At 68.9% G+C, this 55,825-nt stretch carries 55 protein-coding genes, 3 tRNA genes and 1 pseudogene (1 of these 59 cut by a window edge); 48 read left to right on the top strand and 11 right to left on the bottom strand.

Translation table 11 applies throughout. The annotated features are described in order from the left end of the window. Positions 1–708 carry the 3' portion of a tRNA lysidine(34) synthetase TilS gene (gene tilS, locus ACTJKK_RS12130; RefSeq protein ID WP_440748179.1) on the top strand. The gene continues 288 nt to the left of window position 1, outside the view, so the window shows 708 of its 996 coding nt (coding positions 289–996); the start codon falls outside the window, past its left edge; its stop codon occupies positions 706–708. Positions 709–728: 20 nt separating this feature from the next. Here the strand turns inward: tilS and ACTJKK_RS12125 are convergent, their stop codons facing one another. Beyond that, a complete protein-coding gene (locus tag ACTJKK_RS12125; RefSeq protein WP_440748178.1) occupies positions 729–1,325 on the bottom strand; it encodes a DUF937 domain-containing protein in 597 nt (198 codons plus the stop codon). A gap of 103 nt (positions 1,326–1,428) precedes the next feature. Here ACTJKK_RS12125 and hpt point away from each other — a divergent pair, with 103 nt between their 5' ends. The 10 genes from hpt (at position 1,429) to ACTJKK_RS12075 (ending at position 10,065) form a co-directional block, all read left to right on the top strand. Next, complete coding sequence (gene hpt, locus ACTJKK_RS12120) at positions 1,429–1,980, top strand: hypoxanthine phosphoribosyltransferase (RefSeq protein WP_247623476.1); 552 nt, start codon at positions 1,429–1,431, stop codon at positions 1,978–1,980. 64 nt (positions 1,981–2,044) lie between these two features. Then, positions 2,045–4,042 carry an ATP-dependent zinc metalloprotease FtsH gene (gene ftsH, locus ACTJKK_RS12115; RefSeq protein WP_247632935.1) on the top strand — a complete coding sequence of 666 codons (1,998 nt, stop codon included), beginning with the start codon at positions 2,045–2,047 and terminating at the stop codon, positions 4,040–4,042. Between the two features lie 2 nt (positions 4,043–4,044). Next, positions 4,045–4,644, top strand: coding sequence for a GTP cyclohydrolase I (gene folE / locus ACTJKK_RS12110; protein ID WP_336641004.1), 600 nt, complete (start codon positions 4,045–4,047; stop codon positions 4,642–4,644). Beyond that, a complete protein-coding gene (gene folP / locus ACTJKK_RS12105) occupies positions 4,641–5,444 on the top strand; it encodes a dihydropteroate synthase (protein WP_440748177.1) in 804 nt (267 codons plus the stop codon). Before folE ends, folP begins: the two co-directional genes overlap by 4 nt. 44 nt (positions 5,445–5,488) lie before the next feature. Continuing rightward, on the top strand, positions 5,489–5,875 hold the full coding sequence (gene folB, locus ACTJKK_RS12100) for a dihydroneopterin aldolase (protein ID WP_440748176.1): 387 nt from the start codon (positions 5,489–5,491) through the stop codon (positions 5,873–5,875). Then, complete coding sequence (gene folK / locus ACTJKK_RS12095; protein WP_440748175.1) at positions 5,872–6,408, top strand: 2-amino-4-hydroxy-6-hydroxymethyldihydropteridine diphosphokinase; 537 nt, start codon at positions 5,872–5,874, stop codon at positions 6,406–6,408. Before folB ends, folK begins: the two co-directional genes overlap by 4 nt. Then, entirely contained in the window at positions 6,408–6,890 is a 483-nt protein-coding gene (locus ACTJKK_RS12090) for a DUF3180 domain-containing protein (protein WP_440748174.1), read from the top strand. Before folK ends, ACTJKK_RS12090 begins: the two co-directional genes overlap by 1 nt. Further along, positions 6,841–7,422 carry a PH domain-containing protein gene (locus tag ACTJKK_RS12085; RefSeq protein ID WP_247632930.1) on the top strand — a complete coding sequence of 194 codons (582 nt, stop codon included), beginning with the start codon at positions 6,841–6,843 and terminating at the stop codon, positions 7,420–7,422. The genes ACTJKK_RS12090 and ACTJKK_RS12085 overlap by 50 nt, the downstream gene beginning before the upstream one ends. Beyond that, positions 7,419–9,368, top strand: a complete 1,950-nt coding sequence (locus ACTJKK_RS12080; RefSeq protein WP_440748173.1) for a PH domain-containing protein — start codon at positions 7,419–7,421, stop codon at positions 9,366–9,368. Before ACTJKK_RS12085 ends, ACTJKK_RS12080 begins: the two co-directional genes overlap by 4 nt. Before the next feature lie 4 nt (positions 9,369–9,372). Continuing rightward, a complete protein-coding gene (locus tag ACTJKK_RS12075) occupies positions 9,373–10,065 on the top strand; it encodes a DUF2520 domain-containing protein (RefSeq protein ID WP_440748357.1) in 693 nt (230 codons plus the stop codon). A gap of 227 nt (positions 10,066–10,292) precedes the next feature. Here ACTJKK_RS12075 and ACTJKK_RS12070 read toward each other — a convergent pair whose 3' ends face one another. Next, complete coding sequence (locus ACTJKK_RS12070) at positions 10,293–12,110, bottom strand: DUF2207 domain-containing protein (protein WP_440748172.1); 1,818 nt, start codon at positions 12,108–12,110, stop codon at positions 10,293–10,295. Between the two features lie 79 nt (positions 12,111–12,189). Between ACTJKK_RS12070 and lysS the strand changes: the two genes are divergently transcribed. Then, positions 12,190–13,749: a lysine--tRNA ligase gene (gene lysS, locus ACTJKK_RS12065; protein ID WP_440748171.1), complete on the top strand. Its 1,560-nt coding sequence runs from the start codon at positions 12,190–12,192 to the stop codon at positions 13,747–13,749. Here the strand turns inward: lysS and ACTJKK_RS12060 are convergent. Then, entirely contained in the window at positions 13,742–14,860 is a 1,119-nt protein-coding gene (locus ACTJKK_RS12060; protein ID WP_247623466.1) for a DUF4192 family protein, read from the bottom strand. The genes lysS and ACTJKK_RS12060 overlap by 8 nt on opposite strands. 114 nt (positions 14,861–14,974) lie before the next feature. Here ACTJKK_RS12060 and ACTJKK_RS12055 point away from each other — a divergent pair, with 114 nt between their 5' ends. From ACTJKK_RS12055 to ACTJKK_RS12045, 3 genes are all read left to right on the top strand, one after another. Beyond that, on the top strand, positions 14,975–15,148 hold the full coding sequence (locus ACTJKK_RS12055; RefSeq protein ID WP_247623465.1) for a hypothetical protein: 174 nt from the start codon (positions 14,975–14,977) through the stop codon (positions 15,146–15,148). A 99-nt stretch (positions 15,149–15,247) separates the two neighbouring features. Continuing rightward, complete coding sequence (gene cls, locus ACTJKK_RS12050; RefSeq protein ID WP_247623464.1) at positions 15,248–16,708, top strand: cardiolipin synthase; 1,461 nt, start codon at positions 15,248–15,250, stop codon at positions 16,706–16,708. A 46-nt stretch (positions 16,709–16,754) separates the two neighbouring features. Then, positions 16,755–17,483, top strand: a complete 729-nt coding sequence (locus tag ACTJKK_RS12045) for a hypothetical protein (RefSeq protein WP_440748170.1) — start codon at positions 16,755–16,757, stop codon at positions 17,481–17,483. A 51-nt stretch (positions 17,484–17,534) separates the two neighbouring features. On the opposite strand, the gene ACTJKK_RS12040 is transcribed toward ACTJKK_RS12045, so the two are convergent. Further along, positions 17,535–18,533, bottom strand: a complete 999-nt coding sequence (locus ACTJKK_RS12040) for a diacylglycerol/lipid kinase family protein (protein WP_440748169.1) — start codon at positions 18,531–18,533, stop codon at positions 17,535–17,537. Positions 18,534–18,610: 77 nt separating this feature from the next. Here ACTJKK_RS12040 and ACTJKK_RS12035 point away from each other — a divergent pair, with 77 nt between their 5' ends. Continuing rightward, on the top strand, positions 18,611–19,150 hold the full coding sequence (locus ACTJKK_RS12035) for an RNA polymerase sigma factor (RefSeq protein ID WP_440748168.1): 540 nt from the start codon (positions 18,611–18,613) through the stop codon (positions 19,148–19,150). Positions 19,151–19,299: 149 nt separating this feature from the next. Here ACTJKK_RS12035 and ACTJKK_RS12030 read toward each other — a convergent pair whose 3' ends face one another. Beyond that, the gene (locus ACTJKK_RS12030) at positions 19,300–19,680 is read right to left on the bottom strand and encodes a YybH family protein (protein WP_440748167.1); all 381 of its coding nucleotides are present in this window, start codon (positions 19,678–19,680) and stop codon (positions 19,300–19,302) included. Positions 19,681–19,802: 122 nt separating this feature from the next. On the opposite strand from ACTJKK_RS12030, the gene serS reads away from it, so the two are divergent. The 4 genes from serS (at position 19,803) to ACTJKK_RS12010 (ending at position 23,404) form a co-directional block, all read left to right on the top strand. Beyond that, positions 19,803–21,122, top strand: coding sequence for a serine--tRNA ligase (gene serS, locus ACTJKK_RS12025; protein WP_440748166.1), 1,320 nt, complete (start codon positions 19,803–19,805; stop codon positions 21,120–21,122). Next, complete coding sequence (locus ACTJKK_RS12020) at positions 21,119–21,940, top strand: HAD family hydrolase (RefSeq protein WP_440748165.1); 822 nt, start codon at positions 21,119–21,121, stop codon at positions 21,938–21,940. The genes serS and ACTJKK_RS12020 overlap by 4 nt, the downstream gene beginning before the upstream one ends. A 42-nt stretch (positions 21,941–21,982) precedes the next feature. Next, a tRNA-Ser gene (locus ACTJKK_RS12015) sits at positions 21,983–22,067 on the top strand. A 50-nt stretch (positions 22,068–22,117) separates the two neighbouring features. Continuing rightward, a complete protein-coding gene (locus ACTJKK_RS12010; RefSeq protein ID WP_440748164.1) occupies positions 22,118–23,404 on the top strand; it encodes an LCP family protein in 1,287 nt (428 codons plus the stop codon). A 30-nt stretch (positions 23,405–23,434) separates the two neighbouring features. On the opposite strand, the gene ACTJKK_RS12005 is transcribed toward ACTJKK_RS12010, so the two are convergent. Next, entirely contained in the window at positions 23,435–23,875 is a 441-nt protein-coding gene (locus ACTJKK_RS12005; RefSeq protein WP_440748163.1) for a MarR family winged helix-turn-helix transcriptional regulator, read from the bottom strand. A 62-nt stretch (positions 23,876–23,937) separates the two neighbouring features. On the opposite strand from ACTJKK_RS12005, the gene ACTJKK_RS12000 reads away from it, so the two are divergent. The 5 genes from ACTJKK_RS12000 to ACTJKK_RS11980 all read left to right on the top strand — a co-directional run bounded on the left by ACTJKK_RS12000 (position 23,938) and on the right by ACTJKK_RS11980 (position 27,327). Next, on the top strand, positions 23,938–24,306 hold the full coding sequence (locus ACTJKK_RS12000) for a VOC family protein (protein ID WP_440748162.1): 369 nt from the start codon (positions 23,938–23,940) through the stop codon (positions 24,304–24,306). Between the two features lie 80 nt (positions 24,307–24,386). Further along, a tRNA-Ser gene (locus tag ACTJKK_RS11995) sits at positions 24,387–24,479 on the top strand. Between the two features lie 88 nt (positions 24,480–24,567). Beyond that, a complete protein-coding gene (locus ACTJKK_RS11990; protein ID WP_440748161.1) occupies positions 24,568–26,190 on the top strand; it encodes a sodium-dependent transporter in 1,623 nt (540 codons plus the stop codon). Next, positions 26,187–26,324, top strand: coding sequence for a methionine/alanine import family NSS transporter small subunit (locus tag ACTJKK_RS11985; RefSeq protein WP_440748160.1), 138 nt, complete (start codon positions 26,187–26,189; stop codon positions 26,322–26,324). The genes ACTJKK_RS11990 and ACTJKK_RS11985 overlap by 4 nt, the downstream gene beginning before the upstream one ends. Positions 26,325–26,463: 139 nt before the next feature. Next, the gene (locus ACTJKK_RS11980) at positions 26,464–27,327 is read left to right on the top strand and encodes an AraC family transcriptional regulator (protein ID WP_440748159.1); all 864 of its coding nucleotides are present in this window, start codon (positions 26,464–26,466) and stop codon (positions 27,325–27,327) included. Positions 27,328–27,345: 18 nt separating this feature from the next. Here ACTJKK_RS11980 and ACTJKK_RS11975 read toward each other — a convergent pair whose 3' ends face one another. After that, positions 27,346–27,915, bottom strand: a complete 570-nt coding sequence (locus ACTJKK_RS11975) for a cysteine hydrolase family protein (protein ID WP_440748158.1) — start codon at positions 27,913–27,915, stop codon at positions 27,346–27,348. Beyond that, positions 27,915–28,943, bottom strand: coding sequence for a zinc-dependent alcohol dehydrogenase (locus ACTJKK_RS11970; protein ID WP_440748157.1), 1,029 nt, complete (start codon positions 28,941–28,943; stop codon positions 27,915–27,917). The genes ACTJKK_RS11975 and ACTJKK_RS11970 overlap by 1 nt, the downstream gene beginning before the upstream one ends. 88 nt (positions 28,944–29,031) lie before the next feature. Between ACTJKK_RS11970 and ACTJKK_RS11965 the strand changes: the two genes are divergently transcribed. Continuing rightward, on the top strand, positions 29,032–29,586 hold the full coding sequence (locus ACTJKK_RS11965; protein ID WP_440748156.1) for a TetR/AcrR family transcriptional regulator: 555 nt from the start codon (positions 29,032–29,034) through the stop codon (positions 29,584–29,586). Positions 29,587–29,600: 14 nt separating this feature from the next. Further along, complete coding sequence (locus ACTJKK_RS11960) at positions 29,601–30,227, top strand: GyrI-like domain-containing protein (protein ID WP_440748155.1); 627 nt, start codon at positions 29,601–29,603, stop codon at positions 30,225–30,227. Positions 30,228–30,262: 35 nt separating this feature from the next. Here ACTJKK_RS11960 and ACTJKK_RS11955 read toward each other — a convergent pair whose 3' ends face one another. After that, positions 30,263–30,910, bottom strand: coding sequence for a LysE family translocator (locus ACTJKK_RS11955; protein WP_440748154.1), 648 nt, complete (start codon positions 30,908–30,910; stop codon positions 30,263–30,265). Positions 30,911–31,015: 105 nt separating this feature from the next. Here ACTJKK_RS11955 and ACTJKK_RS11950 point away from each other — a divergent pair, with 105 nt between their 5' ends. The 7 genes from ACTJKK_RS11950 (at position 31,016) to ACTJKK_RS11920 (ending at position 35,628) form a co-directional block, all read left to right on the top strand. After that, positions 31,016–31,357 carry a DUF6507 family protein gene (locus ACTJKK_RS11950; protein ID WP_247623407.1) on the top strand — a complete coding sequence of 114 codons (342 nt, stop codon included), beginning with the start codon at positions 31,016–31,018 and terminating at the stop codon, positions 31,355–31,357. 47 nt (positions 31,358–31,404) lie between these two features. Then, positions 31,405–33,279, top strand: coding sequence for an alpha/beta hydrolase (locus tag ACTJKK_RS11945; protein ID WP_440748153.1), 1,875 nt, complete (start codon positions 31,405–31,407; stop codon positions 33,277–33,279). Between the two features lie 134 nt (positions 33,280–33,413). Continuing rightward, a complete protein-coding gene (locus ACTJKK_RS11940; protein ID WP_247623405.1) occupies positions 33,414–33,920 on the top strand; it encodes a hypothetical protein in 507 nt (168 codons plus the stop codon). Beyond that, entirely contained in the window at positions 33,917–34,237 is a 321-nt protein-coding gene (locus ACTJKK_RS11935) for a hypothetical protein (RefSeq protein ID WP_440748152.1), read from the top strand. The genes ACTJKK_RS11940 and ACTJKK_RS11935 overlap by 4 nt, the downstream gene beginning before the upstream one ends. Beyond that, complete coding sequence (locus ACTJKK_RS11930; RefSeq protein ID WP_440748151.1) at positions 34,234–34,593, top strand: hypothetical protein; 360 nt, start codon at positions 34,234–34,236, stop codon at positions 34,591–34,593. Before ACTJKK_RS11935 ends, ACTJKK_RS11930 begins: the two co-directional genes overlap by 4 nt. Before the next feature lie 64 nt (positions 34,594–34,657). Then, positions 34,658–35,341 (top strand): hypothetical protein, encoded by a 684-nt coding sequence (locus ACTJKK_RS11925; protein ID WP_440748150.1) that lies wholly within the window; start codon positions 34,658–34,660, stop codon positions 35,339–35,341. Then, positions 35,338–35,628 (top strand): hypothetical protein, encoded by a 291-nt coding sequence (locus ACTJKK_RS11920; protein ID WP_440748149.1) that lies wholly within the window; start codon positions 35,338–35,340, stop codon positions 35,626–35,628. Before ACTJKK_RS11925 ends, ACTJKK_RS11920 begins: the two co-directional genes overlap by 4 nt. 52 nt (positions 35,629–35,680) lie before the next feature. Here the strand turns inward: ACTJKK_RS11920 and ACTJKK_RS11915 are convergent, their stop codons facing one another. Continuing rightward, positions 35,681–35,815, bottom strand: coding sequence for a hypothetical protein (locus ACTJKK_RS11915; protein ID WP_440748148.1), 135 nt, complete (start codon positions 35,813–35,815; stop codon positions 35,681–35,683). 191 nt (positions 35,816–36,006) lie between these two features. Here ACTJKK_RS11915 and ACTJKK_RS11910 point away from each other — a divergent pair, with 191 nt between their 5' ends. The 10 genes and pseudogenes from ACTJKK_RS11910 (at position 36,007) to ACTJKK_RS11865 (ending at position 47,323) form a co-directional block, all read left to right on the top strand. Beyond that, the gene (locus tag ACTJKK_RS11910; protein ID WP_247632887.1) at positions 36,007–36,330 is read left to right on the top strand and encodes a hypothetical protein; all 324 of its coding nucleotides are present in this window, start codon (positions 36,007–36,009) and stop codon (positions 36,328–36,330) included. Then, positions 36,327–38,594 carry a glycogen debranching protein GlgX gene (glgX, locus tag ACTJKK_RS11905; RefSeq protein ID WP_440748147.1) on the top strand — a complete coding sequence of 756 codons (2,268 nt, stop codon included), beginning with the start codon at positions 36,327–36,329 and terminating at the stop codon, positions 38,592–38,594. The genes ACTJKK_RS11910 and glgX overlap by 4 nt, the downstream gene beginning before the upstream one ends. After that, the gene (gene treY / locus ACTJKK_RS11900; protein WP_440748146.1) at positions 38,591–40,939 is read left to right on the top strand and encodes a malto-oligosyltrehalose synthase; all 2,349 of its coding nucleotides are present in this window, start codon (positions 38,591–38,593) and stop codon (positions 40,937–40,939) included. The genes glgX and treY overlap by 4 nt, the downstream gene beginning before the upstream one ends. Next, the gene (gene treZ, locus ACTJKK_RS11895; protein ID WP_440748145.1) at positions 40,936–42,720 is read left to right on the top strand and encodes a malto-oligosyltrehalose trehalohydrolase; all 1,785 of its coding nucleotides are present in this window, start codon (positions 40,936–40,938) and stop codon (positions 42,718–42,720) included. The genes treY and treZ overlap by 4 nt, the downstream gene beginning before the upstream one ends. A 12-nt stretch (positions 42,721–42,732) precedes the next feature. Further along, a complete protein-coding gene (locus ACTJKK_RS11890; protein ID WP_440748144.1) occupies positions 42,733–44,040 on the top strand; it encodes a cysteine desulfurase in 1,308 nt (435 codons plus the stop codon). Then, on the top strand, positions 44,037–44,495 hold the full coding sequence (gene sufU / locus ACTJKK_RS11885) for a Fe-S cluster assembly sulfur transfer protein SufU (RefSeq protein WP_247623395.1): 459 nt from the start codon (positions 44,037–44,039) through the stop codon (positions 44,493–44,495). Before ACTJKK_RS11890 ends, sufU begins: the two co-directional genes overlap by 4 nt. Before the next feature lie 39 nt (positions 44,496–44,534). Next, positions 44,535–45,197: pseudogene (locus ACTJKK_RS11880) on the top strand (NADPH-dependent F420 reductase); the annotation flags it as partial. Positions 45,198–45,362: 165 nt separating this feature from the next. Next, entirely contained in the window at positions 45,363–45,977 is a 615-nt protein-coding gene (locus ACTJKK_RS11875) for a GntR family transcriptional regulator (protein WP_404597663.1), read from the top strand. A 234-nt stretch (positions 45,978–46,211) separates the two neighbouring features. Further along, a complete protein-coding gene (locus tag ACTJKK_RS11870) occupies positions 46,212–46,457 on the top strand; it encodes a hypothetical protein (protein ID WP_440748143.1) in 246 nt (81 codons plus the stop codon). Positions 46,458–46,468: 11 nt separating this feature from the next. Then, a complete protein-coding gene (locus ACTJKK_RS11865; RefSeq protein ID WP_440748142.1) occupies positions 46,469–47,323 on the top strand; it encodes a hypothetical protein in 855 nt (284 codons plus the stop codon). A gap of 15 nt (positions 47,324–47,338) precedes the next feature. Here the strand turns inward: ACTJKK_RS11865 and ACTJKK_RS11860 are convergent, their stop codons facing one another. Continuing rightward, positions 47,339–48,196, bottom strand: coding sequence for an SDR family NAD(P)-dependent oxidoreductase (locus tag ACTJKK_RS11860; RefSeq protein WP_336640969.1), 858 nt, complete (start codon positions 48,194–48,196; stop codon positions 47,339–47,341). A 95-nt stretch (positions 48,197–48,291) separates the two neighbouring features. Between ACTJKK_RS11860 and ACTJKK_RS11855 the strand changes: the two genes are divergently transcribed. The 4 genes from ACTJKK_RS11855 to ACTJKK_RS11840 form a co-directional block, all read left to right on the top strand. After that, positions 48,292–48,885: an asparagine synthase gene (locus tag ACTJKK_RS11855; protein WP_247623389.1), complete on the top strand. Its 594-nt coding sequence runs from the start codon at positions 48,292–48,294 to the stop codon at positions 48,883–48,885. A 65-nt stretch (positions 48,886–48,950) separates the two neighbouring features. Beyond that, positions 48,951–49,023 (top strand) — tRNA-Arg (locus ACTJKK_RS11850). A gap of 838 nt (positions 49,024–49,861) precedes the next feature. Beyond that, positions 49,862–50,770, top strand: a complete 909-nt coding sequence (locus ACTJKK_RS11845; RefSeq protein WP_440748141.1) for a hypothetical protein — start codon at positions 49,862–49,864, stop codon at positions 50,768–50,770. Then, a partial coding sequence (locus ACTJKK_RS11840) for a DUF6531 domain-containing protein (RefSeq protein ID WP_440748140.1) occupies positions 50,770–55,825 on the top strand: 5,056 nt, incomplete at its 3' end. The genes ACTJKK_RS11845 and ACTJKK_RS11840, both read left to right, overlap by 1 nt.

Raw genomic sequence — 55,825 nt, 5'->3', positions numbered from 1 at the left:
GCGACCGACGACGGCCCCGAGTCGGCGGCGCGGGACGCGCGCTATCGGGCGCTGCGGGATGTCGCCGACGAGGTCGGCGCGCGAGCGGTGCTGCTCGGCCACACGCTCGACGACCAGGCGGAGACAGTACTGCTCGGGCTCGCCCGCGGTGCCGGAGCCGCGAGCCTGCAGGGCATGGCGCCCGTCCGGGAGGACGACGACGGCGTGCGCTGGATGCGTCCGATGCTGGCGGTCCGTCGCACGACCACGCGCGCCTTCTGCGCGGCATCCGCTCTCGACGTCTGGGACGACCCCCACAACCTCGACGATCGTTTCGCCCGGGTGCGGGTGCGCGAGCGCGTGCTCCCCGTGCTCGAGACCGAGATCGGGCCGGGAATCGCCGAGGCCCTCGCGCGGACCGCCGAGCAACTGCGCGAAGACGCCGAGGCGTTCGACGAGATGATCCACGAGACCATCGAAGACATCGTCGAGCACGCCGAAGCCGGCATCTCGGTGAGCGTCGCGGCGCTCGCCGCGAACCCCGCGGCCCTGCGCAATCGCGTGATCCGCCTCGTGGTCGACAGCGAGTTCGGGGTGAGTCTCACCCGGCTGCAGACGCTGGAGGTCGCGCGCCTGGTGACCGACTGGTCGGGTCAGGGCCCGATCGACCTGCCCGGGTGCGCCGCCGCCCGCCACGGTGGGCGCATCGTCTTCACGGCGCGCACCTGACCTGCGGCGGGCGGCGCCCGTTACTTCTTGCCGCCGAAGAGGCCGCCGACGATGCTGCCCAGGTCGATGCCGCCGTCGCCCGACTTGTTGCCGCCGCCCAGCAGCCCGCCGATGATGTCTCCGACGCCACCACCACCGGAGTTGCCGTTGCCGCCGCCGAGCAGATCGCCGATGATGTCGCCGATCCCGCCGCCGCCCTGCGACTCGGTCGAGGCGGAGCCGCCCTTGCCCTTGCCGGCGTTCGCGATCAGACCCATCACGATCGGCGCGAGGATCGGCAGGAGCTTGCCGAAGTCGATGCCTGCGGTCTTGTCGGACTGCGTGAGCTTCTCGGTGACCTTCTTCTTCTCCTCGGCTCCGAGGATGTGCGTGACGATCTTGTCGCCGTCGGCCTGATCGATGTCCTTGATCGAGGCGGCGCCGCCCGTGCCCTCGTGCTTCTTGAGCGCCTTCTGGATCGCCGCCGAGCCCTCGTCGGTCGAAGCGTTCTTCGCCAGCCCTCCGAGAAGCACCGCACCGCCCTGTTCGACCGCGGTCTTCGCGACGTCGGGAGAGACACCGAGCTGCTTCGCGATGTCGTCGATCGGGACCTGCTTCAGGATGTCGTCGAGAGCCATGGGAATCCTTCCGTCGGTGGGCGTCCGCCCGTCTCACGGCTCAGAGTAGTGCGGATGTCGGGGCAGGGGGAGAGCGGCGTCATCGATCGCCTAAAATCGATCCATGCGCGCCACGGAAATCCAGGCTGACCTGTCCGAGATCCTCGTCACCGAGGAGCAGATCCTCGCCAAGCTCGACGAGCTGGCCCTGCGGGTCGCCGACGATTACGCGGGCAAGGACCTCATCCTGGTCGGCGTGCTCAAGGGCGCGGTCATGGTGATGGCCGACTTCGCGCGGGCGCTGCCCTTCCACGCGCCGATGGACTGGATGGCCGTGTCGAGCTACGGTGCGAGCACGAAGTCCAGCGGCGTCGTGCAGATCCGCAAGGACCTCGACACCGACCTGAACGGCAAGCACGTGCTCATCGTCGAGGACATCATCGACTCGGGGCTCACGCTGAGCTGGCTGCTCGAGAACTTCGAGTCGCGCGGCGCCGAGTCGATCGAGGTGCTCGCCCTGCTGCGCAAGCCGGAGGCCGCGAAGGTGGTCATCGACTGCAAGTACGTGGGCTTCGACATCCCCACCGATTTCGTCGTCGGCTACGGCCTCGATTTCGACGAGCGGTACCGCAACCTGCGCGACGTCGCCGTGCTCGCCCCGCACGTCTACTCCTGACGCGCTACGCCGTGGGTGAACGCACAGCAGGCGCCTAGTACGCGCGCGATACGCTGATCCGATCATGGATGTGAAGAAGCTCGGCAAGAATCCGCTGATCTACGTACTGGTGATCGGCCTGCTGCTGATCCTCGGGTTCGTGCTGGTCTCGAACATCGCGGCACCCAAGCAGATCACCACGCAGGAGGGTCTGAAGCTGCTCGGCGGCTCGACCGTCACCGAGGTGGTCAACACCGACGGCGACCAGCGCGTCGACCTCACGCTCTCGAAGCCGTTCGAGGGCGCCGACAAGGTGCAGTTCTACTACGTCGACGCCCGCGCCGACGAGGTGGTCACGGCGATCAACGACGCCGACCTCAAGGAGGGCTTCAACGATGCCGTGCCGCGCGCAACGTGGTTCGACGGCTTCCTCTCGCTCCTCCTGCCGCTCGTGCTCCTGGGCCTGCTGTTCTGGTGGCTCCTGTCGTCGATGCAGGGCGGCGGCGGCAAGGTCATGCAGTTCGGCAAGTCGAAGGCGAAGCTCGTCAACAAGGAGACCCCGACGGTCACCTTCGCCGACGTCGCCGGCGCCGACGAGGCGATCGAAGAGCTCCATGAGATCAAGGAGTTCCTGCAGGACCCCGCGAAATTCCAGGCGATCGGTGCCCGCATCCCGAAGGGCGTGCTGCTGTACGGCCCTCCCGGAACCGGTAAGACCCTTCTCGCCCGCGCCGTCGCCGGTGAGGCCGGAGCCCCCTTCTACTCGATCTCGGGTTCGGACTTCGTCGAGATGTTCGTCGGTGTCGGAGCCTCGCGTGTGCGCGACCTGTTCAACCAGGCCAAGGAGAACTCCCCGGCGATCATCTTCATCGACGAGATCGACGCCGTCGGTCGTCACCGCGGCGCCGGCATGGGCGGCGGCAACGACGAGCGCGAGCAGACGCTCAACCAGATGCTCGTCGAGATGGACGGCTTCGACCCGAACGCGAACGTCATCGTGATCGCGGCGACGAACCGCCCCGACATCCTCGACCCCGCGCTGCTGCGTCCGGGCCGTTTCGACCGCCAGATCGGTGTCGATGCTCCCGACCTCAAGGGCCGTCAGAAGATCCTCGAGGTGCACAGCAAGGGCAAGCCGCTCTCGCAGAGCGTCGACCTCGAGGTCGTCGCCCGCAAGACGCCGGGCTTCACCGGTGCCGACCTCGCGAACGTGCTGAACGAGGCGGCGCTCCTCACCGCCCGCTCGAACGCGCAGCTCATCGACAACCGCGCGCTCGACGAGGCGATCGACCGCGTCATCGCCGGTCCGCAGCGCCGCACCCGCGTGATGAAGGACCGCGAGAAGCTCATCACCGCGTACCACGAGGGCGGGCACGCGCTCGCCGCCGCGGCCATGAACTATACCGACCCGGTCACCAAGATCACGATCCTGCCGCGCGGCAAGGCCCTCGGCTACACGATGGTGCTGCCGCTCGAAGACAAGTACTCCGTCACGCGCAACGAGCTGCAGGACCAGCTCACGTACGCGATGGGCGGCCGCGTCGCCGAGGAGATCGTGTTCCACGATCCGACCACCGGCGCCTCGAACGACATCGAGAAGGCGACCTCCATCGCCCGCAAGATGGTCATCGAGTACGGCATGACGACCGAGGTCGGTCCGGTCAAACTCGGCTCCGAGGGCGGGGACATGTTCGTCGCGCGCGACATGGGCCGCGGACGCGAGTACTCCGAGAAGGTCGCCGAGCGCGTCGACGCCGAGGTGCGCGCGCTCATCGAGCAGGCCCACGACGAGGCCTACGAGGTGATCAGCGCGAACCGCGACATCCTCGACCGTCTCGCCCTGGCGCTGCTCGAGGAGGAGACCCTCGACCACAACCAGATCGCCGAGATCTTCACCGAGATCCGCAAGCTCCCCGAGCGCCCGCTGTGGCTGTCGAGCAGCGATCGTCCGGTGTCGGACGTGCCGCCGATCGAGGTTCCGAAGAAGGTCGTGCCGGTCGCGGCATCCGTCGAGGAGCCCTCGGCGACCGCCCGCGCGCAGGAGCCGTCAGGAGCCACGAACCCGCGTCCCGCGACGGCCTGATCGTGGGCGTCGACAGGACGCGGATCGAGCGGCTGACGCGTGAGCTGCTCGAGGCGATCGGCGAAGACCCGGATCGTCCGGGACTGCGCCAGACGCCCACGCGCATGGCCGAGCTGTACGCGGAGTTCTTCGGCGGCGTCGGCGAGGATGCCGCGGCTCCGCTCGAGCGCACGATCAGCGTGACCCGGGGCCCCGCCCCCGACACGCTGCCCTCGGGCGCGGTGCTGCTGCGCGACATCCGTTTCCGTTCGGTGTGCGAGCACCACCTGCTGCCCTTCGCCGGCCGGGCCCACCTGGCCTACCTTCCGGGGGAGCAGGTCGTGGGTCTGGGTGCGCTGGTGCGGGTCGTCGAGATCCTCGCCGCCCGCCCACAGGTGCAGGAGCGGCTGGGCGAGCAGATCGCCGACACGATCGCCGAGAACCTCGACACCCGCGGCGTGCTCGTCGTGCTCGACGCCAGCCACGGGTGCGTGACGATGCGCGGCGGACGCCAGCCCGAGGCATCCACCCTCACCATCGCCGCCCGCGGCGTCTACGAGGACCCGATCGCGCGCGCCGAACTCATCGCCCTCATCGGTCCGTCGTCCGGCGCGCTCTCGTGACCGGCATCTGGGGCATCGTCAACGTCACGCCCGACTCGTTCAGCGACGGCGGACGCTACCTCGACGTCGACTCGGCGGTCGCGCGGGGACTGAAGCTACGCGCCGACGGCGCCACCGTGCTCGACATCGGCGGGGAGTCGACGCGTCCCGGCGCGAAGCGTGTGGATGCGGCCACCGAGCAGTCGCGCGTGATCCCGGTGATCGAGCAGCTGGCCGCGACCGGCGTCGCCCTCAGCATCGACACGATCAACGCCTCGACGGCGTCGGCCGCGGTGCGCGCCGGGGCCCGCATCGTCAACGACGTGTCGGGCGGACTCGCCGACCCCGAGATGCGCGCGGCCGTCGCCGAGTCCGGTGCCGACTACGCGATCGGGCACTGGCGCGGTTTCTCCGACGACATGTACGCCCGCGCCGACTACCATCGCATCGCGCGCGAGGTCGCCGGGGAGCTGCAGGAGCGCCTGGGCGAAGCCGCGGCGGCTGGCATCGCACCGTCGCGGGTGATCCTCGACCCGGGCATCGGATTCGCCAAGGCTGGTGCGCAGAACTGGGATCTGCTGCGGGGACTCGACGACATCGTCGCCCTGGGACCCCGCGTGCTCATCGGCACCTCGCGCAAGCGGTTCCTGGCCGAGACGTTGGGCCAGGCGGATGCCGACGTCACCGAGCAGCGTCGCGACCTCGCGACCGCCGTGACCAGCGCTCTCGCGCTGCGCGCCGGCGTGTGGGCGGTGCGCGTGCACGACGTGGCCGCGACCCGCGACGCGCTCGCGATCGCGCACGCCTGGGAAGGGCGCTGAGCGCCGACCGCTGCGTCGTCGGTGCTCCCGCGTACGCTGGGGTGATGGACTCCCTCGATGAGATCGTGCTGACCGGGCTGACGGTCTTCGGCCGGCACGGCGTGTACGACCACGAGCGCGCCGATGGGCAGGAGTTCACGATCGACCTGCGCCTGCGTCTCGACCTCGCCCCGGCTGCGGCATCCGATGACGTGCTCGACACGGTGCACTACGGCGAGTTGGCCCAGAAGGTGGCGGCGATCGTCGCGGGAGAGCCGGTCGACCTGATCGAGACGCTCGCGTCGCGCATCGCCGACGCCGCCCTCGGCGACGAGCGGGTGCACGACGTCACGGTCACGGTGCACAAGCCGCACGCCCCCATTTCCCTCACGTTCGCCGACGTCTCGGTGGTCCTCACACGCGGGCGCACCACGGCAGGAGGCGCCGCATGAGCCGCAACCTCACCCGACCGCCCGAGGTTCCGCTGCCGGGCCCCGGTCGCGAGCCGGTCACGGCCGTCGTCGCCCTCGGCGCCAACCTCGGCGATCGGCACGCCACGATCACCGCCGCGGCCGAGCGCATCGCGCGCCTTCCCCTGGTCACCGACGTACGACTCTCTCCGCTGCACGAGACCGTCGCCCTCCGCGTCGACGGGCCCGACCCCGACGCGCCGGGCTACGTGAACGCGGTCGCCCTGGTGACCACGCGTCTCGCCCCCGAGATCCTGCTCGGCATGCTGCATGCGATCGAAGACGAGAACGGGCGCGAGCGCCACGAGCGGTGGGGCGACCGCACCCTCGACCTCGACCTCATCTCCTACGGCGACGAGGTCTCCGACGACCCGCGCATCGTGCTGCCGCACCCGCGTGCGTTCGAGCGGCTCTTCGTGCTCGACCCCTGGCTCGACGTCGACCCCGACGCCGAGCTCCCAGGTCACGGCCGTATCGCCGACCTTGCCGCCGCGCTGCGCGCGCAGGGGGAGTGATGCAGCGCACCTCCGCCGGGCTCCTCGTCATCCTCGCCGTCGTCGGCGCCGGTATCGGGTTCCTCCTCGATCAGCTGCTGACGGCGATGGGGCGCGCGACCTTCACCCCTTCGGTCTTCCTCCCCGTGCTGCTCGTGCTGATCGCGGCGGCGGCGCTCGTCGTCGCCTGGCCGGTGCGGCGCAGCGTGCGCACCGGCATCCGCATCGACCCGTTCCGTGCGCTCCGCGCCGCGACGCTCGCTCGCGCCTCGAGTCTGCTCGGAGCCCTGCTCGCGGGCTTCGGCGCCGGTCTCCTGGGCTTCCTCCTGACACGGCCGATCGATCCCCCGGTAGGGTCGACAGTGGCGATGATCGCCCTGATCGCGGGAGCAATCGTGCTCGTGGTCGCCGCCCTCGTCGCCGAACAGTTCTGCACCCTGCCGAAGGATCCTGATGACTCAGAGCCCAGAGAACGCGCCCCTGAACCCGGCCGAGGGCACTGACCTCGCCGCCCTCGACCAGGGGGTGTACACCTCTCTCCGCACGGCGCGCAGCGAGGCCCGCCTCGAGCTCGACGGCACCTGGCACCAGATCTCGCCGCGCTACGCCGTCTCGCAGCTGCTGCAGAACGCGCTCCTGCTCGTCGTCGTGATCGTCGCCGCCGTCGTGCTCGCGCTCGTGCTGCACCAGAGCTGGGTGTGGATCCCCGGCGCCGCGCTGACGCTGCTGATCGTCGTGACGATGATCATCCTGCCGCGGCAGGCGCGAGCGATCGGCTACATGCTGCGCGCCGACGACATCGTCTTCCGCAAGGGCATCCTCTGGCAGCGCATGATCGCCGTGCCCTACGGGCGCATGCAGCTCGTCGACATCACGCAGGGTCCGGTCGACCGCGGCTTCGGCATCTCGCAGCTCAAGATGGTCACCGCCGCCGCGACCACCGGCGTCCAGATCCCCGGCCTCACGCAGGCCGCGGCCGAGGCGCTGCGCGACACGCTCATCGAGGTCGCCGAGACCCGCCGGACCGGCCTGTGAGCGAGCCGCAGTTCCCCGCCCCGCCGACGCCGGCGGACGCCGCGCCCGCCGGGAAGGCGGATTCGTCGAACCTCGCCGACGGCGAATGGCATCGGATGCATCCGCTCACGCCCCTGTTCAAGGGCGGGCTGGTGCTGCTGATCGTCGCGGGCATCACGTTCGCGAACCTGCGCGACCGGGTAATCGCCTGGTTCGTGAACATCACGACGCCGAGCGACACGCACTACAGCGACTACTCCTCGGGCGACCCGGTCGACTGGGTGCTCGAGAACAATCTGATCCTCATCGCCCTTCTGGCGGTGCTCGGGCTCCTGATCGTGCTGGTCGCGATCTTCTGGTTCGTCTGGCGCTTCCAGCAGTTCCGGATCACCGGCGACCACGTCGAGGTGCGTAAGGGCATCATCTTCCGCTCGCACCGCCGCGCCCCGCTCGACCGCGTGCAGGGCGTCAACCTCACGCGGCCGTTCCCGGCGCGCATCATCGGCCTCGCCAAGCTCGAGGTCGTCGGCGCCGGAACCGACGCGAACGTCGAGCTCGAGTACCTCGCCACCCCGCGGGCCGAGGCCGTGCGCGCCGACATCCTGCGCCTCGCGTCGGGCGTGCGTGCGGCGCGGCAGGCCGCGGCATCCGGTGCACCTGCCGGGCCGACGACCACCCGCGCCCAGCTCGTCGACTCGATGAACCACGGCGTCACGGGACTCATCGCCGGCGTCGATCTCGAAGACGTGGCACCCGAGAGCGTCGTGAAGATCCCGACCGGCCGACTGGTCGGCTCGCAGCTGCTCGCGGGCGTGCTGTGGTTCGTCTTCTTCGCGCTGATCTTCGGCATCACGATGGGCTTCATGTTCTTCGGTGCCCTGCTCGACGGAGACGTGGGCGGGAGCTTCATCTCGCTGGGGCTTGCACTCGGCATCGGCATCCCCCTCGTCATCGCCGTCGTGGGTATCACCTGGGCGCAGATCTCGAAGTCGCTCCGGTACTCGATCGCTCCGACGCCGGACGGCGTGCGCATCACCTACGGTCTGCTCACGACGGTGACCGAGACGCTGCCCCCGGGCCGTATCTTCGCGGTCGAGGTCACGCAGTCGCTGCTGTGGCGCCCGTTCGGCTGGTGGTCGATCAAGATCAACCGCATGAGCGGCAAGAGCGCCGCGCAGCAGTCGTCGGGCAGTGCGCAGCAGTTCAACATCGTGCTGCCGGTCGGCAAGCGGGCAGACGTCGAGCGGGTGCTCGGGCTGATCCTGCCCGACGTGCCGGCGGCCGACATCCCGCTCATCTGGGAGCACGGCATCCTCGGACCCGTCGAGGGTGACCCGTATCGCACGATGCCGCGTCGCGCCGGATGGCGTCGCCCGCTCTCGTGGAAGCGCCACGGCTACACGGTCACCGACTTCGGGCTGATCCTGCGTCGCGGCGTCATGTGGCGCAAGCTCGCGGTGTTCCCGCTCGCCCGACTGCAGGGCGTCTCGCTCTCGCAGGGCCCCATCGACCGTGCGCAGCGCGTCAGCGGCGCGCAGGTGCACACGGTGCCCGGTCCGATCCACGGAATCCTCTCGGGTCTCGAGCGCGATGACGCCCTCGCCCTGATCGGCGACGTTTCGAGCCGCGCCGCTGCCGCGGCTGCGCGCGACACCTCGCACCGCTGGAGCGAGCATGCAGGAGAAGCGGATGCCGCGGACGCGGGTGCGCCCGTGCCGCCGCCGTATGCGCCGGTGCCTCCGCCGTACGCGGGGCAGCCCGCTGCGGGTGCGGGTGCGCCGGTCCCTCCGCCGTACGCGGGGCAGCCCGGTGCGGATGCGGGTGCACCGCCGGTTCCGCCGCTGCCTTCGGGGGCGCCGCCTGCTCCTCCGGCACCGCCTGCTTCTCCGGCGTCGGCTGCTCCTCAGCCGCCGGCACCGCCCGCGCCTCCCGCCCCTCCCGCACCTCCTGCGTCGACGGAGGAGTGACGTGGTGGAGCGCGACGGACGCCTCGGCGTCGGCATCATCGGCGCGGGTCTCGTGGGGCCCGTGATCGGCGCGGCCCTCGGCGGCGCCGGGCATGCGGTCGTGGGGATCACGAGCGGATCCGACGACGAGCGGGCTTCGGCCGTTCTGCCCGACGTGCCCGTGCTCGACGCACTCGAGGTCGTGCGCCGCGCCGAGCTCGTGGTGATCGCGGTGCCGCACGACCAGTTGGAATCGCTCGTCGCCGGTATCGCCGAGGTCGGCGGGTGGCAGATCGGCCAGCTCGTGCTGCACACCGACCCCGCCTTCGGTATCGAGGTGCTTCGTCCCGCCGCCGAGAAGGGGGCGATCCCGCTCGCCGTGCACCCGGCGATCACGTTCACCGGAACCTCGATCGATCTGCGTCAGTTGCAGGCGGGGTTCGCGGCGGTCACCGCTCCCGCGGCCGTCCTCCCGATCGCCCAGGCCCTCGCCGTCGAGATCGGTTGCGAGCCGGTCGTCGTGGCCGAGGCGGATCGCGCCGCCTACGCCGATGCGATTCAGACGGCCACCGAGTTCTCGCGCTCGATCATCGGACAGGCCACGGGTCGCCTCCGCGAGATCGGCATCGACAACCCCGGCGGGTACCTCTCGGCCCTCGTGCAGTCCACCGTCGAACGGGCGCTGCGCGAAGCATCCGATCCTCCGCCCCTGCTCTGACGGGCGCCCGCGAACGCGTGAGGGGTCACAACACGCCGCGCGGGGCGGGCGGGGCAGGGCGTGTCTTGACCCCTCACCCCAGAGAACGCGCGCTTCCGACAGCCAGGGCGACCACCTCCCGAGCGTGAGGGGTCACAACACGCCGCGAGTGCGGCGTGCGGGGCGGCGTGTCTTGACCCCTCACGAGTGAGGGGAGCGAGGGGAATGAGGGGAGTGAGAGGTGCGGGTCAGCGTCCGCCGGAGAAGCCGCCGCCTCCTCCGCCGCCGGAGAACCCGCCGCCGCTCGAGCCGCCGAAGCTCGACGAGCTGCCGGTCGACGGAGCCGTGTACGACGATGCCGATGCGGTGGAGACGGCGAAGGCCGCGAGCGAGGTGCTCAGATACGGTGAGCGACCGTCGCCGATCCAGCCGGGACCCCGCTGCTCATACGTGTAGGCGTGCTCGAGCACCTTGCCCCATTCGTCTTCCATGCCGAAGAGCATCGCGTAGGGGAGCAGACGCTCGTAGAGCACGATGACGTTCGCGCTGCCGTCCTGCCGGCGCTCCGCCCCCGTGTACGACTGCAGCATCTGCAGACGGTCGGCCTCGGCGACGCGGATGAACTCGCGCACCCCCTGCAGATACTCGTACTGCCGGGCACCCTCCGCGGTGAGCATGACGTGCTTCGAGAATGCGTAGAGGCTCGCCAGGAGCACGAAGAAGGCCCCGAAGGCGACGACCACGAGCGCCGGAATCGCTCCGACCCGACCGGTGGCGACGCCCCAGATCGCCACCGCCAGTCCGATCGCGGCGATGGCGATCGCGATCCACTGCAGGATCACGGCGCCGCGGGCGCGCTCGCGCACGATGAGCCCGCGGGTCTCGGCCTGCTTCTTGCCCAGCGCCTGCAGCACGCCCATGCGCGCGGCGAAGGTCTCGCTCGCGGCGGGGATGTCGACCACGCCGGTGTCGTCGGCGCCGAGGAACAGGTTGTCGACCGCATCCGCGTCGAGCTGGTCGGGGAGACGTCCGTCGGAAAGGCGTCGCAGCCGCGGCCGCTCGGGCTCGGCGCCTTCCTCGATCCGCAGCACCCCGCGGACGGCGAGGTGCACGATCTCGGCGGGGATCACGGCCTTCGCGCCGGGCAGGATCGCGGCCGCGAGCAGCGGGGGCATCGCATCCGGCACGTCGTACTGGGCCACGACGATGCCGGTGGCGGTGCGTCGCCTCTTGCGCACCGCCGTGACGGCGAACCAGCTCGCGACCGTCAGTCCCAGGCCGCCGACCGCGGCGAACATCGGTGCGACGTCGGTGACCGGGTTCGGGGTGCGGGCAGAGGGTTGCGTGACGGTACCCGCGTCGAAGCCGATCGCGACGGTCACCCCATCGCCGGCGGCGCGTTCGCCCGATTCGACGCGGAAGAGGGCGCCGTCGGCGGTGTCCGTTGGGCCTTCGAGCGTGCATGTCTCCGACGACCCGGAGTATCCCTCGTAGCAGCGGCTGGCGCCGGTGAGGGCGGCCGTCAGGGTGTCGTCGAAGAGGATGTCGGCACGGAAGGACTCGATCGCCTGCGTGCTGTCGAGGGGGAGGAGGTCCCAGTAGAACTCGTCGACTCCGGTCTCGGCGGCGAGGACGACGTCGCGCATCTCGTACTCGATCACGTAGGTCTGAAGCCCCTGCACGTAGTCGTCGTCGCCGGTGAGCACGTAGAGCACGCCATCGTCGGTGTCGGTCTCGTAGGGAACGTCGGCGCCCGTCTCGTCGGTGACGGAGAGGATGCGGGTGTCGATGCCCGCGTTCTCGTAGGAGGTGGCGAGGCCGCGGACGATTCCACGGTTCTGGTCGAAGTCGGGGAATCGGGCGACGAGCTCCTCGGTGACGTGCATGGTGGCTCGGCCCTCGTCGTCGACGCCCACCGTGTAGGTGGCGTCCCACGACGCGTAGGAGAAGTCGTCGACGTCGGCGGAGACGGATGTTCGGGCGCTCGAGGGGCTCGATGCGAGCAACACGAGGCCGGCGACGGCGGCGGTGGTGGCGAGGGCGCGGAGGATCCGTGGGGCGGCCATTCTTCGAGGCTACCCAGCCGCGGCCTCGGATCGGCCTACGGCCTCGGTAAACTGGAACGACTTTTCCAAGGAGCCCCGAATGACCGACGCGTCCGCCGCGCCCGCGCAGAACCCCACCGACCCTTCGAACACGGAGCTCGGCGACGACGAGATCCACGAGCAGAAGGCCGTGCGTCTCGCCAAGCGCGAGCGTCTGATCGCGAAGCGGACGGATGCCGGTGGCGGGGCGTTCCCGGTCGGTGTCCCGGTGACCCACACGATCCCGGCGCTGCGCGCCCAGTACGGCGAGGGTGGTGCCGACGAGCTCGAAGCGGGAGCCGAGACCGGCGTCGTGGTCGGCGTCGCCGGGCGCGTCGTGTTCAGCCGCAATACCGGCAAGCTCTGCTTCGCAACCCTGCAAGCGGGTGACGGTTCGCGCATCCAGGCGATGATCTCTCTCGCGAACGTCGGCGAGGAGTCGCTGGCGGACTGGAAGGAGTACGTCGACCTGGGAGACCACGTCTTCGTGCACGGCGAGGTCATCTCGAGCCGCCGCGGCGAGCTGTCGATCATGGCCGACGGCTGGGAGATCGCATCGAAGGCGATCCTGCCTCTGCCGAACGCGTACGCCGAACTGAGCGAGGAGGGCCGTGTCCGCAGCCGCTACCTCGACCTGATCGTGCGTGAGCAGGCCCGCCAGACCGTGCGCGCCCGTGCCGCGGTGAACGCGAGCCTGCGGGCCACGTTCACCGGTCACGACTACCTCGAGGTCGAGACCCCCATGCTGCAGGTGCAGCACGGCGGGGCATCCGCTCGCCCGTTCATCACGCACTCGAACGCGTTCGACACCGAGCTGTACCTGCGCATCGCCCCCGAGCTGTACCTCAAGCGTGCGGTCGTCGGAGGCATCGAGCGCGTCTATGAGATCAACCGCAACTTCCGCAACGAGGGCGCCGACTCGACGCACAGCCCCGAGTTCGCGATGCTCGAGGCCTACCAGGCCTACGGCGACTACGACCAGATGGCCGCTCTCACCCAGGAGCTCGTGCAGAACGCGGCGATCGCGGTCGCAGGTTCGACGACGGTGACCTGGGCCGACGGCACCGAGTACGACCTCGGCGGCGAGTGGGACCGCATCTCGATGTACGAGTCGCTGTCTGCCGCGGCCGGACGCACGTTCACCCCGCAGGACCCGGTCGACGATCTCATCGCCTTCGCCGAGGCCAACGGTGTCGATCTGCCCGCCCAGGCGACCCACGGCAAGCTCATCGAGGAGCTGTGGGAGCACTTCGTGAAGGGCGACCTGGTGCGCCCCACGTTCGTCATGGACTTCCCCGTCGACACCTCGCCCCTCGTGCGCGAGCACCGGTCGATCGACGGAGTGGTCGAGAAGTGGGACCTGTACATCCGCGGCTTCGAGCTGGCGACCGGGTACTCCGAGCTCGTCGACCCCGTGATCCAGCGCGAGCGTTTCGTCGAGCAGTCCAAGCTCGCCGCGCGCGGCGACGTCGAGGCGATGCCGATCGACGACGAGTTCCTGCGGGCGCTGGAGCACGGCATGCCGCCGTCCGGTGGCATGGGCATGGGCATCGATCGCCTGCTCATGGCGATCACCGGTCTCGGCATCCGCGAGACCATCCTCTTCCCGCTGGTCAAGTAGTCCGCCCCGCGGTGCGTCGGAAGGTCCATTCCGGCAGCACCGCGGCGTTGATCATCGATCCCACGAGCGCGGCGAGTCCGTAGTCGGGGTCGATCTCGCGCACCAGGTCGAGGTAGTGCGCCGCGTGCGTGGACCGGCCGAGCGCCCACGAGAGCCACGCCGCCGCGGTGAGCGGGGCGGGGCGGGCGGCACGCGGTGCTCGCGACGCGGCGGTGCGCACGACGTCGAGGGCGAAGCTGAGCCGATCGGGGTCGGGCGTCGGACCGCGCCCGAGGAAGATGTCGCCGAGTTCGTCGGGGATCGACCGGCCGTGCTGGGCGAAGTCGAGCTGCGCCCCGAGCGATCGTCGACCGGAGGCGTGGTCCGACGCCCACTGCAGCAGTGCCACGTCTCGGTAGACGGGGCGCTCGAGGCACCACAGCAGTGCGGCGACCGCGAAGGGCGGCAGATCGCCACGGGAGTCGAGCAGCTGCTCGTAGAACGCGGGGACGTCGTCGAGGATCGCGAGGGCGGCCAGGGCCTCGGGGTTCTCGTCGTCGGACAGCGACGACGCCGGGCGCCCGAGCAGTTCGGAGAGGTCGCGCAAGGCCCGCCCGACGCGCTCCTTCTGCGCGAGATCGGCGACGGGGAGCACGGCACCGGAGTTCTGATCGCCCGAGACGTCTCCGATGCCGGGCACCCTCTCGGCGCGCACCGGCTCGACGGGATGCAGAAGAGGTTCCTCTTCGAGGTAGCTCGCCCATCCGCCGGGCGTGACGCACAGCGCGTCGACGATGCGGAGGCCGGCGTCCTCGGCGCAACCGAGCAGTTCGTCGAGGGCGACGGCGTGGGGGAGGACCCACCCGTCCGGTGTGCTCTGAGCCGCCTCGTCGACGTAGGCGACGACGGCGACCGCGTCGATCGCGGCCACGCGTGAGACGAGGCCGATCGCGGTATCCGCATAGTGCTCGAGCGGCACGTCGTCGCGGGGAAGGTCGATGCGCATCGCGCCGTAGGCGCGGGAGCCCTGGAAGGGGAGCATGACGATGCTGCGTCGGGGCGTGAAGCCGGCGAGGAGGGGGACGATGCCGAGGAACTCGGCGGAATCTGCGGCACGGAGGACGGTGTTCATGAGGCGAGTGTGCCCGGTGGCGGCATCCGCCCGTTCCGGAAAGCCGGGCCTGTGGAGGGATTGCCCCGTCCATCGGATCGGCGCAGGAGGAGTGAGGTCGCGTACCATGGGGGTATGGACAACTTCTGGGTCGCCGCCGCGTGGTCGATCCTTCCGACCCTCGGGGTCAGCGCCATCTTCTTCATGGTGCTCCGCGGCATCCTGCGATTCGACCGCACCGAACGCAAGGTGCACGCGCAGATCGAGGCGGAGGAGCGCGCGGCCCGCGGTCTTCCCCCGCGCTCCTGAGGCACTGTCCCACCCATCCGCTACTGTGAAGCGAACACCGCCGGACGGTGATGCGCGACGGAACCCTTCATCGGTGAGGTCCGTCAGGAAGAGAGCAGTATGACCGCGGAGGGCGTCGCCTGGGCGATCACGGCGTTCCTCGTGGTGCTCGATCTGACCATCCGCATCACGGCGATCATCGTCATCCCGCGCAACCGCCGCCCCACGGCTGCGATGGCCTGGCTGCTGGCGATCTTCTTCATCCCGTTCGTCGGGGTCTTCCTGTTTCTCGTGATCGGAAACCCGCGACTGCCGCGCGCCCGCCGCCGCAAGCAGGACCAGATCAACGAGTACATCGCCGCGACCAGCGAGCACCTGCACTTCGGAACCCTCCGTCCCCACGCGCCGGATTGGTTCGGTCCGCTGGTCGAGATGAACCAGCGCCTCGGCGCTCTGCCGCTCTCGGGCGACAACGGAGCGCATCTGATCTCCGACTACCAGGAGTCGCTCGACGCGATGGCCGACGCCATCCGCGAGGCGAAGGACTACGTGCACGTCGAGTTCTACATCCTGCAATCGGATGCGTCGACCGACAACTTCTTCCGTGCGCTCGAAGAGGTCGCGGCGCGCGGCGTCTCGGTGCGGGTGCTTCTCGACCACTGGGCCAACCGCTGGAAGCCGCGCTACAAGCAGACGATCCGGCGCCTCAACGCCATGGGCGCCGACTGGCACCTCATGCTTCCGGTGCAGCCGTTCAAGGGGCGGATGCAGCGCCCCGATCTGCGCAACCACCGCAAGCTGCTCGTGGTCGACGGCGTGACCGCCTTCCTCGGCTCGCAGAACGTCACCGACTCGACCTACAACCTGCCGAAGAACATCAAGCGGGGCCTGCACTGGGTCGACCTCATGGTGCGCCTCGACGGGCCGGTCGTGCTCAGTGTCAACGCGATCTTCCTCAGCGACTGGTACAGCGAGACCGACATCGTGCTGGAGGAGATCGACATCGCCCACGCCGACATCGGTTCGGGGGACCTCGACTGCCAGGTCGTGCCCTCGGGCCCCGGGTTCGAGGTCGAGAACAACCTGCGTCTCTTCCTCGGCCTGCTGTACGCGGCGAAGAATCGCATCATGATCGTGAGCCCGTATTTCGTGCCGGACGAGGCCCTGCTGCTCGCCGTCACCGCGGCCGTCGACCGCGGTGTCGAGGTCGAGTTGTTCGTCTCGGAAGAGGGCGACCAGGCGATGGTCTACCACGCGCAGCGCAGCTACTACGAGGTGCTGCTCAAGGCGGGCGTGCGCATCTGGATGTACCGCAAGCCGTACATCCTGCACACCAAGAGCCTGACGGTCGACGACGAGGTCGCGGTCATCGGCTCGAGCAATATGGACATGCGCTCGTTCGGTCTCAACCTCGAGGTCTCGATGCTCGTGCGCGGCGAGGAGTTCGTCGCCGAGATGCGCGAGGTCGAAGACACCTATCGGTCGCTCAGTCGGGAGCTCACCCTCGAGGAGTGGATGCAGCAGCCGCTGCGCTCGACCGTGCTCGACAACCTGGCGCGCCTCACCTCCGCCCTGCAGTGATCGCTCCCGACTTCCGATGGAATATCGCCACCGGTACCCTGGGGGCATGGTCCTTCCCTCGCGCGTCGTCGCCGTCCTCTCCGCTTTCGCCGCGGCGCTGCTGATGGCCGGGTGCACCGCCACCCCAGGATCGACCTCACCCACGAGCACACCCGGTGCATCGGCCGCGCCCGGCGCCGGCGATGACGACTTCGCCGACGTCGAGGCCGCACTGCTCGACGAGGGCCGCATGTTCGCCGTCGTCACCTGGGGCTCCTCGACGTGCGTTCCGCAGGTCGACACGGTGACCGCCGAGGGCCAGAACGTCTCGGTGACGCTCGTCGACGGTGCAGCCGACCAGGTCTGCACCCAGGACATGGTGCAGCGCGCCAGCATCGGCGGCCTGCCCGCCGGTGTGGACCCGACGAAGGACATCACGCTGCAGGTCACCTACGGCGATATCTCGGATGACGCCGAGATCGGCGGGGCACCCGTCACCGGCGTTCCCGGGGAGTCGACCGAGTACCAGCCCTCCGCCGGATGGTTCGACGACGGCAGCCTCGTGCTCCTCACCTGGGGCTCGTCGGGATGCCCGCCGGTCGTCGAGTCGCTCGAGGGTTCGGGCAACGCGGGCACGGCGACCTTCGTCACCGACGACACCCAGATCTGCACCATGGACATGGCGCCGCGCGCGACGATCCTCTCGTTCGGCGACGACGCGGTCGACGACGACGGCTTCACCCTCACCCTCGTGGGCGGCGGCCTCGACGGGACGGTGTCGGTGCTCGCCGACTGACACCGCCGGCTGAGCGCATCGCCGGCGCAACACCGGAAGGAAGGCCGCCCGTCAGAGCGAGTCGACCGGATGCCCCTCCGGCAGCGCGAGCAGGAGCGCGCTCGGATCGACCCGGCACGTGATGCGCACGGCATTGCCGAACTCGTCACCGTCGAGCTCGACCGGCGTGGGCACCGACGTCGCAGCTTCTGCGGCGAGGCCCTGGAAGTAGTGCACCGCGGCATCCTTCCCCCGGAGCTCGAGGATGCGCCTGCCGGCGGCGAAGCGCCGCAGCACCGAGTTCTCCCACCAGATCCTGCGCCAGACGTTGAACCATCCGAACGCACCGGAGGGCCGGATCACGGCGACGTCGAGGGTCCCGTCGGAGATCGAGGCATCCGGCACCAGGGCGATGCCGGCGGGCAGTGTGCCGCAGTTGGCGAAGAGGATGCTGTGCACTTTCGTCGAATGCAGGCGGCCGTCGTCGATCTGATACACCGAGCGGAAGGGCGAGGCGTTGGCGAGCGAGCGCGCGGCGCCGTCGACGTAGGCGATCCACCCGACCGACTTCTTGAGGTCGGGGCGGGTGTTCGCGATCATGTCGGCATCGAGCCCGATGCCCGCGAGCACCACGAAGGCGTGCTCGCTCTCGTCACCGCTCTCACGCGTGATGCGCGCCCATCCGATGTCGATCGCGTGGCGGGATCCGGTCAGCGCCGCACGGATCATGTCGTCGGGCGAGCCCAGTGGCAACGCCAGGTTGCGTGCGAGCAGGTTGCCCGTACCGCTCGGCAGGATCGCGAGGGGAACACCGGTGTTCGCGATGGCCTCGGAGACCGCGCGCACGGTGCCGTCGCCGCCGGCGACGAGCACGACATCGACCCCGCGGGCGAGAGCCTGCGCCGTGGCACCCTGCCCGGCATCCTGGATCGTCGTCGGATAGAACGCCGGATGCTCCCACCCCTCGGCCTTCGACAGCTCGCGTACGGCAGCGCGCAGTCTCTTCTCGTCGACCTTGATGGGGTTGTAGACGAGCGCGGCCTGTCGTCTCGCGGCCGGGGGCTTCGTCATGGCGATACTCTATTCCCGGCATGTGTCATGCAGGTGACACGGGGACGGGTGCCCGAGCGCTCTGGGGAGGGGCCGGAATGGGTGCGCAGGCGAGGAGCGAGTCGATCGGCGATGCGCGTGCACTGCTGACCGAGATGATCACGGACGAGCCCGATCGGCTCCGGCGCCGCAGCATCTCGCTCGGCGTGCCCGTGGACGATGCCGACGACGCCGCCCAGATGGCGCTCTTGCGCGCCTGGAGATCGGTCGCCCACCTCGAGACTCCCGAGCCGGGACGGGTGTGCTCGTGGCTCGACGCGATCGCCAGGAACGTCGCGATCGACCTCTCCCGTCAACGGGCACGCCGCCCGCAGGCCGAGCTCGACGACGAGATGCCCGACGCCGTGAACGTGGCCGGAGCAGCCGAGATCCGCGTGATCCTCGATGGTGCGCTCGCCGCTCTGCACGACCTCCCCGACTCGTTGCGGGAGCCACTGCTGCTCACCGCCGTCGACGGGTTGTCGGCCGGCGAAGCGGCGGAGCGCCTCGGGATCGACCCCGCGGCGGTCCGCCAGCGCGTCGCCCGTGCGCGCAAGGCGCTCGGCGCCTGCCGGCAGAGCGGCATGGGCGTCGACTGACGGGTACTTCTCGGTCCGGGGTGACGCCCTGGTCCGCCCGTCGAGACCCATCGAGCCCGCCGAGCCCCACCGTCGCCGCCGTCGGTACCGGTGGGTCTCGACGCGCGTGGTGGGTTTCGACGGGCTCGCAGGATGCCGCGCTGCGCGGGTCAGACGGTACCGAAGGGGTTGTCGACCGCGTAGCGCCAGCCGTGCTCCTCATCGAAGACGGCCACGTCGGCGGTCGTGCCGGCGAGGGCGATCTCGGATCCGTCGGGGCCCGTGCCGGTGATCGTCCAGTCGGCGATCGCGAGGCCGGTGCCGGCGCTCTCGAACACGTGGCGGACGGTCATCGAGATCGGCAGGTTGAGGCCGAGGAACTGCTCGAGCGCGCCGCGGACGGCCGCCTCACCGGTCACCGGCGTACCGGGCGCCGGCACGAAGACCACGTCGGCGGTGTTCAGAGCCATCAGGCCGTCGAGGTCGCGGGCGTTGAAGCGGTCAGCGAAGGCCAGGTTCAGCTGGTCGAGCGAGGTGACACGGGTGGTCATGGGTATTCCTTTCGCAGCGGCGATCGGCCGGATGCCGACCACCGAGGAGAAAGACGCTGCACGGCCCCGGGTGTGACATCCGGCGAGCCTGAGGGGGTGGGAGACCCCCGTAGAATCGTGGAATGATCGACCTCGCTCTTCTCCGCGACCACCCTGATCTCGTCCGCCGCTCACAGGCCGCGCGCGGCAACGACCAGGCCACCGTCGACATCGCACTCGAGGCCGATCGATCGCGCCGCGCGGCGCTCGCCGCGTTCGAGGAACTGCGGGCCGAGCAGAACGCGTTCGGCAAGGTCATCGCGAAGGCTCCGAAGGAGGAGAAGCCCGCGCTCGTCGCGCAGGGCAAGGAGCTCGCCGAGCGCGTCAAGCAGGCGCAGCAGGTCGCGAACGACGCCGGAGAGGCAGCATCCGCCGCCCTGGCCCGCATCGAGAACGTCGTGATCGACGGCGTGCCCGCCGGTGGCGAGGCCGACTTCGTCGAGCTGCGTCGCGTCGGCGAGGTGCCCTCGTTCGATTTCGAGCCGCGCGACCACCTCGAGATCGGCGAGATCCTCGGGGCGATCGACATGGAGCGCGGGGCGAAGGTCTCGGGCGCCCGCTTCTACTTCCTGCGCGGCATCGGCGCCCGCCTCGAGATCGCGCTCATGAACCTCGCGCTCGACAAGGCGCTGCAGAACGGCTTCGTGCCGCTCATCACGCCGACGCTCGTACGCCCCGAGATCATGCAGGGCACCGGCTTCCTCGGCGAGCACGCCGACGAGGTCTACCACCTCGACAAGGGCGACGACCTCTACCTCGTCGGCACCAGCGAGGTCGCCCTCGCCGGGTACCACAAGGACGAGATCGTCGATCTCTCGGACGGCGCGCTGCGCTACGCCGGCTGGTCGACCTGCTACCGCCGCGAGGCCGGATCGCACGGCAAGGACACCCGCGGCATCATCCGCGTGCACCAGTTCAACAAGCTCGAGATGTTCGTCTACACGGAGGCGGAGGATGCCGAGGCCGAGCACCTGCGCCTCGTCGCGCTGCAGGAGGAGATGCTGACCTCGCTCGGCCTCGCCTACCGCGTGATCGACGTCGCCGCGGGCGACCTCGGATCGAGCGCCGCGCGCAAGTACGACATCGAGGCCTGGGTGCCCACGCAGGGCGCGTTCCGGGAGCTGACGTCGACGTCGAACTGCACGACCTATCAGGCGCGCCGCCTCGACGTGCGCCACCGGCCGGTCGCCGACGGGGCGGACTCCGGCTCTGCGCCGAAGACCCAGCACGTCGCGACGCTGAACGGCACGCTTGCGACCACCCGCTGGATCGTGGCGCTGCTCGAAACGCACCAGCAGGCGGACGGCTCGGTTCACGTGCCCGAGGTGCTGCGCCCCTACCTCGGAGGGCTCGAGGTGCTGACGCCGGAGAACACGAAGGCGACGTCGAAGGTCACCGCATGACCGCGCCCTGGCTCGTCGCGCTCGACGTCGACGGCACCATCCTGCTCCAGGACGAGACGATGAGCCCGGGCGTGCCGGAGGCCGTCGCCCGCCTGCGCGAGGCCGGTCACGTCGTCACGATCGCCACCGGTCGCAGCTGGATGGCCACCCGCCGGTACGTCGAGCAGCTCGAACTCGACGCCGAGTACGTCGTCTGCTCGAACGGCGCCGTCACGATGCGCCGTGTCGGCGACGACTGGGAGCGCTGGAACGTCGAGACCTTCGACCCCTCGCCCGCGCTCGCCCTTCTGCGCGAGCGCCTGCCGGACGCGCGCTACATGGTCGAGCTCGCCTCGGGCCAGCGGCTCTTCACCGATCAGCTCGACGACTGGACGCTCGACGGCGGCCGGCGAGTGAGCTTCGAGGAGCTCGCGGCCGAGCCCGTGTCGCGCATCGTCGTGGTCTCGCCCGGTCACGACGAGGAGGACTTCCATCGGCTGGTGGCGGATGCCGGCCTGAACGAGGTCTCATACGCGATCGGGTGGACGGCCTGGCTCGACATCGCCCCGCAGGGAGTCGACAAGGGCACCGCGCTGGAGCGCGTGCGCGACGAGCTCGGCCTCGTCGGGGAGCGCGTGCTGGTCGCGGGTGACGGGCGCAACGACATCGGAATGTTCGGCTGGGCGCGCGCGCTCGGCGGGCGTGCGGTGGGAATGGGCCAGGCGCCGGCCGAAGTGAAGGACGCGGCATCCGAGATCACCGACGACGTCGTCGACGGCGGGCTGGCGAGTGCGCTGAATACACTTCCAGCGCCCGCCCAGGTCAGCGCGGGAGAATAGAACTCGGCTAGACTCACGGCTTGTCGGCAGATCCGTCTGTCGGGAGGGTTGTCCGAGCGGCCGATGGAGCTGGTCTTGAAAACCAGTGGGCAGAGATGTCTCGTGGGTTCGAATCCCACACCCTCCGCTTCCTGAGCCCGGTGCCCCCTCACCGCAGGCAGAACCGAAAGGCACCGTGTGACCGAGAACACCCGACGCCGTCGAACGATTGCGCGCCACGGCCAGTTGCACTCGCCGGGACCCCTCAGCCAGCTGCTGAAGTTCATCGCGATCGGACTCGCGGTGGTGCTGGTGAGCGGTGTGGGTGTCGCGGCGTACGTCGTGTACGACCTGCGCAGCACGCAGCTCGCGAACTCCGTCGAACTCGAGGGCCAGTCGGCCGATGCGGTTCCGCCGGACATCAGCGAGTACGAGGGCGGATTCAACTTCGTGCTCGCGGGTGTCGACACGTGCGAAGAGGCATACGCCGGGTACTTCGGCGACCGCTGCAGCGGCAGCGACTCGGAGGGCAACCTCAACGACGTCAACCTGCTCGTGCACGTCTCCGACAACCCCCGTCGAATAACGGTCGTCAGCTTCCCGCGCGACCTCATGATCCCCATCCCCGAGTGCACCGACGACGACGGCAACGTGCACTCCGCGATGAGCAAGCAGCCGCTCAACGTGGCCTACAGCGACGGCGGCCTCAACTGCGTCGCGAAGACGATCTCCGAGCTCACCGGTCAGGAGGTGCAGTTCGCGGCATCCGTCACCTTCGGCGGCGTGATCGAGATCACGAACGCGATCGGCGGCGTCGATGTGTGCCTCGCGAACCCGATCCGCGATCGTTACACGGGCCTCGACCTCACGGCCGGCACCCACACCGTGCAGGGCCTCGAGGCGCTGCAGTTCCTGCGCACCCGTCACGGCGTCGGCGACGGCAGCGACCTGGGCCGCATCGGCAACCAGCAGCAGTACATGTCGAGCCTGGCGCGCAAGCTCATCAGCGGCGAGACCCTCGGCAACGTGGGCACCATGCTGAAGCTCGCGAACGTCGGTCTCAGCAACCTCGAGACGAGCACGACGCTGAACGACCCGATGACGATCGTGCAGATCGCCCTCGCGGTCAAGGAGGTCCCGTTCGAGGACATCGTGTTCGTGCAGTACCCGACGGGTACCGACTCGCAGAACGCCAACAAGGTGGTGCCGAACTACACGGCCGCCGGCGAGCTCTTCGACGCGATCGAGGCGAACGCGCAGCTGCAGATCACGCACCAGAACACCAGCAACGACGGTGTGATCGTGCAGGAGCCCACGCCCGCCGAGACGACCCCCGAGGAGACGGCCCCCACGGAGGAGACGGCTCCGACGGAGGAGACGGCTCCGACCGAGCCGGCGACGCCCGACAACGTCGTGGCGCTCCCCGACACCATCAAGGGCAACTCGGCCGCGCAGCAGACCTGCTCGAACGGCAACGTGCGCTGAGCCGCGCCGGGCAGGGTCCGGACCGATCGATCAGTCGCCGCGCAGCGATTCGACCATCCCGCGGAGCATGCGGAACGCCACGTCCTGATCGTGCGCGCTCATGCCCGAGAGCATCCGCTTCTCGACCGCCCGCACCGCTGCGGTAGCGCTCGCGAGCCGCTCGCGGCCCGAAGGAGTCAGATCGGTCGGGAGCACTTTGCCGACGGGAGCCTCCGCAGCCCGCACGACGAGGCCCTCGCGTTCGAGCTGCTGCAGCAGGACGTTCATCGACTGCCGCGTGACGAATGCTCCGCGCGCGAGGTCGGAGTTCGAGAGGCCCGGCCTCTGGGCCAGCAGTTCGAGACAGGAGTAGCGCGTGATCGTCATGTCGAGCGGTCGCAGAGCCTCCTCCATCGCGACGCGCAGGGCGCTCGCCGCTTCTTTGAGCAGATACCCGAGCGAGGTCCGCAGGTCGATGCCATCTTGACTCATGTCAGTATTCTGACATAGAGTGATGCGTGTCAGAAAACTGACACATACCAAAGGAGTATCCCATGCCTGTCACCGGCCCCGACTTCATCTCTCTGCAGGTGCGCGACCTGAACGGATCCCAGGCGTTCTACGAGCGATACCTGGGTCTCGTACGCTCTCCCGCCGGACCACCGCATGCCGTCGTCTTCGCCACGGCGCCGATCGCTTTCGCGCTTCGCGATGTCCTCCCCGATTCCGGCCTCGCGGCGGCCCCGCACCCCGGCGTCGGGGTCGCCCTGTGGATGCTTGCGACGGACGTGCAGGGCATCCACGATGCCCTCGTCGCCGACGGGCACAGGATCGTCACCGCGCCCATCGATGGCCCGTTCGGGCGCACCTTCACCTTCGCCGATCCCGATGGCTATCACGTGACTCTCCACGATCGCGCCTGAGTGATCGCGTCCGGTTCGTCGGATGCTCCGGAATCCGTTACGATGGCTAGGTGCATCCGAGCTTTCGGGCGAGGATGCCTGGAGACGTCGCATAGTCCGGCCTAGTGCACCACCCTGCTAAGGTGGAGACCTCTTTAAGGGGTCCAGGGGTTCAAATCCCCTCGTCTCCGCCAAAAGCCCCCGAGAGATCGGGGGCTTTTTCGCGCCCGGCGACGGCCGGGCACCCGGCTCGTCGACACGCGCTGCGGTAGTCTCGCGGGCATGGCAACCGCAACGGCGCAGACCCCGAAACGTGAAGCCTTCGGCTCGCGGAACGTGTTCATCCTCTCCGCGATCGGCTCCGCGGTCGGCCTCGGCAACATCTGGCGTTTCCCCTATGTCGCCTATGAGGGCGGCGGCGGGGCGTTCCTCATCCCGTATCTCTGCGCGCTGCTGACCGCCGGCATCCCGCTGCTCTTCCTCGACTACGCGATCGGGCACCGCTTCCGCGGTTCGGCGCCCCTCGCGTTCCGCCGCATGCACCGGGCGACCGAGCCGCTCGGCTGGTGGCAGGTGCTCATCTGCGTCGTGATCGCCGTGTACTACGCCGTGATCGTGGCATGGGCGGCGATGTACACGTGGTTCTCGGCGCAGCTCACGTGGGGTCGAGGCAACGAGAACGACTTCTTCTTCGTCGACTTCCTGCAGTCCGCCGACGTCGCCGAGGTCGGCATCTCGACCGACTTCGTGCCGCAGGTCGGCATCCCGCTCGCGGTTGTCTGGGTCGTCGTCGTGATCATCATGGCGCTGGGTGTGAAGCGCGGTATCGGTGCGGCCAACATGATCCTCATGCCGCTGCTGACGGTGATGTTCGCGATCCTCGTGGTGCAGTCGCTCTTCCTGCCCGGAGCGATGGACGGCCTCAACGCCTTCTTCACCCCCAACTGGGAGGCTCTCGCCGACCCGGGCGTCTGGGCCTCGGCCTACGGGCACATCTTCTTCTCGCTGTCGGTGGCGTTCGGCATCATGGTCACCTACTCGTCGTACCTCAAGCGCAAGACCGACCTCACCGGCTCCGGCCTGGTGGTCGGTTTCGCGAACTCCGGTTTCGAGATCCTCGCCGGAATCGGCGTCTTCGCAGCGCTCGGATTCATGGCACAGGCCCAAGGCACGGATGTCGCCGGTGTCGCCTCGTCGGGCATCGGGCTCGCATTCGTGGCGTTCCCGACGATCGTGTCGGAGGCGGCCGGCGGATCGATCATCGGCGTGCTGTTCTTCGGCGCGCTGGTGTTCGCCGGAGTGACTTCGCTGATCTCGATCCTCGAGGTGATCGTCGCCGCCCTCCAGGACAAACTCGGATGGGGACGCATCCGCACGACGCTCACCGTCTCGATCCCGCTCGCAGTCATCTCGATGGCTCTGTTCTCGACCACGACGGCGCTGTCGGTGCTCGACACGACGGATGCCTTCGTCAACGCCTTCGGCATCATGGCGGTCGCCCTCGTCGCGGTGATCGTCGTCGCCTGGTTGCTGCACAAGCTTCCCGCTCTGCAGGAGCACCTCAACCGGCGGTCGAGCTTCCGCGTCGGCTTCCTCTGGAAGCTGCTCGTCGGTGCACTCGCGCCGATCGTGCTGGGCTACCTGCTGATCAGTGAGCTCATCACGAAGATCTCCGAGCCCTATGGCGGCTACCCGGGCTGGTTCCTGTCGGTGTTCGGTTGGGGCATGGTGATCGCGCTCGTCGTGATCGGCGTGCTTCTCTCGCTCGTGCCGTGGAGCGGTCGCTCCCACGCCAAGGACGACCCCGAGTACGACGAATTCCTCGACGAGGAGCACTACGAGCCCGACCCTGAGACGGGCGTGTTCCCGGCTCAGGGCGCGACCGAGAAGGAGGCCCGCGCATGACTCCGGTGGCGATCGTCATGATGATCATCGCGATGGTGACGGTCTGGGGTGGCCTGATCGCCGCCGTCGTCAACCTCGCCCGTCACCCCGAGGTGGCCGATTCCGAGCCCGAGGCGCCGCCGGTCGAACTCTGAGGTGAGAGCCGTACCAAAGGATCCGGACCGACCCTTCGGTATAGCTCGTGCGTGCGATCCGATCGAAACCGTCCGGAATGATCGGGCGGGCGAACCTCTCTCCGCGAAATGCTGGACACCGTCCAGAGAGGAGGACCGCATGATCGGCACGCTGAATGCTCTGGTCGACCTGGTCGAGAGCGCCGACGTCGACGAACTCGATGTCGCGGCGTTCGCTCGGGAGCACGGCACCACGGAGTACCACCTGCGCCGGATGTTCTCGACGCTGGCGGGCATGCCGCTGTCGGAGTACGTGCGACGTCGCCGCATGACTCGGGCGGGCGCGGAACTCGTCGCCGGGGCATCCGATCTGCTCGACGTCGCCGTGCGGCACGGATACGGCTCGGTCGAAGCCTTCGGCCGAGCGTTCCGAGCCGTGCACGGGATCGGGCCTGCCGACGCGCGCCGTGACGGCGGACCTCTTCGCACACAACCCACGCTCCGGTTCCGCCTGAGCGTTGAAGGGAGCACTCCCATGCGCGTCACCATCACCCATCACCCCGCGATCGTCCTCGTCGGGCACGCGGTCGACGTCCCGCTGATCCACCGCGGGGTCAACCCGCGCATCCAGGAGCACATCGCCGCGATCGCTCCTGAAGAGCACGCGCGCCTCAAGGCGCTGTCGGATGCCGAGCCCACCGGCATCCTGGCCGTCACCGCCGACGTCGAGCCCGACGCACCCGAAGGCAGCCCCCTCACCTATCTGCACGGCGTGGCCCGGAAGGAGTCGTCGCCCGTGCCCGCCGACCTCGATGCGATGCCGCTGCCCGCTGGCTCCTGGGCGATATTCGCGGCCGACGGGCCGTTCCCCGAGACGCTGCAGAACCTCTGGGCGGCGACGGCGACCGAATGGTTCCCCTCCAACCCGTGGCGGCTGCGGCCCGGGCCCTCGATCGTGCGGTACCTGGAGTTCACCGGTGCGCACGCGTCGTGCGAGCTCTGGTTGCCCGTGGAAGAGGCGTGAGCGGTTCTGCGCCGCGCGTCAGCGACCCGACGCGCCCAGCGCGGCGACCAACTCCTCGGTCGTCGTGACCTCGGCCAGCAGGGGAGCGATCTGCGCGAGGTGCGCTGCACCGACGTCCGGGCGGAAATCCATGACGGCATCCGTCGGGAGCGCCACCGAGTAGCCGTGCGCGTAGGCGTCTCGCGCGGTCGATTCCACACCGATGCTGGTGGCGACGCCGGTCACGACCACCTGCGTCACCCCGCGGCGGGAGAGCTGGTCGTGCAGATCGGAGTCGGCGAAGGCGCTCCACGGTGCGCGACGGATGCGGATGTCGGCGGCATCCGTCGCCAGGGAGGGGAGGAGCTCGTCGCCACCGGCGGGCACCGTCGAGACCCCGTGCGCCTTTGTCATCTCGGTGCGCCCGGGCACCGACCCGCTGACCGTGGCGATGACCACCGGCTGGCCGGATGCCCGGAACGCGGCGGCGAGCATGTTCGTGTTCGCGACGACCCGCTCGAGGGTGTCCTGCTCCATGCGGGGCGCGGTGGCGACCTGGAGGTCGACGACGATCAGCGCGACGTTCTCGTCGAGGGGTGCGAGTGGCATCAGCCGTTCTCTCCGCCGAAGGTGACGACGACCTTCTCGGCCTGTCCGGGCGTTGCGGCGAGGGCGAGTGCGTCCTGCACGAGGTCGAAGGGGATCTCGTCGCTGATGATCTGCGCGTACTTCTGCCAGTTGTCGATGATGTCGTCGGTCACCTCGAAGATCTCGGTGGGGTAGCCCATCGACAGGCGAATGTCGACCTCGGTGGTCAGAAGCCCGCCGAGGTCGATCTCGACCGGAGCCTTGTGTACGGCGACCACGCTGAGCACGGCGCGCTTGCCGGCGACACCGAGCACCGTCCGGATCACCTGCGGCGCACCCGCGGCGTCGATGTATCCCTCGGTGGAGGAGCGCTCGCCGCGCAATCCGATGCCCGTCGACCGGCCGTGCAGCTCGATCAGCCGCGCGGCCACGTCTTCGGTGCGGGAGTCGATGACGGCATCCGCTCCGAGCGCCAGCGCCTTCTCGAGGCGGTTGGGCACGATGTCGATCACGACGACGTGCGCGACGCCGCGACGCTTGAGGCTGAGCAGGGCGCCGAGGCCGATCGGGCCGGCGCCGAAGATGGCGACCCGGTGCTCCGGCGCGGGGTCGAGCCGGTTGACCGCGTGGCGGGCGACCGCCATCGGCTCGTTGAGCGCGGCCACGCTGAACGGCACGTGCGGCGGGATGACCCGGAACTGCTCACCCGGCTTCGCATCGACCAGCACCACGTACTCGCTGAGCGCGCCCTGCGCGCCGCCGGAGCCGAGCAGGCCGTCGACGGTGGCCATGACGTTGATGACGACGTGGTCGCCGACGGTGACGCCCTCGACCTCGGCGCCGACCTCGACGACCTCGCCTGCCGGTTCGTGCCCGAGCGGCGTCGCGCCCTGGCGCGGAGGGATGCCGCCATAGGTCGTGTACATGTGGTCGGAGCCGCAGATGCCGCAGGCGCGCACGCGCACGAGCACGTCGCGCGGGCCGGCGGTGGGGGCGTCGACGTCGACGACGGTCGTCTCGCCGGGGCCGGTCACCAGTACTGATCTCATCGGGGGCTCCATTCGGGTCGGAAGTTCACGCGGCACTTATGTTACACATGTCACATAAGTAGCGGAACACCTTCGGTACTCTCGACTCATGGCGGAATCTCGGATCGGGCGGCCCCCGGATCAGCGCACCCGCGTGGCCGCGCTCCGCGCCACCCGCGAGCTCCTCCTCGCCCGCGGCTACGAGGGCGTCGCGATGAGCGACATCGCCGCCGCAGCCGGCGTGCCGCGCCAGACGCTCTACCGCCGCTGGCCGACGAAGCAGGCGCTCGTCGCCGACTGCGTGCTCGACGACGTGCTGCCGGTCGAACTGGTCGTCGTCGCCGCGACCGGCGACCTCCGTGCCGACATCGACCTCTGGCTGCAGAGCTCGATCGCCTCGATCGAAGCGGATGCCGACGCCGCACTGTTCCGGGCGCTGCTCGTGGCCTCGGCATCCGATGAATCGGCTCGGCAGCGCATGGTCGACCACTTCCTCGCTCCGCTGCGGAATGCGATCGAGCGTTCGTTCGCGGCGGCGGGACGCGAGGGGCACGAGCTCGTCGCGGATGCGCTGCTCGGGGCGATGGTCGCGGCGATCGTCTCCCGCGATGCCGAGGCTCTGCGCCGCGTGCGGGACCTCGGCGACCTGCTCACCCGAGGATGACGGAAGGACTCGCGATGCCGGCCACCGATCCGAAGAAGACACTCGACGCGTACCAGGCGAAGCGCGGGGTGTTCCGGCTCGTCGACGTGCCGCCGATGCAGTACCTGATGATCGACGGTGCCGGCGATCCGAACGTGTCGCAGGCCTATGCGGATGCCCTCGCCGCGCTGTATCCGATCGCCTACGGGGTCAAGTTCGCGAGCCGCGCGCAGCTCGGCGTCGACACCGTCGTCATGCCGTTGGAGGGCCTCTGGCATGCCGAGGACATGGCGTCGTTCACCTCGCGCCGCGACAAGTCGACGTGGCTGTGGACGATGATGATCATGGTTCCCGACCATGTCACCGCCGAGATGGTCGAGGCGGCGCGCGACAAGGCTTCGGCGAAGAAGGATGCCTCGCCGAGCCTGTCGGCGGTGCGGCTCGAGACCTTCGACGAGGGTCTGTGCGCGCAGACGCTGCACGTGGGGTCGTACGACGACGAGGCGCCCGTGCTCGAGGATCTGCACCACCGCATCATCCCCGGGAACGGGTTGGAGATGCGCGGCATCCACCACGAGATCTACCTCAGCGACGCGCGCCGGGTCGAACCGGCCAGGCTCCGCACGATCCTGCGGCAGCCGGTGGCTCCCGCGGGTCCCTAAGCGAGCGAAACGAGACGAAGGGCCACCGCCCGCGCTCACGCCGTCGCGGGCTTCTCGCTCCACAGCAGCAGGAACGCGCCGAGCCCGATCATCATGCCGCCGCCCGTGGCTGACATTGTCGAGAGGCGGCGCGGTGAGCGGCCGAACCAGTCGCGCGCCGCGCTCGCGAGCAGCACCCAGATCGCGTCGCAGCTGACGCCGATCGCGACGACGATGACGCCGAGCACGAAGAGCTGCAGCGGCACGGAGCCCGCGTGCAGGTCGACGAACTGGGGGAGGATCGCGAGGAAGAACGCGATCGACTTCGGGTTGGTGAGACCCACGATGAGGCCTTCGAAGAGCAGTCGGGTGCCGGACTCGCGCGTGGCTGGTGCGGTCGCGGCTGCGGCGGCATCGTGCCGGTGCCGGATCGCCTGGATGCCGAGGAACACGAGGTAGCCGGCGCCGAGCACCTTCACGATCGTGAACAGGATCACGGACTGCGCGATCACCGTGCCGACGCCGAGGGCCACGGCGAGCACCAGCACGATCGATCCGACGGCGGTGCCGAGGATGCTGAGGAACCCGCCGGCCCGGCCCAGAGCGATCGATCGACCGATGGTGAAGAGCACTGTCGGCCCGGGGATCACGACCATCACGAACGCGGCGACGACGAACGCGAGCAGCGTCTCGGGAGCGAACATGAGCCGATCCTAAAGGCATATCAATATGCTCTCCACAGATGCGGCTTATATGTCTTCATGTGGGGTCGATCTGCCGTAATCTCGCCTTCGAGATCGGAGGTTCGAATGGTTGATGATGGATGGTCGGTATCGCCCGAGCAGGTATCGGTCGTGCTGCAGGGTGTCGACGTCGCGGGAGAGCCGCTGGGTTCAGACGTGAAGACGGCACAGGTACTTTCCGAACGACGAGCAGACCTCATGGCGAGCGGCCGCGCGGAGATCGCGAATGCGTGGGATGAGTTTCTCGAGACGCGCTCGCTGGTGCCCGGGATGCTGATCGATGCCGTTACGTCGGCGGCGGCGTCTGTTATCGAGGGGACTCTCGCCATCGTTGCGGGTGACGAGGCGATGGCGCACGAATGGCGGGGCAGCCATCCGGAACTCTTCGAGTCGGCGGACAGCAAATGAGCGCGTTCGTGGCTCACACCCTTCGGGACGTTCCGTCCTCTGCGGCCATGTCCACGCTCGGAACAGACTCCGATTCTCTTGGCGTCTCGGTCGCCGAGAACATGGAAGCTGTGACCGCCATGTGGTCAATGATCGAGGGCGCGCTGACCATCATCCCTGACGGCAGTCCGACGAATGCCCTCGACGAGCCCCTGGCCTCCGCAAAAGAGTTCGCCGAAGCGATGTCGCAGGTGAAGTCGGTGCTGGTCAACGCCGCAGGTGAAACGTTCGCGAAGTTGGAGCAGACGCGTGCAGAGCTCCAGGGCACCATTCAGAACTTGAATGATCGCCACCGGTCGCATTCGCTGATCCTCGATCAGGAGATCGCGGCATATGTGGCTGATCCGGAGAACGATCCGATCATCACCGGGCGCAACCACCCCGAAACGGACGCCTATGCCACCGCAAAGGTGAATCTCGATCTGCTCGACCAGGAGGCCGCGCGGCTCGCCCTGGAGGTCGACCTCTTCCACCGCGAGATGGCGCAGGCGGAGCAAGACCTCGCCGACAAGATCCGAAACATCTCCGGCGGCGATGAGGTCACCCGTCGCGATGGCAGTCGAGTGACCACGTCGCAGACGGCCTGGGGGCTCTATCCGCCAGCGGCAGCGCCCGGCCCGGGAGAAGCGCCTCGAGTCGTGTCGCTCGACGACTACTTCGGCCTTGCAGTGGCACGGGCAACAGCGCAACGAATCGAGTGGTTCGCGACCGCGACCGACCAGGACCTCGAAGACTGGCTCGCGACTCATCCAGACTTCTTCGCGACAGTCGGGTTCATCCCGCCCGCACAGGCGCAAGCACTCTACGACCGACTTAGGTCACGCTCGACCCAGGATGCATCGGGCATTTGGGTGACTGGACCGCTCTCCGCGTTGTGGAATCGCGCCCCCGCAACGATCGGAAACCTCAACGGCATCCCTGCCTCGGTCAGAGCGGAGTTCGGCGCACGAGAACTCGAGCGACTGCTCGGGGAGTCGACTCTCACAGAAGATCAGCGCGCGAAGCTCAACCTTCTCCTCGATGAGACAGCGAAGGGATCTCACGTTCTCTCCCTATTCCTGGACGGGCAAGGCGAGGTTCGCGGTTCGCTCTTCGTCGGAGATCTCGATTCTGCAGATCACGTCATCACGGTGACTCATGGCATCGAGACCGACTTCGGAGCGATGAATGAATGGGGGCGAATCGCCACGGATCTCGCGGCCATGAGTAATGAGCAACTTCGGCTTCGCGGGATGGACCCATCGACAGCGGTTGTCCTGTTCATGGAGTGGGATTCCGGTGCGTGGTACACCGTGCAGGGAATGAAGGAGCCCGTCTTGGGGGCGGATCGGGAGGCGGCTCTCGTCGCAGGGATGCGCTTCGTCAACCCGGATGCATGGCAGGAGGGGTGGGCGCACTCTCTCGGAACGACTATGGTCACGACCAATCAGATCCATAACCCCGGGGTTTTCGATCACCTCACGCTCTTCGGCTCGGCGGGTATTACCGAGGGCGCGGCAAAGGCACTAGCGGCCCAGATCGCCGACGAAACAGTCTCGGTCTCCGCCGCGTCTTCTGGTCTTGATCCGATCGCGTGGATGGGACGCACGGATCTCTCGACCCATCCTGTCGACCCAAAGACAGTGGAGGGAGTCACCGAGATCGGGTCGCACGGGGGAGCCGTCGAGAATTACCTCAACGCAGACGGGCGAGAGGTGACAGGAGCCGCGACACAGGGGCACAATGCGGGCCCTTCGACCGAGATCATCTATCGCATTCACCGGGCGCCGTACTGGCATCTGGGATTCATCCCCGAGGAAAGCGTCGGGTACCTGGATCCCCGCTCAGAAGCCATGATGCAAGCTGTGGCCGATTTCGCCGAGCGCGTCGAGGCGCGCCAGTGAAAAGCGGATCGCGGTGCCAACGTCGTCTTCTCGCAGCACTCACGCTTTTTTCGACAGGAGCAATTCTCACGATGACTAGTTGTGCGCAGACGGGCGTGACTCTGTACGAGCACGCTCGCGAAACCAATCTCACGATGAAGCAGGAGCTGTCCGAATTGCAACTCCACATCTTCGATGGCGAGTGGACGGTAGGGGAGTACGGCGACATACCTAATGGATGCGGGGCAAACGGATATAACTTCTACGTTCAGCGTGGAACGCCGCTCGAGAGCGACTGGCGGATGTCGGCACCGACAGCCCCGGACATGGCGGACGAGCTGATGGATTGGCTCGAGGGCCGTGGGTGGACGGGAATCGTCGGACGGACTTACGCCGCTGGAGTCTCATCCGTCACCGTTGAGGCGGAGAAGAGATCGAGTTACATCGATGACTTACTCATCACGATCTCCAGTGGCGTGGAGAACGACATTGTCACGATACGCGCCACGAGTACGTGCGAAGCAGGAGACCGTTGGGAACTCAGAGAGCTCATGTTTCCGGATAATCTATTCGACTACGACGTCGTTGAGCGGGAGCATCCTACGGAGACTCCCAAGTTCGGCATGGCAACTCCGGCCCCAACCGCTTCGCCCGAATCATGATCGAGGACAACGGGGGTGCACCGCCGACAGCGCCGAAAAAGCGCGACAGAGCCGAGACCTTCGGCGCGATCGTGGTGTTCACGCCACTGATCGTCACTGGTTTGTCGTTCATCATCCTGGCGGTGCCGATCTACGGCATCATCGGGCTCGCCATCTTCGGCTATCTCGCGATGGTCTGGTGGGTGTTCGGTGTGGCGTCACTGTTGGTTCTGTTCTTCGCGCTGTGGGGCAACCGGCAGGCGGCGCTCTATGGGGCGCTCGGAATGCTCGAATCGCTGGTGCTGGGCATGATCTACTCACAGTTCCCGGGCGCATGAGCGACGACCTCGAACGCACCGCAGCGCCCGAGCATCCCTACGTTCCGAACTCGGCGCAACGAGAAAGAGCACGGTCGGCGGCATGGGGCTCCATGCTCGCGGCGCTGTGCCTGTGGATGGCATTCCCACTCTGGACGGCGTGGTCGGCGTACCTGAACTTCGTCCCGATCTGGCAGTACGTGCAGTACGGGGTGTCGATCGTGCTCGCGGCGTTCATCTACAAGAACGTGCACTTCCGTACTCGATTCGGATCGCTCGCGACCAAGATCTTCGGCGCGACGGGAGCGCTCGCCATCGCGGCGCTCGGTCCCGTCCTGCTCCTCTACATGCTCGAGCATCCGTGGGGGTGGTCATGAGTGGTTTGGATCGGGCTGTGGACAACTTCCGATGGTGTTCCCGGATCACGAGCACACTGTTTCGATGCGCATGACAGATCGGATTCTTGTCGTGTCCGCCAAGCGGACGGAGGTGCCAAGTCGGCGCGGCTTCCGCGGCCGGGCGATCATCGCCTTGGTTGGACTGTCGCTCGCGGTGCTGTCCATGGCGGGATGTGCGCCATCGGGTATAGCTCTGTACGACCAAGCGCGAAGTGTCAACTCCTCAGTCAAGAAAGAGATCTCGTTACTGCAACTGAGGATCCTGGACGGTGAATGGGACGTGCAGAAATACGGAGACATTCCGAGCAAGTGCGGCAGCGACGGCTACCGATTCGCGTTCGGGCGCTCGACGCCCCACAACGATGGCTGGCGCTTGCCCGACGGTTCACCCGACCAGACGATCGATGCCCTTTCTGAGTGGTTCGGTGAGCACGGATGGTCCGGAATCGGAGTGCGTACATTCTCCGGCGACGTGCAAGACCTCGTTCTGGAAGCGCGCAAGCCTTCTGCGCACATCGAACTAGTCGTCATCACCGTTGCGACTGGAAAGTCACGGGACTGGATCGACATCGACGTCACGAGTACCTGCGAGCCGGGAAACGAGGAAGAGCTCGTCGACCTCATGTTCCCGGCTGGGCTGAACGGGCGGGACTGGTCGCAGCCGGAGCATCCGTCGGCTGAGCCGAAGTTCGGCTTCGCCACTCCGACTCCGACTGCAACTCCATGATGCGCGAACGCCACCCGACGAACGAGCCGTTCATCTGTGCTGCACCGCCGCCGCGGTCGCATCTCGTCGCCGCGTGGGTCGAAGACGGCCCGCTCCTCCTCGCGAGGATCGTCTGGTTCACCCCACTCATCGCGCTGGCAAGCGTCGTCCTGATGCTGATCATCCCGGTAACCGGTTTCGTCGCGCTCGTCGTGCTCACGGTTCTCATCAAGACCTGGTGGATCGGGGGAATCCTGGCGATGCTGGTGATCCTGCTCGCGGCCCGCCGCGACGCTCGCGCCGCCTGACTCGGCCGCATGGCACTTGCGCTTTCGCTCGCTTTCGCCGCACTCGGCTTCCTCATCTTCCGGTGACGGCGCCCACCGAGCATCCGTCCGCCACGCGCCGCCGCCATCGCCCCACAGAGCGGAACCGAGACGAGCCGAACTCGAGCGCATCGTTCAGGCCGTCGGCGGGCGACAGTTCGTCGGGCATGGTCTCCTCTTCTCCACGGGGAGCGCGGTCGCTCCACCCGCTCTGACCGGACAGCGCGGCGATCTGTGACGCCGGGCGCGATGAAGAGAACTGCCGATGTTATCCGCTGGCCCACCGCTCTGGCAATGGCATTCTCCGATTCCCCGCGCGCGCCTATCGTCGACACCACAAACAGAATCACAGGAGCCCGCATGACTGCACAGACCCGCACATCCCCCGGCTCCGCATGCGGCGGTGACGAGCACGGACTCGTCCACTCGCCCGCCGCCGATATCCCGGCCACCGCAGACGCTCCGAGCGAGGTCTCGTACGAGCGCGTCGACCCCGACCGCTACGTCGTGCTGCACGACGGCCCCGTCGGCTTCGTCGAGGTCGTTCCGCCCGTGTTCGTCTGCTACGTCGGCCACCCCTACGCCCAGGCGAGCGAGATCGCCCAGGTCCACGACTTCCACCGCGCCGTGGAGATCGTCGCCGAAACAGCCGCGTCACCGCGTGCGCCTAAGATCACGGCATGAGCCTCGAGATCTGGCCGGGAACGCCCTACCCCCTGGGGGCCACCTATGACGGACAGGGAACCAACTTCGCCCTCTTCAGCGAATGCGCCGAGAAGGTCGAGTTGTGCCTGTTCGACGCCGACGGCACCGAGCAGCGTGTGGAGCTGACCGAGGTCGATGCGTTCGTCTGGCACGGCTACCTGCCGGCGGTGCAGCCGGGGCAGCTCTACGGCTACCGCGTGCACGGCCCCTACGACCCCACCGAGGGTCAGCGGTTCAACCCGAACAAGCTGCTGCTCGATCCCTACGCCAAGGCCGTCGCGGGTGACATCGACTGGGGGCAGTCGCTCTTCGGCTACGACTTCGGCGACCCCGACTCCCGTAACGACGAGGACTCCGCCGCGTCGATGGCGAAGGGCGTGGTCATCAACCCGTTCTTCGACTGGGCGGGCGACCGGCTTCTCAAGACGCCCTACGCGCAGACCGTGATCTACGAGGCGCACGTGAAGGGCCTCACCGTTCAGCATCCCGACGTACCCGACGACCTGCGCGGCACCTACGCGGGCATCGCGCATCCCGCCATCATCGACCACCTCGTGCGCCTCGGGGTGACGGCGATCGAGCTCATGCCGGTGCACCAGTTCGTGCACGACTCGGTGCTCCAGGACAAGGGCCTCACCAACTACTGGGGTTACAACACGCTCGCATTCTTCGCGCCGCACAACGACTACGCCTCGAACGGCCAGCAGGGTCAGCAGGTTCAGGAGTTCAAGGCGATGGTCCGCGCCCTCCACGCCGCGGGCATCGAGGTCATCCTCGACGTCGTCTACAACCACACCGCCGAGGGCAATCATCTGGGACCGATGCTCTCGATGCGCGGGATCGACAACCGGGCGTACTACCGGTTGGAGGAGGACAAGCGGTACTACACCGACTACACCGGCACGGGCAACAGCCTCAACGCCGGCAGTCCGCACGCGCTGCAGCTGATCATGGACTCGCTGCGCTACTGGGTGACCGAGATGCACGTCGACGGGTTCCGCTTCGATCTCGCCTCGACCCTTGCTCGCGAGTTCTACGACGTCGACCGGCTGGCGGCGTTCTTCGAGCTCGTGCAGCAGGATCCGATCGTCTCGCAGGTGAAGCTGATCGCCGAGCCGTGGGACGTCGGCCCCGGCGGCTACCAGGTGGGCAACTTCCCGCCCCAGTGGACCGAGTGGAACGGCAAGTACCGCGACACGGTCCGCGACTTCTGGCGCGGAGAGCCGCAGGCGCTCGGCGAGTTCGCGTCGCGCCTGACCGGCTCGGCCGACCTCTACGAGCACTCCGGCCGTCGCCCCGTGGCCTCGATCAACTTCGTCACCGCGCACGACGGCTTCACCCTGCGCGATCTCGTCTCGTACAACGAGAAGCACAACGAGGCCAACGGCGAAGACAACAACGACGGCGAATCCCACAACCGCTCCGACAACAACGGGGTGGAGGGGCCGACCGACGACGCCGACGTCAACCGCCGCCGGGCGCGGCAGCAGCGCAACTTCCTGGCGACGCTGCTGCTCTCGCAGGGCGTCCCGATGATCGCGCACGGCGACGAGTTGGGCCGCACGCAGGGCGGGAACAACAACGGCTACGCGCAGGACAACGAGATCACCTGGGTCGATTGGGAGGCCGCCGACCGGCCCCTGATCGAGTTCACCGCATCCGTCGCCCGACTGCGGCACGAGCATCCGACGTTCCGACGCAGCCGCTTCTTCGACGGGCGCCCCGTGCGCGACGAAGACGGCGCGCGCGTGCCCGACGTCGTCTGGCTGCGGCCGGACGGACGCCCGATGAAGCCCGAGGACTGGGACTCCGGATTCGGACTCTCGGTCGGCATGTTCCTCAACGGCTACGGCATCCGCGAGAAGGACGTGCGCGGGCGCCCCGTCACCGACGTGAACTTCCTCGTCTACTTCAACAGCGGGGATGCCGCGGTCGACGCCGTTCTGCCGCCGGCCCGGCTCGCGAAGGGCTGGGAGATCGTCGTCGACACGGCGGGTCAGTCGATCGAGGGCGCGACCCTGCGTCCGCGCGACGACCTCATCCTCGAGGCCCAGTCGCTGCTCGTGCTGCGCGAGCGCCCCGAGGCGGAGATCGACACCGACGACTCCGTCGAGGCATCTCTGCGCGCGCAGACCGAGCACGTCGAGGCGGTTGAGGCGGCTGCGGTCGAGGCTGCTGCGGCCGCATCCGCCGCCGAGGCCGATGACGCTCCGACCGAGGCACCGGACGAGGAGAACCCGTGACCCGTCGCCCCCTCTCGACGTACCGCCTGCAGATCACCTCGCGCCTCACGCTCGACGAGGCGGCGCGCGTCGCGCCGTACCTCGCCGCGCTCGGCGCGGACTGGGCGTATCTCTCGCCGTTGCTCGCCGCGACTCCGGGTTCCGACCACGGCTACGACGTCGTCGATCACTCGCGGGTCGACCCGAGCCGCGGGGGAGCGGAAGGACTCGAGCGCTTCGCGGCCGCGGCGCACGGAGCGGGCCTCGGCATCCTGATCGACACGGTCCCGAACCACATGGGGATCGGCGTTCCGCGTGCGAACCCGTGGTGGTGGGACGTGCTGCGCCTCGGGCGGTCGTCGTCGCACGCGGTCGCGTTCGACATCGACTGGCGACGCGCCGACGACCGGGTGCGCCTCCCGATCCTCGGCGCGGCACCCGCCGACGTCGTGGCGTCGGGCGACCTCGTGGTCGATACGACTCCGCAGACGGATGCTCCGGACGGCACCCTCTCCTACTTCGAGCACGTTCTGCCGTTGGCCCCCGGCACGGCCGCGCTCGCCGACGATCTGCCGGCCCTGCTCGCCGCGCAGCACTACGAGCTGCGGTTCTGGGAGGACCAGAACACCGAACTCAACTACCGGCGGTTCTTCGCGGTGCCCGAGCTCGCCGGCATCCGTGTCGAGCTCCCCGATGTCTTCGCGGCGTCGCACCGCGAGATCGTCCGGTGGATCACCGATGGCCTCGCCGACGGGCTCCGGGTCGACCACCCCGACGGCCTGTCGGATCCGGGTGGCTACCTCGAGAACCTGGCGGATGCGACGGGCGGGGCGTACGTGCTCGTCGAGAAGATCCTCGAGCCGGGAGAGGCGCTGCCCGACTGGTGGCGCACCGACGGCACCACGGGGTACGACGCCCTGGGTGAGATCGACCGCGTGCTCATCGACCCGGCCGGTGTCGCGGCGCTCGATGCCCTCGATTCCCGCCTGCGCGCCGACACCGGCCTGCCCGAGGCGGAGTCGTGGCACGAGCTGACGCACACGACGAAGCGGATGATCGCCGAGACGATCCTGCAGTCCGAGGTGCGACGCCTCGTGCGCAGCCTGCCGTTCGGCATCGTCGACGCGGATGACGCGCTCACCGAGATCGTGGCGTGCTTCCCGCTGTATCGCCCGTATCTGCCCGCGGGGCGCGAGCACCTGGACCGGGCGTTGGCCGAGGCATCCCGGCGCCGACCGGATCTCGCGGGGCCGATCGCCGAACTCGCCCCGCTCCTCGCCGACACGGCGCTCGAGATCGCCGACCGCTTCCCGCAGCTGAGCGGCGCGGTGATGGCGAAGGGCGTGGAAGACACGGCGTTCTACCGCTACACCCGCCTCGGTACCCTGACCGAGGTCGGCGGCGACCCGTCGATCGCGGCGCTGACCCCGGTCGAGTTCCACGCGGCTCAGCAGGACCGCCTCGCCGCCTGGCCGCACTCGATGACGACGCTCTCGACGCACGACACCAAGCGCTCGGAAGACGTGCGGGCGCGGCTGTCGGTCCTCGCCGAGATGCCGCAGCGCTGGGCCGATGTGCTCGCCGATCTGCGCGCGATCGCCTCGACCGGTCACGGTCCCCTCGACTCGCTGCTGTGGCAGGCGGCGGTCGGCGCCTGGCCGATCACCTCCGAACGTCTGCGCGACTACGGCCTCAAGGCCGCGCGCGAGGCGGCCGAGTCGACGACCTGGCAGCACCCCGACGAGGACTTCGAGCGGGGCGTGATCGCCATCGCGGATGCCGCGAACGGAGCCGCCCGCGAGACGCTCGAGGGGTTCGTCGCCGAGATCACCGGCTTCGGTCGGTCGAACTCGCTGTCGGCCAAGCTGCTCCAGCTCACCGGTCCCGGCGTGCCCGACGTCTATCAGGGCAGCGAGCTGTGGGATCTGTCGCTCGTCGACCCCGACAACCGGCGCCCGGTCGACTTCGCCGCGCACGCGCAGCTGCTCGGCGCGCTCGACACCGACGTGGCGCACGGGCTCCTCCCGGCGGTCGACGGCACGGGTCTCGCCAAGATGCTGGTCACCTCGCGCGCCCTCCGGTTGCGCCGCGACCACTCCGAGCTGTTCACCCGCTACCGTCCGGCCGAGGTCGTGGGCGACGCATCCGCCCATGCCGTCGCGGTCGACCGCGGCCGCGTCACCGTCGTCGCGACCCGATTGCCCGTAGGGCTCGCGGCCCGTGGCGGCTGGGGCGACACGCTCCTGATGCGCCCGGACAGCGCGGCCACCGATGTGCTCACCGGCCGCCGCATCAACCCGGGCCCCGTGCGCCTGGCCGAGCTGCTCGACACCTATCCCGTCGCCCTGCTGATGGAGGCACGATGATCGAGGTCTGGGCGCCGTGGGCGCAGCGACTGCGGCTGCGCCGCTGGACGGATGCCGCGGCATCCGCTCACGACACCGAGCTGGCCTCGGCATCCGACGGCTGGTGGCGCGCCGACGTGGCGCTCGCCGAGGGCGACCGCTACGGCTTCGTGATCGATGACGCCGACGAAGCCCGCCCCGACCCGCGCTCGCGTCGTCAGCCCGACGGCGTGCACGGCCCGTCGGCGGCATTCGACGCGTCGACCTTCGCCTGGACGGATGCCGCGTGGACCGGCCGCTCCCTCGCGGGCGGCGTGATCTACGAGCTGCACGTCGGCACGATGACCCCCGACGGCACCCTCGACGCGCTGATCGAGCGGCTCGACTACCTCGTGGATCTCGGCGTCACGCACATCGAGCTGCTGCCGGTCAACGCCTTCAACGGCCTCTGGAACTGGGGCTACGACGGCGTGCTCTGGTATGCGGTGCACGAGCAGTACGGCGGCCCGCGCGCTTACCAGCGGTTGGTGGATGCCGCGCACGCCCGCGGTCTCGCCGTCATTCAGGACGTCGTCTACAACCACCTCGGTCCGAGCGGCAACTACCTGCCCGAGTTCGGTCCGTATCTGCGCGACGGTCAGCGCAACACATGGGGCGACTCGATCGACCTCGATGAGCCGGCGGTGCGCGAGTACATCATCGAGAACGCGCTGATGTGGCTGCGCGACTTCCACGTCGACGGGCTCCGCCTCGACGCGGTGCACGCGCTGCACGACGAGCAGCCCGTGCACATCCTGCAGGAGCTGGCCGAGCGGGTCGATGCGCTGTCGGCGCATCAGCAGCGGCCGCTCACTCTGATCGCCGAGTCGGACCTCAACGACCCCACGCTCATCCTCCCGCGCGAGGCGGGCGGCTACGGGCTCACGGCGCAGTGGTCCGACGACTGGCACCACGCCGTGCACGTGGCCCTGACCGGTGAGACGGCGGGCTACTACGAGGACTTCGCCGCGGCGGATGCCGTCGCCAAGGTCACCCGCGGAGGGTTCTTCCACGACGGCACGTTCTCGTCGTTCCGCGGGCGTCCGCACGGCCGACCGGTCCCCGACACGGTCCCCGCCTGGCGACTGGTGACCTTCGCCCAGGACCACGACCAGATCGGCAACCGTGCGGCGGGCGACCGGCTCTCGCAGACGCTGTCGCCGGGGAGGCTCGCGGTCGCGGCCGTGCTCACCCTCACCGCTCCCGGAACTCCCATGCTCTTCATGGGAGAGGAGTGGGGAGCCTCCACGCCCTGGCAGTTCTTCACCTCGCACCCCGAGCCCGAGCTCGGGCGCGCGACCGCCGAGGGCCGCATCGCCGAGTTCGCCCGCATGGGCTGGGACCCCGATCAGGTGCCCGACCCGCAGGACCCGGCGACCTTCGAGCGCTCGCACCTCGACTGGGCCGAACTCGACCGGCCCTCGCATGCCGGGCTGCACGCGCTGTACCGCGATCTGATCGCGCTGCGCCGCGCCCGACCCGAACTCACCGACCCCGATTCGTCGCGCAACCGCGTCACGGTCGAGGTGAGCGCGGACTCGGCAGGCAACGCGCCCGACGCCCGTGTCTACCGGATCGACCGCGGTGCGCTGGCGGTGCTGGTGAACCTGTCGCCCGAGCCCGCGTCCTTCGCGGTCGGCCCCGGTCACGAGGTGCTCCTGGCGACGGGCGAGGCGCGCATCGTCGACGGAGAGATCACGGTCCCGTCCGAATCGGCGGCCGTCGTCGCTCCCCCCGAGGGCCCGGAGGCCGTCTCGGGGTGAGAAGCTAGAAGGATGAGCACGTCGTCCCTCACCGCCCCGGCCACCCCGCTGAGCGACGACGAGGTGCGTCGGCTGCGCGAGGACTTCCCGATCCTCGCGAGCACGGTGAACGGGCACCCGCTCGCCTATCTCGACTCGGGCGCGACCTCGCAGCGGCCCTTCGCGGTGCTCGACGTCGAGCGCGAGTTCGCGACCACGTTCAACTCCGCCGTGCACCGCGGAGCGCACACCCTCGCCGCCGAGGCCACCGAGCTCTTCGAGGACGCCCGCGCCACCGTCGCGCGCTTCATCGGGGCCGACGACGACGAGATCGTCTGGACCTCGAACGCCACCGAGGCGCTGAACCTCGTCGCCTACTCTCTCTCGAACGCCTCGATCGGGCGCGGAGGAGCGGCGGCCGAGCCCCTGCGATTGCGGGCGGGCGACGAGGTCGTCACGACCGAGATGGAGCACCACGCCAACCTCATTCCGTGGCAGGAACTCGCCGCGCGCACCGGTGCGACCCTGCGCGTGATCCCGCTCGACGACGACGGGGCACTGCGCCTCGACACCCTCGCCGAGCACATCACCGACCGCGCGAAGCTCGTCGCCGTCACGCACGTCTCGAACGTGCTCGGCGTGATCAACCCCGTCGAGCAGGTGATCGCCCGCGCCCACGAAGTCGGTGCGCTCGTGATGCTCGACGCCTGCCAGTCGGCTCCGCACCTACCGCTCGACGTGCGCGCCCTCGACGTCGACTTCGCCGTGCTCTCCGGCCACAAGATGCTCGGACCCACCGGTGTCGGCGCGCTCTACGGCCGCCGCGAACTGCTCGAGATCATGCCGCCGTTCCTCACCGGCGGCTCGATGATCACCACCGTCACCACCACCGAGGCCGAGTACATGGCTCCGCCCCAGCGCTTCGAGGCCGGCACGCAGCGGGTCTCGCAGGCGATCGCGCTCGCCGCAGCGGTCGACTACCTGACCGAGATCGGGATGCCGCGGATCGCCGCCCACGAAGCCCAGCTCGGCGCGCGCCTGCTCGACGGACTCGGCGCGATCGATGGTGTGCGAGTGCTCGGCGCGGGCATCGCCCTGCCGCGCGTGGGGCTCGCGAGCTTCGACGTCGCCGGCATCCATTCGCACGACGTCGGCCAGTTCCTCGACGACCGCGGCATCGCCGTGCGCGTCGGCCACCACTGCGCCCAGCCGCTGCATCGCCGTCTGGGCGTGACCTCATCGACGCGGGCCAGCACCTACCTCTACACGACCGACGCCGAGGTGGATGCCGTGATCGACGGCGTCGCCGCGGCCATCGACTTCTTCGGAGCACGCTCATGACGTCCGGCGACCTGCAGAACCTCTACCAGGAGCTCATCCTCGACCACTCGCGCACGCCGCACGGCTTCGGCCTGCGGGGCGAGATCCTGGCGCAGTCGCACCAGGTCAACCCGACCTGCGGCGACGAGGTCACCGTGCAGGTGCACCGCGCGGCTGACGGATCGATCGAGGCGATCGCCTGGGAGGGGCACGGCTGCGCGATCTCGCAGGCGTCCGCGTCGCTCCTCGCCGAGCTCGCCGAAGGGCTCTCGGTCGACGATCTCGACGTGCGCATCGCGGCCTTCCGCGAGGCGATGCGCTCGCGCGGCAAGATCGAGCCCGACGAGGAACTCCTCGGCGATGCCGCGGCTCTCGGCGGGGTGTCGAAGTACGTGGCGCGCGTGAAGTGCGCGATGCTCGCGTGGGTCGCCGCGGAGGATGCCCTGCAGAAGTCGACGCTGTCACCCTCGGCGTAGGGCGCGCCGACGTCATCCGGGGACTTCTCGGAATACCGGCGGGCGGTGGGCGTTGGCACCTGCATGACCACTATCGGAATCATCGGTGCAGGACACATCGGCGCCCAGGTCGCTCGCGCGGCCGTCGCCACCGGCTACGACGTCGTGATCGCGAACTCGCGCGGACCCGAGACCCTCACGGATCTCATCGACGAGCTGGGCCCGAAGGCGAAGGCGGCGACCGCGGTCGAAGCAGGTGCGGAGGGCGATGTCGTCGTGGTGACGGTGCCGCTCAAGGCGATCGGTGACGTGCCGGTCGAACCGCTCGCCGGCAAGATCGTGCTCGACACGAACAACTACTACTTCGAGCGCGACGGCCACATCGACGCACTCGACAAGGGCGAGACCACGACCTCCGAGATCGTGCAGGCGCACCTGCCCACCTCGCGCATCGCCAAGGCGTTCAACCACATCATGGCCGCCGACATCACGTCCGACGGAACCCCGGCCGGCACGCCGAACCGCCGCGCGCTCGCGACCGCGGGCGACGACGAGGCCGTCGCGTTCGTCACGAAGTTCTACGACGAGATCGGATTCGACACCGTGAACATCGGACCCCTCAGCGAGTCGTGGCGGGTCGAGCGCGATCGCCCGGCGTACGTCGTGCGGCAGAACGCGGCCGAGCTCGAGGCGAACCTGGCGAAGGCGAATCGCCTGCCCTGAGCCGAGATCGATTTCACGATGGGGGACGGATGCTGCGGCATCCGTCCCCCGTCTCATTCAGCTGAATATTCTCGCCCTGGGATACCAAAGTTGGCGATTTCGCTCTGCGAGTGCAAGACTGCCGGAATGACGGGGGCGGGGGCTACCGAACTGGAGTCGGTGCGAGTGACGCGCATACTGCGCGATGACATCGTGCTGGGTCGGCGTGCCCCGGGATCGCGACTCGTCGAGCGCGACATCGCCGCCGAGCTGCACGTCTCGCGGCTGCCGGTGCGCGAGGCCATCCGCGTTCTCGTGTCGGAGGGCGTCGTCGTCGCACGGCCGCGCACGTGGGCCGTGGTGCGCGAGTTCACGCACCAGGACATCCAGGACTTCGCCGAGGTGCGCGAGGCGATCGAGACCCTGATCTTCGTGTTCGCCGCCGAGCGCCACGACGAGGACGGCATCGAGCGCATCCGCCTCGCCTACGAGCGTGAGATGGCGGCGGCCCTCGCGGGCGATGCCGAAGGTGCGCGGATCGCGGCGGGCGAGTTCCACGAGATCGCCGCGCGCCTCGCCGGCAACGACATGCTCAACGAGCTGATCAGCGTCTTCCTCACGCGGCTGCAGTGGTTGTTCGGTCAGCACGACGACCTCCTGGCGATGGCCGAGGAGCACCGCATCATTCTCGAGGCGATCGAGGCCCGTGATTCCGACGCCCTGCGCACGCTGATCCCGCAGCACCTCGCGAGCGGGCGGCTCGCGGCCGAGCGGCGGTTGGCGCGCGGCGTCGAGGTCTGAGGGGCGGCGGCTGCGCTCGTGCGTGGCGGCGGCTGCGCTCGTGCGTGGCGGCGGCCCGGCGTTCATAACTCCGGAAGAACGAGGGTTTGCATCGCGGGACGACCGCTTCGGGCCAGTTCGAGCTGAAACCTCCGGAGTTGTGAACGGCCGGTCCGCCGCACTTCGCCCTCACACCGCCCCGGCACACCGCTATATTGGGCCTGTTGGGTGTGTTCGCGTTCTCTGGGGAGCGGTATGCGAGGCGTAGCCGTCGTCGTCGGGGGTCTGTTGTTGATCGGGGGAGCGACGATCGTCGTGCTCGCCGACCAGCAGCGCGCGGCCGAGGTCGCCCAGCTCCAGGAGCGCGTCGAGCAGACCACCGAGCGTCTCGACGACATCGGTGACGACAACCTCGGCCTGGCCGCACGGCTCACGGCCCTGCGCTCGCAGATCGCCGAGCAGGATGCCGAGCTCACCGACACCACGGGATTCATGCAGTGATCCGGCGCGCGATGGCGGTGACGATCGCTGCGGCGATCCTGGTGGGCGGCGCCGTGGTCGATCGAGCCACCGCTCTCGAGGCGGAGCGCGCCGAGACGGTCGCCGAACTGATCGCCGTGACCGAGCAGGCGAACACCTCTGCCGCGCGCACCGCCTATCTCGAAGGGGCCGTCGAACGCGCCGAAGAGGATGCCGCCGACCGCGACGCGGTGCTCGAGGTGCGCCCCGCCTTCGTCGATGAGATCGCCGCTCTCTCCACGGCGTTGGAGGGCGCGGACGGCAAGGTCGACACGGCGGCGCACCGGGCATCCGCTCTGAATGCGCAGCAGACGGTGCTCGCCGAGCGGTCGGATCCCGCGGTGGTCGTCGCGGCCACCGCCACCGTTCACGCGCTCACCGAGAAGGTGGGCGAGGAGGTCTCCGACTGGCAGGCGGCGCAGATCGTCACCGCGGGTCCTGCCGGGCCGGCCTGGAGCACGAGCGGACCCGACGGGTACGCGCGCGTGCGCGCCGCCCTCGACCAGGTGGGCGGGGCGGGCGTGGGCCTGTACGAGTCGTCGTCGTGCGCGGGCGGCACGGCCCCGGCCTGCGCGAACAGCGGCGGCTACATCAAGTACCGCGCCGACATCGCGAACTGGAGCACCGGGCGCCTGCAGTGGGCCATGGCGCACGAGCTCGCGCACATCTACCAATTCCAGGTGTGGGGTGCGCTCAACGCCTCGGGCTCGTACCAGTCGATGTTCGGGGGAGACCCCGAGTTCTTGGCGAACTGCATGGCGGTCGTGCGCGGGTACCCGGGCGATGTCGGGTGCAACGGCGATCAGCAGGCGTGGGCGTCGGGCATCTGGGTCGGCGCGGTGGGCTGACGGCCGGTCGCTGGCTCAGTCGATCGGCGTCGTCGTGTCGATGGCCTCGCGCAGCGGCCCGCGCATGACGCGCCAGTACCCGGCAGGGGAGAGGCGCGTGAGTACGTCGATGAGCCGGGCCTCGCGGCCGATCATGGTGCGCGCCCGGCGATGGACGGTCGCGCGTACGATGCGCGCTGCGGCATCCGCGGGCTCGGTGTGGTACATCGCGGCCTGTGCGGCGGCGGCCCGATCGGCGATGGCCGGCGGGATCGCGGCGGCGTACCGACCGTGCAGGATGATGCCCGTGCGCACGCCCGCCGGATACACCGCGCCGACCGACACCGTGCTGCCCTCGAGCTCGTGCCGCAGCGCTTCGGAGAACCCGCGCACGGCGTACTTGCTCAGCGCGTAGGGGATGCGACCGGCGGGGGCGGCGAGGGCGTAGACGCTCGCGAGGTGCGTGATGTGGGCGGCGGGGGCGCGGCGCAGCGCGGGCAGGAGCGCCTTCGTGATCGACACCGTGCCCCAGAGGTTCACGTCGGTGAGCCAGCGCATCTCCTCCATCGTGAGCTGGTCGATGTCGCCGAGCATCGACGACCCCGCGCAGGTGATGAGCGCGGTGATCCGAGGATGGGCGGCGGTGATGTCGGATGCCGTCGCGAACACCGCGTCGTCGTCGCGAAGGTCGACCACGTGGATGGTGACGGGTGGGGCGCTCGGGTTGCGCGGACCGGCGAGTTCGGTCGAGAGGGCCTGCAGCGCCTCGGCGTTGTGGTCGATGAGGGCGAGGTGCGCGCCGGCGGCGGCGAGCTGGCGGGCGACCTCGGCCCCCATGCCGCTGGCCGCGCCGGTGATGACGGTCGTGCTTCCGGGCAATGTCAGTGGCCGCATGCATACTCCTCGAGGGCGAGCCGAGCGGGCTCTTGCCCATTCTGGCCGAGGCTGCGCGCGGGCGATACGGGTACGCTCGAAGGGAGGAGGTTCCGGTGGGACGAACAGCGGATGCCATCGCCGAAGGCGTCGCGATCGCGACCGCTGCGGCGCGCCTCGCGATCAAGAACCACATCCTCGTCGGGACTATCGCCGAGGACGGGATCTTCGACACCGAGAAGTACATCGCCGACGCCCGTGAGGCGTTGCGAGCGATGGCCGAGGAGTCCGAGGCGGCGGCCGCGAACGTCACCGCCCTGCGCAAGCGGGCCCGTGGTCGGCACTCCGATCCGCGCGGCACGCACGACTACCGCGACCGCGATGTGCGCAACCTGCGGCGACGGGCGAAGCAGTCGAGCGGCGTCGCGGCGAAGCTGCGCGAGATGATGGACGACCCCGAGCAGCTCGGCGCGATGGTCGAAGAGGCGCGCGAGGGTGCGTGGTCCGACGTGCGGCACAACCTCGACCGTCGACTGCGCGTCGAGGGCATGCGTCCCGATCAGGATCCTGACTACTCCCGCATGCGCGAGGCGCGGATGCAGGCGCTGCGGCTCGTCGATCTGCAGGCGCTGTCGTCGCTGCAGCGCGCCAAGGCGAAGCGCAAGAAGAAGGAGAAGGACGCCGAGAAGGAGTCCGCCGAGACCGCCTGAGGGGCTCGTTTCGCTTTCGCGTCGAGTCTCATGTAGGCTATTCCACGGCCCGCTGAGCGGGCTGGGCGCCCGTAGCTCAATGGATAGAGCATCTGACTACGGATCAGAAGGTTAGGGGTTCGAGTCCCTTCGGGCGCACATCACTTGAAACCCCCGTCGCGAGAGCGGCGGGGGTTTTCTCGTACCCGGGGAGTGTCTCGCGGGGACCCTTCGACAGGCTCAGGGATCCAGTCTCTTCGCGGGGTCGCTCCGCCTCTGAACTGGGTCGCTGAGCCTGTCGAAGCGCCCCGCCCCCGCACGACTTCGGAGTTGTGGGGCGACACGCCGGTGGCGGCATCCGTTCGTGCGGTGTGTCGAATCGGATCTCCGAAGTTGTGCCGGGGGGTCTTGTGGGGGACTCTTCGACAAGCTCAGGGACCCAGTCTCTTTGACAAGACGCCTCTTCGATGGGGCGCCTCGTCGCGGGGTGGCTCTGCCTCTGAACGGGGTCGCGGAGCCTGTGCACTGGGTCGCTGAGCCTGTCGAAGCGCCCCGCCCCCGCACGACTTCGGAGTTGTGGGGCGACGCGCCGGTCGCGGCATCCGTTCGTGCGGTGTGTCGAATCGGATCTCCGAACTTGTGCCGGGGGAGGAGTGTCTTGTGAGGGACCCTTCGACAAGCTCAGGGACCAGCCCCACCGGGTCGCTCCGTTTCTGAACTGGGGCGCTGAGCCTGTCGACGGATTCCGCCCCGCACGAATTCGGAATTCGTGACGGATAAACGCCCGAACCCGATATACCAAAATGCCAAAAGGGGCGGGCGGGGAAAGTGCTCGTGCTATCGCCTAGACGAGGAACTCCGCGTTTTATGACGCGAAAACAGAATCTTTTTTCTGGGCCCGGCGTGTCGCGTAATTCGGCTTGCAATTGCGCGAAGACATAGGCCACTGTGAATCCCCAGAGCGGCGCATATGAGGCGCCTGTGAGCATCCGGGGGGATGACTTTGCCCAAGTACATGGTGCGACGTGTTGTCGCGCGCGCAATCGTCGGAGCAGTCGCACTGGTGTCGTTGATGTCGACACCGGTCGTGGCACAGGCGGTCGAACCCGCCTCCGCCGACATGGTGATCGCGAGCGTCGCGGCCGCTCCGATGGTGTTCGCCTCGGCGGATGAGAAGGACTCCGACGGCGACAGCATCCCCGACGTCGTCGAGCGCGAGGTCTGCGGCACCGCGACCTGCGCGATCGGCACCGAAGACCGCGACGCCGAAGGCATCCCCGACTGGACCGAAGTGCTCTCGTGCGGCAGCACCACGTGCGCCTCGCCCACGGCCGACCGCGACAAGGACGGCATCCCCGACTTCGCCGAGCGCCTCGTCTGCGGCACCGACACCTGCTCTAACTCGCTCGAAGACGCCGACGGCGACCGCATCGGCGACTGGGTCGAGTTCGTGATCTGCGGCACGCGCACCTGCGCGGACGGCTCGGAGGACTACGACGGCAACGGCGTCTCGGATGCCGCGGAGCTCGCCGCCTGCGTCGTGCGCGTCGACGACCTCGCCATCACGGGTGGCACGATCGCCCTCTGGATCATCATCCTCGCCGTCGTGCTGATCGGTGGCGGCCTCGGACTCTGGATCTGGCAGCGCCGCCGCAGCGCCGCCGCCGCGGCCGGCATCGACGCGGGCGATGACGCGGATGCCGGCACCGATACGGACACCGGTACGGATGCCGCTGCGCCGACCGAGACCGACACGGATGCCGACGCGGACTCCGACCTCGACGTCTTCGACGAGCCCGCCGCAGAAGCCGACACCTCCCCGGATGCCGAAGGCACCGACCCGACGCCCGACACCACCCCCGACACGACGCCCGACACCGACGACTCCACCGAGGCTGGTCGCTGATGTGGTCGAGGTCCGTCGCGGTCAGTGCGATCGCGGCGCTGGTTCTCGGTGTCGGCGCCGTGGCGCCCGCACCGTTCACGCCCCAAGAGCTCATGGAGCAGGCCCGCTCCGAGGTGCTGCAGAAGGTCTACGCGGCCGCCGGCCTGAACGCCGACGGAGAGCTCGACGACACCGACGACACCGATGACACCGACGACACCACCGGCACCGCCACCGAGACCCCCGCCCCGGCGGCCCCGCCCGTCCAAGGCGGCATCTCCACGACCACCAGCGCCACCGCCCACACCTCCACCGGCACCTCGAAGCCGATCGAGACCTCGGCCGCGGCATCCGATCTCGCCCCCGGCGAGCCGACCGACATCGCCTCCGACGCGCTCGGCGTGCAGGCGACGTTCTCGGGCCATGACCTCGAGGCTTCCGTCTCGCTCAGCCTCACCGAGGCGCCGTCCGAGGCGCAGGCGCGTCGCTCGGCCGTGGTCGACACCTCGGGTGTGGTGGTGAGCGATCCGGTCGAGATCGTCGCGCTGAACGATGCCGGCGAGAAAGTCACGAGCTTTCCCGCCGAGCTGATCGATCTGCCCAGCGACGACCCCGAGCACGGCCCGGTCGTCAAGGACGTGATTCCGGGCATCACGCTCGAGTTCGACGTCGACATGGCGCGCGTCGAAGAGGCCGAGGTCGAGACCTCGACCCTGCGCATCTACACGCGATCGACGCCCGACGAGCCGTGGACCGAGCTGCCGTCGTACTTCGACGCCGAGACGCAGACGGTCAAGGGCGAGTCCGATCACCTGTCGCAGTTCGTCGTGATCGGCACCCCGTTCCCGGTTCCGCCGGGACCGGTGGTGGTGCTCGACCCCGACAACGACGAGGGCGTCGTGCAGACGCCGGCTCCGGCGACCGAGTTCCCGTACAACTGGAACCTCGTGCAGGGACTCAAGAGCTACCTCGAACTGCAGTGCAAGGCCCGAGTCGTGGTCACGAACGCGGCCGGCATCCCGTTCGTCTCCCGTGATACCCGCGCAGGGGTCGCGGCATCCGCCAACCCCGTCGCCACCGTGAGCTTCGGCTTCGCGACGTGGAACGGGTACGCGTGGGGCAACGAGGCCGAGGGCGGCACGATGGCCTACTCGCGCGGCTCGGGTGCCGACAACCAACTGCGCGACTCGTTCGTCACGCACATGCCGACGTACACGGGGCGTCCGTCGAACATCGAGCCGTCGAACGCGAACTTCCCGTTCGCGCAGTTCGGCGGGGTGCCGGGGGCGTACGCGCACGTCGAGACGCTGTTCCTCGATCACAACTACGACCGTCCGGTCATCGATCAGGGCTTCGGCAGCATCGTCGACGGCACGTTCCGCAGCCTCGGCGGGTACCTCGAGTCGATCGGCTTCGACTGCACCGACCCCGTGCTGGGCGGCTGGCCTTCGCCGCCGTCGCAGGCCGAGCTCGCCCGCTGGCGCCACCTGGGCTACCAGAACTACCAGACCTACGGCGCCGATCCGGTGTCGTTCTCGACCGGAAACCTGGTCGAGTCGTTCCCGCTGTTCGACCTGGCGGGCCCCGGCGCGCAGTCGATCGCGGCGAACCTCGTTTACAACGCGCAGGACGGCCGGCTCTCGCGGATCGGCGCGGGCTGGACGTTCGGGCTGGGAGCCCGGGCGCAGCGCTTCGACGACGACTCGGTCATGGTCGTGCGCGGCGACGGTGCGTCATTCGTGTTCGCGAGCGACGGCGCCGGTGGCTACACGGGTGAGGAGGGGCTCGGCCTCACCCTCACCGAGGGTGGCGCGGGCCAGCTGAACCTCACGAGTGACGAGGGTGAGACCTGGGTCTTCGACGCCGCCGACATCTGGGGCATCGGTGAGCTCTCCCGACACATCGACCGCCAAGGCAATGCCACGACCCTCACGTACGGGGCATCCGACCCCGACGTGCACCAGTTCACGCCGCTGACCTCGATCACCGACGCCGCCGGGCAGACCGTGCACGTCGAGAGCGACGGCGTCGGGCGTATCACGGGCTTCACGCTGCCGGATGGACGCACCTGGTCGCTGGCCTACAACGACGCCGGCGATCTGATGTCGATCACGAGCGCCGACGGCACAGTGCAGTCGTTCACGTACGACGCCGAGCACCGGATGCTCACGGCCACCGACGGCAACGGCGTCACGTATCTCGTGAACGAGTACGACGCGGCGGGCCGCGTGGTGCGTCAGCTGGATGCCGAGAGCAACGTGCGCACCTTCGCCTACGCCGACGGCAAGACGACCTACACCGACAACGAGGGCGGCGTGGCCGTGTTCGAGTATGACGACAATGCCCGCATCACGGGCATCGTCGACACCGCCGGTGAGAAGGCGACATGGGAGTTCGACGACGTCGGCAACGTGTCGTCGCACACCGACGAGGCCGGTCGCACGTGGGAGTACACCTACGACGACGACGGCAACCTGCTCGAAGAGGTCGACCCGTCGGGTACCGTCACGAGCTACACGTACACCGATAGCGGCGACGTCGAGACGGCGACCGATCTCGACGGCGACCGCACCGAGACCAACGTCTACAACGCGCAGGGCCTGATCACCGAGGTGCAGCAGGCCGACGGCACGAGCGTGCGGTTCGAGTACAACGCGGCGGGCGACCTGACGCGCAGCATCCTGCCGTCGGGAGCCGCCACGACCTATGCGTACGACGCCCGGGGCAACCTGGTGTCGTCGACCGATGCGATCGGGCGGGTCACGACGTACGCCTACGACGCGAGCAACCGCCTCACCTCGGTGACCGATGCGGCCGGCGGCGTCTCGTCGTTCGCCTGGGATGCGGGCGACCGCCTCGCATCGACGACGGATGCCGAGGGCGGGGTCACCACCTACGCCTACGACGGCAACGGGCAGCTGACGGCGGCGACCGACCCGATGGGCGCGGTCACCGGCTACACGTGGGATGCGCTGACGCGCCTGGTCACGGTGACCGACCCCGAGGGTGGCGCATCGACGTTCGCCTACGACGGCGAAGACAACCTGACGGCGTCATCGGATGCCGAGGGCGGAACCACCGCGTTCGTGCTCGACGAGGCCTACCGCACGGTGGGCGTCATCGACCCGAACGGCGGGGAGTGGGAGCGCCGGTACGACGAGACCGGGGTGCAGACGGCATCCGTCGATCCTCTCGGTGCCGAGACGACGTCGACGATCGACGATCTCGGTCGCCCGGTCACGACCACCGACGCCACGGGTGCCGCGTCGTCGGTGGAGTACGACGCCGCCGGACGCGTGGTGTCGCAGACCGACGCCGCGGGCGGCGTCACGACCTACGAGTACGACCCGATGGATCGGGTGACGCTCGTCACCGACCCGGCCGGGTTCGAGACCGAGTACCTGTACGACATCGACGGCAACCTCATCGGGGTCGTCGACCGCAACGGCAATCCGACGCTCTACGAGGTGGATGCCGCCGGCCAGGTGCTGCGCGAGACCGATGCCACCGGTGCGGTCACCGAATTCTCGTACGACGCCGTGGGGCGGATCACGAGCATCCTCGATGCCGACGGTCGCACGACCGCGATCGAGTACGACCGCAACGGGCAGCAGACGGCGATCGTCGCGCCCGGTGGGGCGCGCACGACCTACGCCTACGATGCCGCGGGGCGCCTGGTGTCGCAGACCGATGCGCTCGGCGGGGTCACGACCTACGCCTACGACAAGGCATCGCGCCTGGTGACGGCGACGGATGCCGCGGGCGGCGTGAGCACGTACGCCTACGACAAGGCCGGCCGGCAGACGCAGGCCGTCGATCCGGTTGGCGAGGCGACGGCCTTCTCGTACGACGAGGCGGGTCAGCTCGTCGGGGTCATCGAGGGTTACGAGCCCGGGGCGGATGCCGCCGCCGATGTGAACGTGAAGACCGCGTACGCGTACACCGCCACCGGTCTCCTCGAGAAGATCACGAACCCGCTGGGGGCGGAGACGACCTTCGCGTACGACGCGGCGGGGCGTCAGACGACCGAGACCGGTCCGACGGGCATCGAGACGAAGACGGCGTACGACGACGCCGGTCGCGTCGAGCGGGTGTCGAACCCGGCTGGACTCGTGGCGGCGTACACGTACGACGTGCGCAGTGATGTCGAGACGCTGGTGCGGTCGGACGGCGAGGTGTCGTTCGAGTACAGCGGCGAGCAGCAGCCGATCGTGATGGACGACCCGACCGGCACGACCGGGTGGGTCTACGACGAGGTGGGTCGTCTGCTCGAGCAGACCGACACCCGGGGTGACACGCTCACCTCGACGTACACGCCGGCGGGTCTGCGCGAGTCGCTGACGTATCCGGATGGCACCGAGACGGCGTACACGTTCGACGCCGCGGGTGATGTGGCGACGCAGTCGACGCCCGAGGGGGTCGTCGAATATGCGTGGGATGCCGAGAGCCGGTTGACGGGCATCACCCGCCCGAACCAGGTGACGAGCTCGTTCGAGTACGACCCGCTGGGTCAGGTCACGCGGGTGCTGCACGAGACGCCCGAGCCGGAGCCGGTGCCTGCCGAGCCCGAGCCGGAGCCGTTGAAGACGGATGCCGTGGAGTGCCGTGCCGTGGGCACGTATCTCGCCGAGCGGCAGGCGCCGACCGCGGGTGGGCAGAAGCCGTGTGTGAAGACGTGGGACTATCTCGAGCGGCGCACGCTGCCCGAGGTGGAGTCTCCGGTTCCCGCCGGGGCGTCGCTCGAGTACACGTACGAGTACGACGCCGCGGGCAGCGTGACGGACTCCGTCCGCACGATCACGGGTCCCGAGATCGCGGAACCGTCGGTCCCTGAGCCCGGGACGGTCCCTGAGCTTGACGAAGGGTCCGACCCGACCACGCAATCAGTCGACACCCTCTCTCACACCTTCACCTACGACAACCTGGGTCGCCTCACGCAGTCGGAAGCATCCGATGGCGAGACGAACCTGTACGGGTATGACGAGGCGGGTAACCGCACGTCGTGGGACGTCACGGGCGCCGAGGCGGGGGATTCTCATCTGACGGCACAGTTCAACGCCGCCGGTCAGCTCACGT

The sequence above is a fragment of the Microbacterium sp. 22179 genome (assembly GCF_052045715.1).
Lineage (GTDB): Bacteria > Actinomycetota > Actinomycetes > Actinomycetales > Microbacteriaceae > Microbacterium > Microbacterium galbinum.
Note: the sequence above shows the minus strand (reverse complement) of the source record. Positions and strands in the feature narration are given on the sequence as shown.

Coding starts and splice junctions, on each gene's coding strand:
- ACTJKK_RS12020 (WP_440748165.1), top strand. CDS start 21,119: ATGACCGCGCCCTGGCTCGTCGCGCTCGACGTCGACGGCACCATCCTG.
- cls (WP_247623464.1), top strand. CDS start 15,248: ATGACCGCGGAGGGCGTCGCCTGGGCGATCACGGCGTTCCTCGTGGTG.
- ACTJKK_RS11990 (WP_440748161.1), top strand. CDS start 24,568: ATGGCAACCGCAACGGCGCAGACCCCGAAACGTGAAGCCTTCGGCTCG.
- ACTJKK_RS11945 (WP_440748153.1), top strand. CDS start 31,405: ATGTCCACGCTCGGAACAGACTCCGATTCTCTTGGCGTCTCGGTCGCC.
- hpt (WP_247623476.1), top strand. CDS start 1,429: ATGCGCGCCACGGAAATCCAGGCTGACCTGTCCGAGATCCTCGTCACC.
- ACTJKK_RS12060 (WP_247623466.1), bottom strand. CDS start 14,860: ATGAACACCGTCCTCCGTGCCGCAGATTCCGCCGAGTTCCTCGGCATC.
- ACTJKK_RS11870 (WP_440748143.1), top strand. CDS start 46,212: ATGCGAGGCGTAGCCGTCGTCGTCGGGGGTCTGTTGTTGATCGGGGGA.
- ACTJKK_RS11940 (WP_247623405.1), top strand. CDS start 33,414: ATGAAGCAGGAGCTGTCCGAATTGCAACTCCACATCTTCGATGGCGAG.
- ACTJKK_RS11925 (WP_440748150.1), top strand. CDS start 34,658: ATGCGCATGACAGATCGGATTCTTGTCGTGTCCGCCAAGCGGACGGAG.
- ACTJKK_RS11970 (WP_440748157.1), bottom strand. CDS start 28,943: ATGAGATCAGTACTGGTGACCGGCCCCGGCGAGACGACCGTCGTCGAC.
- serS (WP_440748166.1), top strand. CDS start 19,803: ATGATCGACCTCGCTCTTCTCCGCGACCACCCTGATCTCGTCCGCCGC.
- ACTJKK_RS11915 (WP_440748148.1), bottom strand. CDS start 35,815: ATGCCCGACGAACTGTCGCCCGCCGACGGCCTGAACGATGCGCTCGAG.
- ACTJKK_RS11860 (WP_336640969.1), bottom strand. CDS start 48,196: ATGCGGCCACTGACATTGCCCGGAAGCACGACCGTCATCACCGGCGCG.
- ACTJKK_RS11920 (WP_440748149.1), top strand. CDS start 35,338: ATGATGCGCGAACGCCACCCGACGAACGAGCCGTTCATCTGTGCTGCA.
- ACTJKK_RS11950 (WP_247623407.1), top strand. CDS start 31,016: ATGGTTGATGATGGATGGTCGGTATCGCCCGAGCAGGTATCGGTCGTG.
- ACTJKK_RS12125 (WP_440748178.1), bottom strand. CDS start 1,325: ATGGCTCTCGACGACATCCTGAAGCAGGTCCCGATCGACGACATCGCG.
- ACTJKK_RS11930 (WP_440748151.1), top strand. CDS start 34,234: ATGAGCGACGACCTCGAACGCACCGCAGCGCCCGAGCATCCCTACGTT.
- ACTJKK_RS11980 (WP_440748159.1), top strand. CDS start 26,464: ATGATCGGCACGCTGAATGCTCTGGTCGACCTGGTCGAGAGCGCCGAC.
- ACTJKK_RS11935 (WP_440748152.1), top strand. CDS start 33,917: ATGATCGAGGACAACGGGGGTGCACCGCCGACAGCGCCGAAAAAGCGC.
- ACTJKK_RS11865 (WP_440748142.1), top strand. CDS start 46,469: ATGGCGGTGACGATCGCTGCGGCGATCCTGGTGGGCGGCGCCGTGGTC.
- ACTJKK_RS12045 (WP_440748170.1), top strand. CDS start 16,755: ATGGTCCTTCCCTCGCGCGTCGTCGCCGTCCTCTCCGCTTTCGCCGCG.
- ACTJKK_RS12035 (WP_440748168.1), top strand. CDS start 18,611: ATGGGTGCGCAGGCGAGGAGCGAGTCGATCGGCGATGCGCGTGCACTG.
- ftsH (WP_247632935.1), top strand. CDS start 2,045: ATGGATGTGAAGAAGCTCGGCAAGAATCCGCTGATCTACGTACTGGTG.
- ACTJKK_RS12070 (WP_440748172.1), bottom strand. CDS start 12,110: ATGGCCGCCCCACGGATCCTCCGCGCCCTCGCCACCACCGCCGCCGTC.
- ACTJKK_RS11955 (WP_440748154.1), bottom strand. CDS start 30,910: ATGTTCGCTCCCGAGACGCTGCTCGCGTTCGTCGTCGCCGCGTTCGTG.
- ACTJKK_RS11965 (WP_440748156.1), top strand. CDS start 29,032: ATGGCGGAATCTCGGATCGGGCGGCCCCCGGATCAGCGCACCCGCGTG.
- folB (WP_440748176.1), top strand. CDS start 5,489: ATGGACTCCCTCGATGAGATCGTGCTGACCGGGCTGACGGTCTTCGGC.
- ACTJKK_RS12090 (WP_440748174.1), top strand. CDS start 6,408: ATGCAGCGCACCTCCGCCGGGCTCCTCGTCATCCTCGCCGTCGTCGGC.
- sufU (WP_247623395.1), top strand. CDS start 44,037: ATGACGTCCGGCGACCTGCAGAACCTCTACCAGGAGCTCATCCTCGAC.
- ACTJKK_RS12000 (WP_440748162.1), top strand. CDS start 23,938: ATGCCTGTCACCGGCCCCGACTTCATCTCTCTGCAGGTGCGCGACCTG.
- ACTJKK_RS11975 (WP_440748158.1), bottom strand. CDS start 27,915: ATGCCACTCGCACCCCTCGACGAGAACGTCGCGCTGATCGTCGTCGAC.
- treZ (WP_440748145.1), top strand. CDS start 40,936: ATGATCGAGGTCTGGGCGCCGTGGGCGCAGCGACTGCGGCTGCGCCGC.
- glgX (WP_440748147.1), top strand. CDS start 36,327: ATGAGCCTCGAGATCTGGCCGGGAACGCCCTACCCCCTGGGGGCCACC.
- ACTJKK_RS11890 (WP_440748144.1), top strand. CDS start 42,733: ATGAGCACGTCGTCCCTCACCGCCCCGGCCACCCCGCTGAGCGACGAC.
- ACTJKK_RS12030 (WP_440748167.1), bottom strand. CDS start 19,680: ATGACCACCCGTGTCACCTCGCTCGACCAGCTGAACCTGGCCTTCGCT.
- ACTJKK_RS12005 (WP_440748163.1), bottom strand. CDS start 23,875: ATGAGTCAAGATGGCATCGACCTGCGGACCTCGCTCGGGTATCTGCTC.
- ACTJKK_RS12085 (WP_247632930.1), top strand. CDS start 6,841: ATGACTCAGAGCCCAGAGAACGCGCCCCTGAACCCGGCCGAGGGCACT.
- ACTJKK_RS12055 (WP_247623465.1), top strand. CDS start 14,975: ATGGACAACTTCTGGGTCGCCGCCGCGTGGTCGATCCTTCCGACCCTC.
- folK (WP_440748175.1), top strand. CDS start 5,872: ATGAGCCGCAACCTCACCCGACCGCCCGAGGTTCCGCTGCCGGGCCCC.
- ACTJKK_RS11845 (WP_440748141.1), top strand. CDS start 49,862: ATGACTTTGCCCAAGTACATGGTGCGACGTGTTGTCGCGCGCGCAATC.
- ACTJKK_RS11960 (WP_440748155.1), top strand. CDS start 29,601: ATGCCGGCCACCGATCCGAAGAAGACACTCGACGCGTACCAGGCGAAG.
- lysS (WP_440748171.1), top strand. CDS start 12,190: ATGACCGACGCGTCCGCCGCGCCCGCGCAGAACCCCACCGACCCTTCG.
- ACTJKK_RS11910 (WP_247632887.1), top strand. CDS start 36,007: ATGACTGCACAGACCCGCACATCCCCCGGCTCCGCATGCGGCGGTGAC.
- ACTJKK_RS11985 (WP_440748160.1), top strand. CDS start 26,187: ATGACTCCGGTGGCGATCGTCATGATGATCATCGCGATGGTGACGGTC.
- ACTJKK_RS12040 (WP_440748169.1), bottom strand. CDS start 18,533: ATGACGAAGCCCCCGGCCGCGAGACGACAGGCCGCGCTCGTCTACAAC.